At 72.6% G+C, this 56281-nt stretch carries 52 protein-coding genes; 6 read left to right on the top strand and 46 right to left on the bottom strand.

The window, feature by feature from the left end:
- Positions 1–89: 89 nt before the first annotated feature.
- The 17 genes from whiG to proS form a co-directional block, all read right to left on the bottom strand.
- On the bottom strand, positions 90–920 hold the full coding sequence (gene whiG, locus ACIO5D_RS34685) for an RNA polymerase sigma factor WhiG (RefSeq protein ID WP_400761527.1): 831 nt from the start codon (positions 918–920) through the stop codon (positions 90–92).
- Between the two features lie 585 nt (positions 921–1505).
- The gene (gene dprA / locus ACIO5D_RS34690; RefSeq protein WP_400800086.1) at positions 1506–2666 is read right to left on the bottom strand and encodes a DNA-processing protein DprA; all 1161 of its coding nucleotides are present in this window, start codon (positions 2664–2666) and stop codon (positions 1506–1508) included.
- A 41-nt stretch (positions 2667–2707) separates the two neighbouring features.
- Positions 2708–4399 (bottom strand): YifB family Mg chelatase-like AAA ATPase, encoded by a 1692-nt coding sequence (locus ACIO5D_RS34695; RefSeq protein WP_400658700.1) that lies wholly within the window; start codon positions 4397–4399, stop codon positions 2708–2710.
- A gap of 1 nt (position 4400) precedes the next feature.
- Positions 4401–4988: a YraN family protein gene (locus ACIO5D_RS34700; RefSeq protein ID WP_400658698.1), complete on the bottom strand. Its 588-nt coding sequence runs from the start codon at positions 4986–4988 to the stop codon at positions 4401–4403.
- 168 nt (positions 4989–5156) lie between these two features.
- The gene (locus ACIO5D_RS34705) at positions 5157–5483 is read right to left on the bottom strand and encodes a DUF2469 domain-containing protein (protein ID WP_329929696.1); all 327 of its coding nucleotides are present in this window, start codon (positions 5481–5483) and stop codon (positions 5157–5159) included.
- Between the two features lie 55 nt (positions 5484–5538).
- Entirely contained in the window at positions 5539–6012 is a 474-nt protein-coding gene (locus ACIO5D_RS34710; protein WP_363608946.1) for an NUDIX domain-containing protein, read from the bottom strand.
- Between the two features lie 118 nt (positions 6013–6130).
- Positions 6131–6886, bottom strand: coding sequence for a signal peptidase I (gene lepB / locus ACIO5D_RS34715; protein ID WP_363608944.1), 756 nt, complete (start codon positions 6884–6886; stop codon positions 6131–6133).
- Positions 6887–7031: 145 nt separating this feature from the next.
- Positions 7032–8039 carry a signal peptidase I gene (gene lepB / locus ACIO5D_RS34720; protein WP_363608942.1) on the bottom strand — a complete coding sequence of 336 codons (1008 nt, stop codon included), beginning with the start codon at positions 8037–8039 and terminating at the stop codon, positions 7032–7034.
- Between the two features lie 245 nt (positions 8040–8284).
- The gene (gene lepB / locus ACIO5D_RS34725; protein WP_400800088.1) at positions 8285–9040 is read right to left on the bottom strand and encodes a signal peptidase I; all 756 of its coding nucleotides are present in this window, start codon (positions 9038–9040) and stop codon (positions 8285–8287) included.
- A 169-nt stretch (positions 9041–9209) separates the two neighbouring features.
- Positions 9210–10133 carry a signal peptidase I gene (gene lepB / locus ACIO5D_RS34730; RefSeq protein WP_400800090.1) on the bottom strand — a complete coding sequence of 308 codons (924 nt, stop codon included), beginning with the start codon at positions 10131–10133 and terminating at the stop codon, positions 9210–9212.
- Positions 10134–10210: 77 nt separating this feature from the next.
- Entirely contained in the window at positions 10211–10561 is a 351-nt protein-coding gene (gene rplS / locus ACIO5D_RS34735) for a 50S ribosomal protein L19 (RefSeq protein WP_063347674.1), read from the bottom strand.
- Between the two features lie 154 nt (positions 10562–10715).
- Complete coding sequence (trmD, locus tag ACIO5D_RS34740) at positions 10716–11534, bottom strand: tRNA (guanosine(37)-N1)-methyltransferase TrmD (protein WP_400800119.1); 819 nt, start codon at positions 11532–11534, stop codon at positions 10716–10718.
- An 89-nt stretch (positions 11535–11623) separates the two neighbouring features.
- Complete coding sequence (gene rimM / locus ACIO5D_RS34745) at positions 11624–12244, bottom strand: ribosome maturation factor RimM (RefSeq protein ID WP_400658691.1); 621 nt, start codon at positions 12242–12244, stop codon at positions 11624–11626.
- A 161-nt stretch (positions 12245–12405) separates the two neighbouring features.
- Entirely contained in the window at positions 12406–12645 is a 240-nt protein-coding gene (locus ACIO5D_RS34750) for an RNA-binding protein (protein ID WP_030056773.1), read from the bottom strand.
- A gap of 2 nt (positions 12646–12647) precedes the next feature.
- Positions 12648–13076: a 30S ribosomal protein S16 gene (gene rpsP, locus ACIO5D_RS34755; protein WP_363608934.1), complete on the bottom strand. Its 429-nt coding sequence runs from the start codon at positions 13074–13076 to the stop codon at positions 12648–12650.
- 383 nt (positions 13077–13459) lie between these two features.
- On the bottom strand, positions 13460–14038 hold the full coding sequence (locus ACIO5D_RS34760) for a hypothetical protein (RefSeq protein WP_400658689.1): 579 nt from the start codon (positions 14036–14038) through the stop codon (positions 13460–13462).
- A 426-nt stretch (positions 14039–14464) separates the two neighbouring features.
- A complete protein-coding gene (gene proS / locus ACIO5D_RS34765) occupies positions 14465–15877 on the bottom strand; it encodes a proline--tRNA ligase (protein WP_400658687.1) in 1413 nt (470 codons plus the stop codon).
- A 220-nt stretch (positions 15878–16097) separates the two neighbouring features.
- Between proS and ACIO5D_RS34770 the strand changes: the two genes are divergently transcribed.
- The gene (locus ACIO5D_RS34770) at positions 16098–16931 is read left to right on the top strand and encodes a methyltransferase domain-containing protein (protein ID WP_363608930.1); all 834 of its coding nucleotides are present in this window, start codon (positions 16098–16100) and stop codon (positions 16929–16931) included.
- A gap of 75 nt (positions 16932–17006) precedes the next feature.
- Here the strand turns inward: ACIO5D_RS34770 and ftsH are convergent, their stop codons facing one another.
- From ftsH to ACIO5D_RS34805, 7 genes are all read right to left on the bottom strand, one after another.
- Complete coding sequence (gene ftsH, locus ACIO5D_RS34775; RefSeq protein WP_363608928.1) at positions 17007–18926, bottom strand: ATP-dependent zinc metalloprotease FtsH; 1920 nt, start codon at positions 18924–18926, stop codon at positions 17007–17009.
- 72 nt (positions 18927–18998) lie between these two features.
- Positions 18999–19541 (bottom strand): GNAT family protein, encoded by a 543-nt coding sequence (locus tag ACIO5D_RS34780; RefSeq protein ID WP_363608926.1) that lies wholly within the window; start codon positions 19539–19541, stop codon positions 18999–19001.
- A gap of 108 nt (positions 19542–19649) precedes the next feature.
- Positions 19650–21218: a signal recognition particle protein gene (gene ffh, locus ACIO5D_RS34785; protein ID WP_363608996.1), complete on the bottom strand. Its 1569-nt coding sequence runs from the start codon at positions 21216–21218 to the stop codon at positions 19650–19652.
- A 100-nt stretch (positions 21219–21318) separates the two neighbouring features.
- Positions 21319–23856 (bottom strand): [protein-PII] uridylyltransferase, encoded by a 2538-nt coding sequence (locus ACIO5D_RS34790; protein ID WP_400800094.1) that lies wholly within the window; start codon positions 23854–23856, stop codon positions 21319–21321.
- 97 nt (positions 23857–23953) lie between these two features.
- Positions 23954–24292, bottom strand: a complete 339-nt coding sequence (locus ACIO5D_RS34795) for a P-II family nitrogen regulator (RefSeq protein WP_363608924.1) — start codon at positions 24290–24292, stop codon at positions 23954–23956.
- Positions 24289–25773, bottom strand: a complete 1485-nt coding sequence (locus tag ACIO5D_RS34800) for an ammonium transporter (protein ID WP_400761492.1) — start codon at positions 25771–25773, stop codon at positions 24289–24291. Before ACIO5D_RS34800 ends, ACIO5D_RS34795 begins: the two co-directional genes overlap by 4 nt.
- A gap of 372 nt (positions 25774–26145) precedes the next feature.
- Positions 26146–27600, bottom strand: a complete 1455-nt coding sequence (locus tag ACIO5D_RS34805) for a hypothetical protein (RefSeq protein ID WP_363608922.1) — start codon at positions 27598–27600, stop codon at positions 26146–26148.
- A gap of 611 nt (positions 27601–28211) precedes the next feature.
- On the opposite strand from ACIO5D_RS34805, the gene ACIO5D_RS34810 reads away from it, so the two are divergent.
- Positions 28212–28886, top strand: a complete 675-nt coding sequence (locus tag ACIO5D_RS34810) for a bifunctional DNA primase/polymerase (protein ID WP_400658677.1) — start codon at positions 28212–28214, stop codon at positions 28884–28886.
- 132 nt (positions 28887–29018) lie between these two features.
- On the opposite strand, the gene ftsY is transcribed toward ACIO5D_RS34810, so the two are convergent.
- The 6 genes from ftsY to ACIO5D_RS34840 form a co-directional block, all read right to left on the bottom strand.
- On the bottom strand, positions 29019–30218 hold the full coding sequence (ftsY, locus tag ACIO5D_RS34815; RefSeq protein WP_363608918.1) for a signal recognition particle-docking protein FtsY: 1200 nt from the start codon (positions 30216–30218) through the stop codon (positions 29019–29021).
- 71 nt (positions 30219–30289) lie between these two features.
- Positions 30290–33931 carry a chromosome segregation protein SMC gene (gene smc / locus ACIO5D_RS34820; RefSeq protein WP_400800097.1) on the bottom strand — a complete coding sequence of 1214 codons (3642 nt, stop codon included), beginning with the start codon at positions 33929–33931 and terminating at the stop codon, positions 30290–30292.
- Positions 33932–34119: 188 nt separating this feature from the next.
- The gene (locus tag ACIO5D_RS34825) at positions 34120–34323 is read right to left on the bottom strand and encodes a hypothetical protein (protein ID WP_030243474.1); all 204 of its coding nucleotides are present in this window, start codon (positions 34321–34323) and stop codon (positions 34120–34122) included.
- A gap of 437 nt (positions 34324–34760) precedes the next feature.
- Positions 34761–35060 carry an acylphosphatase gene (locus tag ACIO5D_RS34830; protein WP_363608914.1) on the bottom strand — a complete coding sequence of 100 codons (300 nt, stop codon included), beginning with the start codon at positions 35058–35060 and terminating at the stop codon, positions 34761–34763.
- 38 nt (positions 35061–35098) lie between these two features.
- The gene (locus tag ACIO5D_RS34835) at positions 35099–35587 is read right to left on the bottom strand and encodes a helix-turn-helix domain-containing protein (RefSeq protein ID WP_363608912.1); all 489 of its coding nucleotides are present in this window, start codon (positions 35585–35587) and stop codon (positions 35099–35101) included.
- A 125-nt stretch (positions 35588–35712) separates the two neighbouring features.
- Entirely contained in the window at positions 35713–37080 is a 1368-nt protein-coding gene (locus ACIO5D_RS34840; RefSeq protein ID WP_400800100.1) for a hypothetical protein, read from the bottom strand.
- Between the two features lie 291 nt (positions 37081–37371).
- On the opposite strand from ACIO5D_RS34840, the gene ACIO5D_RS34845 reads away from it, so the two are divergent.
- Positions 37372–38289 (top strand): hypothetical protein, encoded by a 918-nt coding sequence (locus ACIO5D_RS34845; RefSeq protein ID WP_363608908.1) that lies wholly within the window; start codon positions 37372–37374, stop codon positions 38287–38289.
- Between the two features lie 16 nt (positions 38290–38305).
- On the opposite strand, the gene mutM is transcribed toward ACIO5D_RS34845, so the two are convergent.
- From mutM to ACIO5D_RS34895, 10 genes are all read right to left on the bottom strand, one after another.
- Positions 38306–39184, bottom strand: a complete 879-nt coding sequence (gene mutM / locus ACIO5D_RS34850; protein ID WP_363608906.1) for a bifunctional DNA-formamidopyrimidine glycosylase/DNA-(apurinic or apyrimidinic site) lyase — start codon at positions 39182–39184, stop codon at positions 38306–38308.
- Between the two features lie 51 nt (positions 39185–39235).
- Positions 39236–40024, bottom strand: a complete 789-nt coding sequence (gene rnc, locus ACIO5D_RS34855) for a ribonuclease III (protein ID WP_363608904.1) — start codon at positions 40022–40024, stop codon at positions 39236–39238.
- 20 nt (positions 40025–40044) lie between these two features.
- Positions 40045–40218 (bottom strand): 50S ribosomal protein L32, encoded by a 174-nt coding sequence (gene rpmF / locus ACIO5D_RS34860; RefSeq protein WP_030056747.1) that lies wholly within the window; start codon positions 40216–40218, stop codon positions 40045–40047.
- A gap of 2 nt (positions 40219–40220) precedes the next feature.
- Complete coding sequence (locus ACIO5D_RS34865) at positions 40221–40865, bottom strand: DUF177 domain-containing protein (RefSeq protein WP_363608902.1); 645 nt, start codon at positions 40863–40865, stop codon at positions 40221–40223.
- Positions 40866–41064: 199 nt separating this feature from the next.
- Complete coding sequence (locus ACIO5D_RS34870; RefSeq protein WP_400800103.1) at positions 41065–42276, bottom strand: cell division initiation protein; 1212 nt, start codon at positions 42274–42276, stop codon at positions 41065–41067.
- Positions 42277–42502: 226 nt separating this feature from the next.
- The gene (gene coaD, locus ACIO5D_RS34875) at positions 42503–42994 is read right to left on the bottom strand and encodes a pantetheine-phosphate adenylyltransferase (protein WP_363608898.1); all 492 of its coding nucleotides are present in this window, start codon (positions 42992–42994) and stop codon (positions 42503–42505) included.
- Positions 42995–43043: 49 nt separating this feature from the next.
- Positions 43044–43628, bottom strand: coding sequence for a 16S rRNA (guanine(966)-N(2))-methyltransferase RsmD (gene rsmD / locus ACIO5D_RS34880; RefSeq protein WP_400800106.1), 585 nt, complete (start codon positions 43626–43628; stop codon positions 43044–43046).
- 171 nt (positions 43629–43799) lie between these two features.
- Positions 43800–44333, bottom strand: coding sequence for a hypothetical protein (locus ACIO5D_RS34885; protein WP_363608894.1), 534 nt, complete (start codon positions 44331–44333; stop codon positions 43800–43802).
- Between the two features lie 103 nt (positions 44334–44436).
- Complete coding sequence (recG, locus tag ACIO5D_RS34890) at positions 44437–46650, bottom strand: ATP-dependent DNA helicase RecG (protein WP_363608892.1); 2214 nt, start codon at positions 46648–46650, stop codon at positions 44437–44439.
- Between the two features lie 96 nt (positions 46651–46746).
- Positions 46747–48381: a DAK2 domain-containing protein gene (locus ACIO5D_RS34895; RefSeq protein ID WP_400658659.1), complete on the bottom strand. Its 1635-nt coding sequence runs from the start codon at positions 48379–48381 to the stop codon at positions 46747–46749.
- Positions 48382–48664: 283 nt separating this feature from the next.
- Here ACIO5D_RS34895 and rpmB point away from each other — a divergent pair, with 283 nt between their 5' ends.
- Positions 48665–48850: a 50S ribosomal protein L28 gene (gene rpmB, locus ACIO5D_RS34900; protein ID WP_014138233.1), complete on the top strand. Its 186-nt coding sequence runs from the start codon at positions 48665–48667 to the stop codon at positions 48848–48850.
- Between the two features lie 111 nt (positions 48851–48961).
- On the opposite strand, the gene thiD is transcribed toward rpmB, so the two are convergent.
- The 3 genes from thiD to ACIO5D_RS34915 all read right to left on the bottom strand — a co-directional run bounded on the left by thiD (position 48962) and on the right by ACIO5D_RS34915 (position 51993).
- A complete protein-coding gene (thiD, locus tag ACIO5D_RS34905; RefSeq protein ID WP_363608888.1) occupies positions 48962–49777 on the bottom strand; it encodes a bifunctional hydroxymethylpyrimidine kinase/phosphomethylpyrimidine kinase in 816 nt (271 codons plus the stop codon).
- A gap of 23 nt (positions 49778–49800) precedes the next feature.
- Positions 49801–50826, bottom strand: a complete 1026-nt coding sequence (locus ACIO5D_RS34910; protein ID WP_363608886.1) for a 6-phosphofructokinase — start codon at positions 50824–50826, stop codon at positions 49801–49803.
- A 201-nt stretch (positions 50827–51027) separates the two neighbouring features.
- Complete coding sequence (locus tag ACIO5D_RS34915) at positions 51028–51993, bottom strand: thiamine-phosphate kinase (RefSeq protein WP_400658654.1); 966 nt, start codon at positions 51991–51993, stop codon at positions 51028–51030.
- 215 nt (positions 51994–52208) lie between these two features.
- Between ACIO5D_RS34915 and ACIO5D_RS34920 the strand changes: the two genes are divergently transcribed.
- Together ACIO5D_RS34920 and ACIO5D_RS34925 are read left to right on the top strand one after the other, a co-directional pair.
- Positions 52209–52442 (top strand): Lrp/AsnC family transcriptional regulator, encoded by a 234-nt coding sequence (locus ACIO5D_RS34920; protein WP_400658652.1) that lies wholly within the window; start codon positions 52209–52211, stop codon positions 52440–52442.
- 19 nt (positions 52443–52461) lie between these two features.
- A complete protein-coding gene (locus tag ACIO5D_RS34925; RefSeq protein WP_400761482.1) occupies positions 52462–52974 on the top strand; it encodes a DUF3515 family protein in 513 nt (170 codons plus the stop codon).
- Positions 52975–53051: 77 nt separating this feature from the next.
- Here the strand turns inward: ACIO5D_RS34925 and ACIO5D_RS34930 are convergent, their stop codons facing one another.
- From ACIO5D_RS34930 to ACIO5D_RS34940, 3 genes are all read right to left on the bottom strand, one after another.
- Positions 53052–54194: a D-alanine--D-alanine ligase family protein gene (locus ACIO5D_RS34930; RefSeq protein ID WP_363608878.1), complete on the bottom strand. Its 1143-nt coding sequence runs from the start codon at positions 54192–54194 to the stop codon at positions 53052–53054.
- A 123-nt stretch (positions 54195–54317) separates the two neighbouring features.
- On the bottom strand, positions 54318–55319 hold the full coding sequence (locus ACIO5D_RS34935; RefSeq protein ID WP_363608876.1) for an NAD(P)H-dependent glycerol-3-phosphate dehydrogenase: 1002 nt from the start codon (positions 55317–55319) through the stop codon (positions 54318–54320).
- The gene (locus tag ACIO5D_RS34940; protein WP_363608874.1) at positions 55316–56146 is read right to left on the bottom strand and encodes a lysophospholipid acyltransferase family protein; all 831 of its coding nucleotides are present in this window, start codon (positions 56144–56146) and stop codon (positions 55316–55318) included. The genes ACIO5D_RS34935 and ACIO5D_RS34940 overlap by 4 nt, the downstream gene beginning before the upstream one ends.
- Positions 56147–56281: the final 135 nt, after the last annotated feature.

Genomic DNA, 56281 nt, shown 5'->3' on the forward strand with positions numbered 1-56281 from the left:
CGCCGGCATCTGGCACAACAACCTGATCGGCGCACCGGTCACCCGCTCGCTGATCGCCTACGACCACTGATCACATCGGATCTACTCGTCTAGCGGATGTCGGACAGCTTGGCGCGCAGTTGCAGAACCGACTTCGTGTGGATCTGGCTGACCCGGCTCTCCGTCACCCCGAGGACCTGCCCGATCTCGGCAAGGGTCAGCCCCTCGTAGTAGTAGAGCGTCACCACGGTCTTCTCCCGCTCGGGCAGGGTGTTGACCGCCTGCGCCAGCAACCGGCGCAGCTCCCGGTCCTCGGCCACCTCCACGGGGTTGTCCGCGCCGTGGTCCTCCAGGGTGTCCACCAGGCTCAGCCGGTCGCCGCCCTCACCGACCGGGTGGAGCAGTTCGTCGAGCGCCACCACGTTGGCGAGGGACAGCTGGCTGAAGATGGCGTGCAGATCCTCGATCGCGATGCCCATCTCGGCCGCGACCTCGGGCTCGTGCGGGGTCCGGCGCAGCCGGGCCTCCAGCGTCGCGTACGTCCGCTCGACCGCCTTCGCCTTCTGCCTCACCGAGCGCGGGATCCAGTCCAGCGCCCGCAGTTCGTCGATGATCGCGCCACGGATGCGGCTGATCGCGTAGGTCTCGAACTTGATGGCCCGGTCGATGTCGAACTTCTCGATGGCGTCGATCAGCCCGAAGACGCCCGAGGAGACGAAGTCGGCCTGCTCGACATTGGACGGCAGTCCGACCCCGACCCGGCCCGCCACGTACTTCACGAGGGGTGAGTAGTGCAGGATCAGCTGTTCTCTCAGCCGCTGGTCACCCGTCCCCTTGTAGGAGCGCCAGAGGGCTTCGAGCGCCGTGCGTTCCTGACCGTCCGCCTCCCGGCGCTGCCCGGGCGCGCCCGAGGAAGAACGCGCCGGACCCGCCCCGGTCACGCCGGGCGCGCCGGGCTGGTCGGGGCGCGCGCCGGCTTGTGCCGCGACGTGCGCTCCGCCGCTCTGGTCCTCCCGCCCCGCCGAGGGGGGATAGACCGTCGACGAGGCGCCGGGCGGGGGGTCCGCCTCGGTGCCCGCTGCGGTGGCGGCCGCGTCGGCAGACTGGCCGGGCACCGAGGCCGACCGACCGGCCTGCCGTGCGAGGCCCCCCATCGCGCCCGTCGCCTTGGGCGGGAACTCGGTCACGGGGCGCCGCTCGGTCCGCGGCCCGCCCGAGGACCGGGCGCCACCGGTCACTCTGTGTCCGGGAATGTGTGTGGGCATGCGTTGGTCTGCGCCGTTCTGCCGAGTCATGTGCTGATAGGGAAGACAGGGCGAGCGTAGCGTGACCGACTCACTGCAATGCGCTACCGCCACTCGGTCGTCCCCCGATCCGGTGGCGTTCCCCCTCCCCGGATCCCGGTGCCTGCGGCCGATCGGCCCGGCCATCGGGTCACCCCTCGTTGCCCCGTCTCCTGGCTCCCCGCGATGCCTCGCCCCGTTCCCTCACCGTGCGTCCGGTCCAATGCCCTCTCGTCCGTCTGGTCACCTCCTCCGCACCAGCCGCCAATGGGCGCCGTGCCGCTCCACGTAGCCGAGCGATCCCAACTCGTACAGCCGCTGGAGCACTTCGTCCGGCGAGAGCCCCGACTGCCGGGCCAACCGCTCCACGGGCGCCCCCTCTGCCGTCGCCGGCACGGCCTCCAGCACCTGTGCCACAGCCGGCTCCAGCAAGTCCCGGGGCAGAACCGGGCCGCTCCGCTGAGGCGCCAGATCGTCGCCGATCGCACCGATCAACTCGGCCACCTCCGCGGCGTCGGTGACCAGGGTGGCGCCACCGCTACGGATCAGGGCGTGCACTCCGGCGGAGAGTTCCGACGTCACCGGCCCGGCGACACCCATGGTGTACCGGTTGAGGTTGCGGGCGCGCCTGGCTGTACTCAGCGCCCCGCTGCGCATCGCCGCCTCGACCACCACCGTCCCCCGGGTGAGGGCGGCGATGACACGGTTGCGCAGCACGAACCGGAAGCGGTTCGGGTGCTCCCCCGGCGGGAGTTCGCTCAGCAGCAGCCCCTGGGCGGCGATCCGCCTGATCAGCTCGGCGTTTCCCCTCGGATAGGCCACGTCCACGCCACAGGCGAGGACCCCCATCGTCATTCCGCCGGCGGCCAGCGCTCCTCGATGGGCGGACGCGTCGATCCCGTACGCCGCACCGGAGACCACCACCCACCCGCGTTCGGCCAGTTGAGCCGACAGCTCCCCCGCGACATACGCCCCGTAGGCCGTACAAGCCCGCGAGCCGACCACGGCGACCGAGCGAAGAGCCAGCAGTCGCAGCGAGCCCGTCCCGGCCACCCAGAGCCCGATCGGCCGCCCGTCCCCCAGATCGTCCAGTTGGCTCGGCCATTCCATGTCGCCCGGAATGATGAAGCGCCCACCGGCCACTCGTACCCGTTCCAGGTCGTCTGCGGGGTCGACGTCCGCGAGTCTGGCCCGGTAGCCGACGAGTCGGCCGGCGTCCAGCCCGGGGTGGTCGGGCACAGGACCGCCCCGGATCGCCTGAACCACGTCGGCGGCGTCGAGTTGGGACAGCCATCGGCCGAGGACGGCGTCTCCGGGTTCGCTGAGCCTGCTGAGCACGGCCCTGGCGCAGCGCTCGGGCTCGGTCCGCGAGGCGCTCTGGGAGGGAGGTTGAGGGTGGTTCATCGTCCGGTTCACTTGCGGTGTCCTCGTTCTCTGCACACTGGTCAGATGCCACGCTCGGCCGGGCCGGGCCGGGTGGGCTTCTCCTCGCCCCGCCCGCCTCCCTGCTCCGGGACGCGACTGAGCTGACGGAAGGAGCGCTCCGCCGGCAGCCCTTGCTCGACGCCGGTGCGCAGGACGAGGGCGGTCCGCACGTCCCGTTGGTCCGGGCGGTCTCGACCCGCGAGGTCGGCGACCGTCCAGGCCACCCGGAGCACCCGGTCCAGGCCGCGGGCGGTCAGCAACCCGCGCTCCAGTTGGCGCGCGGCGTCGTTGAGTGCGCCGGGCGCGAGCTGCCAGCGGGTACGCAGTTCATGACCGGGCACCTCGGCATTGGTCTGCCACGGGGTGTTCGCCAGCCGCGTCGCCGCACGCTCGCGCGCCGCCAGCACCCGGGCCGCCACGGTCTCGGTGGTCTCCGCCGTGCTGTCCCGCTCCATGAGTTCGATCCTGGTCACCGGGGCGACCTGAACCTGGAGATCGACCCGGTCCAGTAGCGGCCCGGACAACCTCCCCTGGTACCGGCTGACCATCACCGGGGTGCACTCGCACCCCTCGCCGCGCCGCGAGTGCCGACCGCAGGGGCACGGATTCGCCGCCAGGCAGAGCAGGAACCTGGCCGGGAGTCTGAGCGAACCCGCCGAACGTGCGATCACCACCTCGCCCGACTCCAGCGGTTGACGCAGCGCGTCGAGCACCCGGACCGGGAACTCCGGTGCCTCGTCCAGGAACAGGACGCCTCGATGGGCCAGTGAGACCGCACCCGGTCGCGGCAGGCCGCTGCCACCGCCGACAATCGCCGGCATGGTGGTGGAGTGGTGCGGGGCGCAGTAGGGCGCGCTGTCGATCAGCGGCCGACCGGCTGGGAGCAGTCCCGCCACGGAGTGGACGGCGGTGACCTCCAGTGACTCCTTCTGGGTGAGCGGCGGGAGCAGCGCGGGCAGCCGTTCGGCCAGCATCGTTTTGCCTGCGCCCGGCGGGCCTTTCAAATAAAGGTGGTGGCCTCCGGCGGCGGCGATCTCCAGCGCTCTCCGGGCCTCGTACTGGCCCGCCACATCGGCCAGGTCCATATAGGCCGACTTGTCATCGGGCAGGCCTCGCACACCCGCGCTGGGGAGCATGAGCCCGGCCATCAGGGGGTCGGGGCGGCCGCCGATGGGGTCGGGCGGTTCCTCCGGCTCGGGTGCCCCGGTGAGGACGGCGATCAGCTGGCGCAGGCTGCGCACTCCGATGACGGTCACGCCCGGGACCAGTGAGGCCTCGGCGGCCGTCTGCTCGGCCACCACGACCCGCTGGTACCCGGCGTCGGCGGCGGCCAGCACCGAGGGGAGCACACCGCGTACCGGCCGCACCCGGCCGTCCAGCCCCAGCTCGCCGATGATCAGCAGGTCGGCGATGGAGGACGGATCCAGCCGCTCGGCAGCGGCGAGGACGGCACACGCCACCGCGAGATCGAAGCCGCTGCCGCTCTTGGGCACCGAGGCGGGGCTGAGTCCGACGGTCAGCTTGCGCTGGGGCCAGGCCTCGCCACTGTTCACCAGGGCCGCACGCACCCGGTCGCGGGCTTCGGAGAGGGCCTTGTCGGGCAGGCCGACAAGGGTGAACGCGGCGACTCCTGGCTCCAGATCGGCCTGGACCTCGACGATCACTCCGTCGACACCGACCAGTGCCACGGAACAGGTACGAGCGAATGCCATCTCAGACCACCCCTCGCAGGTGGTCCACCAGGGCCGCACCGCGGAACCGGTTGATGACGGCCACGAGGTCGATGCGGACGCCACCGGGTGGCACAGGTGGCCATGGCGGATCCGCAGGCCCGTTACCGGGCTCGGACTGATACTCGGAGCCGGCCAGCCTGGCGAAGTGGCCGGGCCAGCGCTCCGCCATCCAGCGCTCCGCGAGGCGCTGCAGCCGAGCGGCCTTGGCCTGGTCGATGGCCTCGCTGGGCTGTTGGAACCCCCGCTCGGAGCGGGTCTTCACCTCACAGACCGCCAGGGTGTCGCCGTCGAGGGCGACGATGTCCAACTCCCCCTCGACACACCGCCAGTTGCGGTCCAGGATGCGGAGCCCGTCCTCGGCGAGGCGGCGCGCGGCGACCCTTTCGCCATAGCGGCCGAGGCCGTTGTTGGTACTGCGCCCCGGGCTGTTCTTCTCCGGGCGCGGCGGAGCAGGCCCGACGGCGGTCGGCGACCCTCCGTCCGCCGGCCGCACTGTCTTCCGTCTGGGCTGCCCGTCCAGCCGGGCTTTCGCTGTCTGCTTGCGCGGGGAGCGCTTCGTGTCCTGCACGATGACCACCTCCGCTGTGGAGGTTGCCGCGCAGCCCGGGACCAGACCAGAGAGTTGTTATTTCCTGTGGATAACCAGGGCCTGTGGATAACTTCTGTCACCTGGAGGGGTGAGAATCCCGGAATACTCGAAATTCCTCTGGACACCACCGGCCCAGACGGTCCAACGTCAGTTCCCGAAGCCGGCGTCGTCCGAGGGCAGCTCCAGATCACTCTTCGCGAGCTCCTCGATGTTCACGTCCTTGAAGGTCAGCACCCTGACCTTACGGACGAACCGAGCCGGCCGGTACATGTCCCAGACCCACGCATCCGCCATCGACACCTCGAAGAAGACCTCGCCCTGGACCGAGTGCACCTGCAACTCGTAGTCGTTGGTGAGGTAGAAACGCCGCTCGGTTTCGATCACGTACTTGAACAGGCCGACGACGTCCCGGTACTCCCGGTAGAGCTTGAGCTCCATCTCGGTCTCGTACTTTTCGAGATCTTCGGCACTCATCCAGGCGTCCCCTCAACTTGTCACGTCCACCCATTGTGGACCACCGCACCCACCCTCAGAGCCGTACTGGAGTGACTGGCGGCCCCTCGGCCAACAGTTGCTCCACAAAGTCCGCCAGTCCGACCGGGTAGACCGTCTCGGCGGTTTCCCTGAGCTCCTCGATCGTCCACCAGCGCGCCGCGAGCAGTTGGGCGTGTTCGTCGTCGCCCATGCCCGAGTGGTCGAGCACCGTGTCCGTGGTCCGGGCCAGGTGGAACCACTGCTCCTGCTCGTAGTGCTGCCCCCGAAAGGAGAACGAAGCCGTGCCGTACGCCACCAAGGGCCCCAGCTCCACACCCCGCAGTCCGGTCTCCTCCGCGAGCTCCCGTACGGCTGCCTCGCGCACGCCCTCGCCGGGCTCCAAGCCACCCCCCGGGGTGAACCACCAGGTGACACCCGGTACCGCCGGGTCGGACCCCCGGAAGAGAAGAAGGCGCTCCTGCCCGTCCAGCAACAGGATCCTCGCCGCTCTGCGACGCCGTGCCGTCATGGCAGATCTCCACACTCCTTCCGTTCGCCCCGGTGGCTCTCCCGATCCTGCCACCCGGCACGACCGTCCGGGGCGATGTTCGGCAGAGCGGGCAGGTCCAGGGCCGCGGCACCCGGGTTCAGGACGCGCGGCGGTTCCGGAGCCGACGGGTCAGGCCCGCCACGCCGCCCACCGCCGAGGTCACGACGATCAGCGCCGCGCCTACAACGGTGGCGTAGGCGGCCGGCTCCAGCGGGCCCGGTTCACCGGCCTTCGGGCCACCGATCACATCGAAGGCCGAGGTCCTGGCGAACATGCCCGCCCGACCGAACGGCAGGACGGTGGACTCGACCCGGGCCTGCACCTCGCCGGCCGGGATCGTTCCCCCGTCCACCTCGAGGTGGGCACGGGAGTCCAGCGATCCCTGCCGGTTGTCGCCGAGCAGGAACAGCCGCCCGGGCGGCACCTCCACGCTGAACGTGCCGCTCTCCGCGCTCTGCGCAGCCAGGTAGGGCTCGTCCACCGGCTTGCCGTTGACGGTCAGCCGGTGGTCGCCTCCGGTGATGGCCACTGTGTCGCCGCCCACCGCGACGACCCTCTTGACCATCAGCTCGCCGCCCCAGACCTGGTCACGGAAGACCACGACGTCACCGCGGCCGACGGCGCCGTCATCGATCTTCCGGGCCAGAACGGTGTCCCCGACCTTGAGCGTGGGGGTCATGGACGCGGTCGGGATGTTGTAGGGCCGGTAGTCCAGGGCCATGACCGCGAAGCCGCCGACCAGCAGGACCAGTCCCAGCGCGATCACCGCGCCCTGCAGCACGGCGGCGGGCCGGCGCCGGGGCCGGGCGGCGGCCGGCGGGCGGTCGGCCACCTGTTCCACGACACTGCTCATCGACACCGTCCACCCCTGCCCGACCTGGAAGCGCTCGCGACGCACCGGGGCCACAGGCGGGAAACCCGGCGGGCCGTGGCACGTCCGAGCAGATTACTCGTCGGTACCACGGCCCGCGCAAGACCCGGGGGCTACCCGGTAACGGTCAGGACTGCTTCTTTCGGTCCGCCCGGTCCCTCAGCCGGCGTACCACCGGGAGCAGACCGACCGCGCCGACGGCGCCGGCCACGGGGGGCACGAGCGGCGCGGCCCCCGACAGCCCCTTCTGGTCGAAGGTGTCTGGTACTGGCAGCGTCGACCAGTGGTTGACCGGCCAGGCCACCACGAAGGCACGCCCGATCACCTCGTCCACCGGAACCGTGCCGCCGCCCGGCTGGTCCATGTGGAAGCGGGAGTCCAGGGAGTCCGCGCGGTGGTCGCCCATCACCCAGATCCGACCGGGCGGCACCTTCACCGGGCCGAAGGGCTTCGTACCGCAGGGGGTGTTGCCCGCGAAGACGTACGGCTCGTCGAGCACGGCCCCGTTGACCTTGACCGGGCCCTCGCCCTCGCACTCGACGGTGTCCCCGCCGACCGCGATGACGCGCTTGATCAGGTCCTTCTCGTTCGTGGAGGGCATCAGGCCGACGAAGCTGAGCACGTCCTGGATGCCTCGGACGAAGGAGTTGCTGCTCTGCTGGACGGGCTCGTCGTTCAGCCAGCCGCCCGGGTCGTGGAACACCACGACCTCTCCGCGCTCGGGCTCGGCCCCGAACCACGGAGTCAGCTTGTCCACCAGGACACGGTCGCCTACCTGAAGCGTGTTCTGCATCGATTCCGACGGAATGGAGAACGCCTGGACGAAGAACGTCTTGATCACAAGAGCCAGGACCAGTGCGATACCGACCAGGATCGGCAGTTCCTTCCAGAAGGAACGCTGCTTGCGCTCCTCGCCGACGGACTTCTCGTCCGACGGCTCGTCCTCCGAACCCGGCTCGACCCGGAAGGCACCCAAGGAGTCACCCGTATCGTCGGCCGGTTCGTCTGCGGACGGGGCCGCCGTGTCCTCGGCGGGAGCCGAGGGCACCGCGGACTCGGCGGACCGGGCCGCCCGGCTGCCGGAGCCCTCGGGCTCTCCGGCGCCTGAGCGGGCGCCGATCACCAAATCCCCCACAACGTCTCCTCCCTGCTGTGCGGACGCCCGCGCGCCCGCGCTCACAGTGCCGCACAGCGGGCACCACACTCCACCATCGGCCGTGAACGTCTCAGAGCCGCCCGCGTCGGGCACACCTGACACCAACACAGCCGCAGAACACAACCGGCCTGGTGCACCGGTCACTCCAGCACTTCTCTATCACTCCCAGGCATCCGGCTCGCGATCCCACACGCGTGATCTTGCTGGTAGCCGACCGGCACGGCCTACTCCCGTGGTCGTGCCGACCGACAGACGACAAACGGAAGAATGCCCAACACACCCATAACGAGCGGAGGTTCCATCGGAATCGGCCCAGCGCCCGGCAATCGCGAAGCTTCCCCGCGAGCCGCCGGAGCCCGCGCCACTGAGGAGAGTGAACCCGGTGCATCAAGTTGATGGAACCGGTCCAACGGCCACGCGATCACAAAAGCCCGGCCCACCACACCGCTCAGCGGGATAGTCCCCTGCCCCGGATTCGCCATGTGGAAGCGGGAGTCGGCGGACACGTCCCGGTGGTCGCCCATGACCCAGAGCCGCCCCTGCGGAACCTTCACCTTGAAGGGCTGGCGGGACGGCGGGTTCCCCGGTGCCAGGTACGGCTCGTCCACCACAGCGCCGTTGACGCTCACCCGCCCCTGCGCGTCACAGCACTCCACGGTGTCCCCGCCGACACCGATCACGCGCTTGATCAGATCCTGCTCGCTGTCGGACGGCAGCAGCCCGACGAAAGTGAGGACCTGCTTGGCCCCGCGCAGTACTGGCCCGTCCGTGGACGGCTTGTGGTCAGCCTCCAGCCAGCCACCCGGGTCCTTGAACACCACCACGTCACCGCGCTCCGGCTCATTGCCGAACCAAGGGGTGAACTTGTCCACCAGTACCCGGTCCCCGATCTGGATGGTCTGTTCCATCGAACCCGAGGGGATCACGAAGACCTGCACCATGAAGGTCTTCATCACCAGTGCCACCAGCAGTGCCACCACGACGATCAGTGGAAGCTCGCGCAGGAGAGAACGTCTGCGACGGCGGGCCGCCCGGCGGGCGGTGCGGCGGCGCTCGGCCCGGCCGCGTACCGGTGGCGCCGCTTCCTGGGCGGGTGTCTCCTCCGGGCTGCCCGAGGGCTCGGGGGCGGGACGGTCGGCCAGCCGGCCTCTACCTCTGGTCCCCATGTCCACCCGTCCCCCCTGCCGCGGCAAACGCCGCCGGCCGGTCCAGGCTGGTCCAGTGGCCGATCGGGTAGACGACCCAGTCCGCCCGTCCGATCACCCTGCGCTCCGGGACAAAGCCTCCGCCGGGCTCGCCCAGGTGGTCACGCGAGTCGCGCGAGTCGCTCCGGTGGTCGCCCATCACCCACAGCTTGCCGGCCGGCACCACCACGTCGAAGGCCACGCTCGACGGCTCGTCCCCCGGGGCGAGGTAGGACGTCTCGTCGACCGGCACCCCGTTGACGGTGATCCGCCCACCCGGACCGGTACTGGTCACCCGGTCCCCGCCGACACCGATGACGCGCTTGACGTAGACCGAGTTCCCGGCCGGTGCCAGTCCGAGGTCCTGGCCGAGCGAACGAAGACCGTCCCAGAACCCGGCCGACCTCTCCGGCTCATGCAGAAAGGAGCCCGTCCCGTCGAAAACCACCACATCGCCGCGCTGGGGGTGGCCGCCGAAGGCGTACGCCAGCTTGTTCGCGATCAGGCGATCGCCCGGGCGCAGGGTGTTCTCCATCGATCCGGACGGCACCGCGAACGGCCGCGCCACGAAAGCGTTCACCAGCAGCAGGGTGAGCAGGCAGATACCCACCAGCAGAAGCAGGTCACGCCCACGCGAACGCACCGGCGCCTCCGGCTCCGGCTCCGCGGTGGGTTCGTCCCCCGGCCCGGCGGTCTCCGGCCCGGCGCCCGTCTCCACGTCCCGCGCCTCGGCCGGCCCGGCGTCCGATACCTCGGCCGTCCCGGCCTCCACACCCGCTCCGGCCGGTTCCGCCCCGCCCCCGGAAACGGCCGCGGACCGCGACAGCGAGTCCGCACCGGTGGGTGCGGGACTGCCGTCGCGGTCCGCGAGTGGTTCGTGCGTGCTCATCGGGGGCTGAGCTTACCTTGCGGCAGCGGCGCCCCCTAGAGCGCTCCGATCCCCCGGCAGCGCCGGGGGCCGGTGGATCAGCGGTCGCGCTTCTCCTTGATCTTCGCGGCCTTGCCGCGGAGGTCACGCAGGTAGTACAGCTTGGCGCGGCGAACCGCACCGCGGGTCACGACCTCGATCTTCTCGACGACCGGGGTGTGCACCGGGAAGGTGCGCTCCACGCCGACGTTGAAGCTGACCTTGCGGACGGTGAAGGTCTCACCGACACCGGCGCCGTGGCGGCGGATGACGACGCCCTGGAAGACCTGGACACGGGAGCGGTTGCCCTCGATGACCCGGACGTGCACCTTCAGGGTGTCACCGGCGCGGAAGGCCGGAATGTCGCTACGCAGCGAAGCCGCGTCGACAGCAGCGAGCTTGTTGCTCATGTTGCTCTCCATCGCAGGCGCCACGGGCCGCCCACGGAAGTTCGTCGCAATGGGGTCTGCTGCGGGCCGCATCGGACCGAGGTGATCCCCCCGTGGCGAGGGCACCGGACCACGTGACCCCTACGAAAGGAGTCCAGCGACAGACAGCAGCGGCCTATTCTTCCACATCACCGGCCACGGACCGAAATCGGCCGAGCTGCTCGTCCCAGGCCAGTCCGAGGATGCTGAGGGCCTCACGGTCTTTCTTGTCGAAGGCGCCGTACTGCCAGCGCTCCACCAGGTCCGGCCGGTTGGCCAGGGTGCGGGCGAAGGCCTGCTCGCGTCGCCAGCGGGCAATGCGCCCGTGGTTGCCGCTGAGCAGCACGTCCGGCACGGTCCGGCCACGCCACTCTGCGGGCTTGGTGTAGACCGGGCCCTCCAGCAGGTCGGCCATCGCGCCGGGCGCGAAGGAGTCGTCCCGGTGGGACTCGGCGTTGCCCAGCACTCCGGGCAGCAGCCGGGCGATCGCCTCGACCATCACCAGCACCGCGACCTCGCCGCCGGCCAGGACGTAGTCACCGATCGACACCTCGACCACCGGCATCCGGGTGGCCGCCTCCTCGATCACCCGCCGGTCGATGCCCTCGTACCGAGCGGGGGTGAAGGCCAGCCAGGGGCGCCCGGCGAGTCCCTGCGCGAGTTCCTGGGTGAACGGACGCCCGCTGGGAGTCGGCACCACCAGAGTGGGCACCTCGCCCTCGGGCCCCTGGGCGGTCACCGCGTCCAGGGCCTCGCCCCACGGCTCGGGCTTCATCACCATGCCGGGGCCGCCGCCGTACGGGCTGTCGTCCACGGTCCGGTGCACGTCGTACGTCCAGCCGCGCAGGTCGTGGATGTGCACATCGAGCTGGCCACGAGCGCGGGCCTTGCCGACCAACGAGATGTTCAGCGGCTCCAGGTACTCGGGGAAGATCGTGACGACGTCTATCCGCATCCCGCTCTGCACCGCGGCCACCGGCCCGGGCCCGGACTCCGACCTCGGCTCCTGCGCCGCGCCCTGCCCCTGCTCACGTTCGTCGGAGCTCACTCCGCGGCCTCCGAACCGTCTCGCACACCGTCGCCCTGAGCACCGTCGCCCTCAGCAGCGTCGTCCCCAACACCGTCAGCACCGTCGCCCCGGGCGACCTCGGCCTGCTCGGAGTCGATCAGCCCGCCCGGCGGGTCGATCACGGCGCGCTGGTTCTCCAGGTCGATGATCGGCACGATGCGGGTGACGAACGGCACCAGCACCTCGGTCCCGTCGGGCTTCTTCACCGTGAGCAGGTCCTGATAGGGCAGGTGGACGACCTCGGTCAGCTCACCGACCAGGGTGCCGTCGAGCAGCACCACGTCCAGACCGATCAGCTGGTGGTCGTAGAACTCCTCCGGATCCTCCGGGCGCTCCTCCGGGTCGACCTCGGCGATCAGGATGGTGCCGCGCAGCGCCTCGGCGGCATTGCGGTCCTTGACGCCGGCGAAGCGCAGCAGCAGCCGGCCGCTGTGCACCTTGCCGGACTCGACGGTCAGCGGCCCGGCCGACGCGGGGTCGGTGAGCAGGACGGCACCCGGTCCGAGCCGGAGTTCCGGCTCGTCGGTGCGGACCTCGACGCTGACGTCCCCCCTGATGCCGTGGGCGCGGCCGATCTTGCCGACGACGAGCTGCACGGTGATCGTTCTCCTGGATGAGTGCTAGGGAAGGCAGAGAAAGAAGGCTGAAGAGAAGGAAGGCTGACAAGAAGAGGCTGGAACCGGAGAGAAAGAAAGGCCGGCCGGGACGACATACGTCCCGGCCGGCCTCAAGCCTGACGGCTGAACGAGCAGCCGCGTCAGCGGATGTTGTCCACGTCGACCAGGTCGACCCGGACGTTGCGACCGCCGAGGGCGCCGACCACGGTGCGCAGTGCGCGTGCCGTGCGGCCGCCCCGGCCGATCACCTTGCCGAGGTCATCGGGGTGCACGCGCACCTCGATGGTGTTGCCCCGCCGCAGGTTGCGCGAGCGCACCTGCACTTCATCGGGGTGCTCGACGATGCCCTTCACCAAGTGGTCGAGGGCGTCCTCGATCACGATCAGGCCTCGGCGGCGGCGTCGGCCTCAGCCTCGGCCTTGTCCGACTTCTTGGCCTTCGGGGTGATGGCGACACCGGTGGTGGCGTCCTCGAAGCCGGCGACGGCCTTGGCGAACAGGTGCGAGAAGTCCTCGACCTTCGGCGCGGCGACCTTCAGCGGCTCCGGAGCCGGCAGGCCCTTGAACTTCTGCCAGTCGCCGGTCAGCTTGAGGATGGCGAGCACCGGCTCGGTCGGCTGGGCGCCGACGGACAGCCAGTACTGGGCGCGGTCGCTGTCGACCTCGATCTTCGAGGGGTCGTAGGTCGGCTGGTAGATGCCGATCTCCTCGATCGCGCGACCGTCACGCTTGGTGCGCGCGTCGGCGACGACGATGCGGTAGTGCGGGGAGCGAATCTTGCCGAGACGCTTGAGCTTGATCTTGACTGCCACGGGAGTGGATTCTCCTGGTGTTGACGTGGGTGAGCAGCCCTGCCGTCGCGTGGGGTTGCGGGGCGGGCCGTTCAAGGGACACGCCAGCCGTAGGAGAGAGGGGTCCTGTCTCGGCTGCCGAGTACTCAGCTGTCCATTCTGCCATACCGGCGCGAACCGCCTTCACCCGGCCGCCACCACCAGGCCGTCTTCACCGCCGCCAGCCACCCGACGGCCCCGGCAACAGGCCCGACCGGGAGCCCTCGCCCCCGGTCAGCCCGACACACATCGGCCGCCCGCTCGGTAGAGCCGATCGGTAGAGCCACTCGACAACTCAATGGGCCGATCGGCCGATTGCTCCGGCCGGACGTGCTGCCCGCACAGCCGCCGGCCGGTTCTCCAAGCTATGCGATCTTGAACGGCTGCTGGCACGCGCCGCAGACGATGGACGCCTGCGCGAGCACCGACGGCACGACCCGGACGTTCCGCCCGCAGCCGCAGACCGCCTTGACCCGGACGCCGCCCCCGGAGGAGCCGTGCCGGGCGGCCGGACCGCGGAAGGCGCGCGTCACGCCATCACCGGCCACCGCCTCCTGGTGGGCGCCGAGGGCCCGGTCCAGGCGTTCGATGGTGTCGGCGTACCGCTCCTGCGTCTCCTTGAGCATGGTCACCTGGGAGAAGCCGCTGCTCGCGTGCGGTTCGACCGGGTGCGCCAGGCCGAGCTCGGAGGCGAGCAGCAGGAAGCGCCGGTTGTGGTAGCGGCCGGCGCGCGAGGTGTCCCGGATGTCCCGGGCCGCGGCCAGACCGTGGGCGGCCTCGTGGAGGAGCCGCTCGAAACCGAGCCGGGTGCCACAGGCCGAGGAGGATTCACCGATCAGCGCCTCGGGCGAGGCGAGGTCGGGGAGGTCCTGATGGAAGGCCTGGATGTCACTCCAGGCGGCGGCCAGTTCGGCCGCGAGAACGAGGGGCTGTGTCGTGCTCACGCTAGACCAACGATGCAGTGGGAGCCAATGTTCCGCGTGTTCTCGCTCTCCGGGAATTCCCAGGGAACTCTCAGGAATGCACGACCGCGCGCGAATTGCGCGTTCCGGATCTGACGCAAGACCAACCCCCTGCAGGTTTCGGCCCGTCGCAACTCGCCGAGCCTCGTATTTTCCGTCCGGGCGCGGGCTGTCGCCCCCAGGACGTACGGCCCGTGGTCCTGCCGAGTTGACAGGGCCACGGGCCGTACACCGTACCGCTATTCCGTTAATACTGGCAGTTGACTGGCCAGTAGCGATGTCAACAGGTGAGACGGTCTCTGGATACTTACAGCCCGTATTCTCAGCAGGCGTTGTCAGCAACCATCAGCACGCATCGGCGGCTGTCGACATCCGTCGGCTTCTGCCGGTTTCCGTCGGTTTCCGCTGTCAGTAGGCGCGCGCGACGATCGCGATATTGCCGTCCTGGTCGTCCGTCTGCGGCACCGATCCGTCGGCGGCGACAATGCAGCGCACCGAGACACCCTGCTCGGCCAGCTTGGCCTCGCCCTCCGGGCCCAGCTCGGCCCAGGAGATCCGGCCCCAGCCGGTGGCGGCGGCCTCGACGGCCTCGTCGAGGTTGGTCACGTCCACCGTGCGGGCCTCGCGGCGCTCGCGGGACTGGCGCAGCAGCAGCGCCTGGTCCTCCTCCAGGACGCCGGGCACCAGCTCCGCCAGGCCGTCGATGGAGACCGGCTCCTTGCCACCGGGGATACGGCGGGCCAGCATCGCGGTGCCGTTCTCCAGGTCGCGCGGGCCGACCTCGATGCGCAGCGGCACGCCCTTGAGCTCCCAGTCGACGGCGCGGCGGCCGAACGGGGTGTCGGTGCGGTCGTCGACGACCACGCGGATGCCGGCGGCCTCCAGCCGGGCGCCGATCTCGCGGACCTTGGCGATCACCGCGTCGTCGCCCTTGATGGCGAGGACGACGGCCTGGACGGCGGCCAGGCGCGGGGGAACCCGCAGGCCGTTGTCGTCGCCGTGGGACATGATCAGGCCGCCGACCATACGGGTCGAGACGCCCCAGGAGGTCTGCCAGACGTACTCGCGCTCGGCGCCCTGGAGCTGGTAGGTGGTGTTGAACGCCTTGGCGAAGTTCTGGCCCAGCTCGTGGCTGGTGCCCATCTGCAGCGCCTTGCCGTCGCCCATCATGCCCTCGAGGGTGAGGGTGTTGATGGCGCCGGCGAAGCGCTCCTTGGCGGTCTTGCGGCCGAGCACGACATCGATGCCGAGCACATTGGTCATGAAGTCGCCGTAGACGTCCGTGTGGATCATCGAGGCGTAGTCACGGGCGTCCTCGTAGCCGGCGTGGGCGGTGTGGCCCTCCTGCCAGAGGAACTCGGTGGTGCGCAGGAAGATGCGCGGGCGCAGCTCCCAGCGGACCACGTTGGCCCACTGGTTGATCAGCAGGGGCAGGTCGCGGTGGCTCTGGACCCACTTGGAGAAGTACTCGTTGATGATCGTTTCGGAGGTCGGCCGGACCACGATCGGCTCGTCCAGCTGCTTGCCGCCGCCGTGGGTGACCACCGCGAGCTCGGGGGCGAAGCCCTCGACGTGCTCGGCTTCCTTGGTCAGGTAGGACTGCGGGATGAACATCGGGAAGTAGGCGTTCTGTGCGCCGGCCTTCTTGATGCGGGCGTCCATCTCCTGCTGCATCCGCTCCCACAGGCCGTAGCCGTACGGTCGGATGACCATGGTGCCGCGCACCGGACCGTTGTCGGCCAGCTCGGCCTTGTTGATGAGGTCCTGGTACCAGCGCGGGAAGTCGTCCGCCTGGGGGGTGAGAACGGGTGCCTTTGCCATGGGGCGAATGGTACGGGGAGCGAGGCCCTGACTTCGAATCCGTTCTGCGGGACCGGTCGGCCTCCGGAGCGCCCGGGCCCGCCAGGGGGCGCACGACCGCGACACGCGCGCACCACCCCGCACCCCTCTGGACGCCACGCCCGAGCCGCTGTTCGCTGGAGTGGGGCGGGACTTTGGGGGAGCCGTAGCAGCACACCGAAGGACCGGATGGGAGGCCGCGATGGCTTCAGCTCGGACGACCGGCACGACCGTACGACCCACGGGCGCACGCCCGCACGACCCGCACGACCCACCGCGCGCGATCGCGTGGCCCGCGCGGGCGCGCGACTGGGCGGAGATCCAGGAGCGCATGCTGGTACCGCTCTACGAAGCCGTCTACAGCCGGTTGGAGGTCGGCCCGGCGACCAGCGTCCTGGGCCTCGGCTGCCGGTCCGGCCTGGCGCTGCTGCTGGCCGCCGGGCGGGGCGCGCAGGTCTCCGGTCTGGAGCCGCAGGACGAGCTGCGCGAGCTGGCCCGGGGCCGCCGGCTGCGGGTCGGAGCCGGTGCCCGGCCAACGACGGCCCTCCCCCACTCGGCCTATTCGCTGGTGACCGTTTTCGAGCAGCTGCCCGGATCCGCCGACCCGGCCCGGGTGGTGGCCGAGGCAGCCCGGCTGACGCTCCCCGGCGGGCACGTGGTGCTGGCCGCCTGGGGCCCGCCGGAGCGCTGCGAGAGCGCGTCCGTCCTGGACGTGGCCCGCCGGATGGCCGGCCGTACCACCGCGCGTGACCCGTTCGAGCTGAGTCCGCCCGGCGCGCTGGAGGATCTGCTCGCCGGCGCCGGTCTGCACCCGGCCGGCAGCGGCCGGGTGAGCTGCCCGTTCGCCTACCCGGACCTGGACAGCGCGGTGCGCGGGCTGCTCTCCACCGGCCTGTACGAGGCGGCGGCGGAGTTCTCCGGGCTGCCGCTGGTGGCCAAGGAACTGGAGGAGGCGCTGGCCCCGTACCTGCGCCCGGACGGCTCGGTCCGCATGGAGAACCTCTTCCGCTACCTGGTCGCCGAGCAACCCCGGTAGCCCGCCGAGCGAAAGAGCCCGCCGCGCGAACGAAGAGGGCGCCCGCCACCCGGCGAGCGCCCTCACTCGAACGGCTCACGCCTGGTCGAGCGACTTCCGCGGCACCCCGGCCGCCCGGTAGGCCGCCTCCTCGTCCAGCGTCTCGGCCTCCAGCAGCGCCGCCGCCAGCGCGTCCAGCCGGGCCCGCTGCTCGGTCAGCAGCCGCACCGCCTCCTCGTAGCACTCGGCGACGATCCGCCGGGCCTCCTCGTCCACCGCGTCCAGCGTGGTCGGTGCGGCGGACAGCCCGTACGCGCCCTGTGGGTCGGCGGGGACGGCGGTGAGCCGGCCGACCCGCTCGCTCATGCCCCAGCGGCCTGCCATGCCCCGGGCGATGTTGGTGACCTGCTCCAGATCGCTCTCCGCGCCGGTGGTGATCACGCCGTAGACGACCTGCTCGGCGGCCATCCCACCGAGCGCGCCGATGATCCGGCCGCGCAGATAGGCCTCGGTGTAGGAGTAACGGTCGGTCTCGGGGGTGGAGAGGGTGACGCCGAGCGCCCGCCCGCGCGGCACGATGGTGATCTTGCGGACCGGATCCGCGCCCGGCTGGAGCATCCCGAGCAGTGCGTGGCCGCTCTCGTGGTACGCGGTGCGCTCACGCTCGGACTGCGGCATCACCAGTGGGCGGACGGCGCCGAGCTGGACCTTCTCCAGCGCGTCCGAGAGGTCGCGCTCCCCCACCGCGTCCTGCTTCCGCTTGACGGCCAGCAGGGCGGCCTCGTTGACCAGGTTGGCCAGTTCGGCGCCGGTCATGCCGGGGGTGACCTTGGCCAGCTGGTTGAGGTCGGTGTCCCCGGCGAGCGGGACGGTCCGGGTGTGGATGCGCAGGATGGCGGCCCGTCCGTTCCGGTCCGGCGGGCTGACGGTGATCCGCCGGTCGAACCGGCCGGGGCGCAGCAGGGCCGGGTCGAGCACCTCCGCCCGGTTGGTGGCGGCGATGACGATGACGCCCTCGGAGCCGGTGAAACCGTCCATCTCGGTGAGGATCTGGTTGAGCGTCTGCTCGCGCTCGTCGTGGCCGCCCATGCCGCCGCTGCCGCCGCGCTGGCGGCCGATGGTGTCGATCTCGTCGATGAAGATGATCGCCGGGGCGACCTTGCGGGCCTCGGCGAAGAGCTCGCGGACCCGGCTGGCGCCGACGCCGACGATCATCTCGATGAACTCGGAGGCGGAGGCGGAGAAGAACGGCACGTTCGCCTCACCGGCGACGGCCCGGGCGAGCAGGGTCTTCCCGGTGCCGGGCGGGCCGGAGAGCAGCACGCCGCGCGGCATCTTGGCGCCGAGCCGACGGTACTGCTCGGGGTGTTTGAGGAAGTCGACCACCTCGGTGAGTTCGGCCTCGACCTCGTCGATACCGGCCACGTCGGCGAAGGTGGTGCGGGTGCCGGCGTCACTGGTGACCGGTTTGGGCGGGGCCTTGCGGCCGAGCGCGCCGGCGCCCATGCCACCGGCCATCCGGCGGGCGAGCAGCACCCAGATCAGGATCAGCAGCAGCATCGGGGCGAGCGAGATCAGCAGGTTGGCGAGGAAGCTGCGCTGCTGGACCACCGGCGAGGCGGTGACCTCGACGCCGTGCTGCTGGAGGGCGGTCCAGAGGTTGTCCCCGGCGAAGACCGGCCGCTGGGTGTCGAACTCGGTGTAGGTGCCCTTGGCGCCGTCCGGCTTGGGCTCGGCGCTCTTCAGGGTGCCCTCGATGGAGTCGCCCTTGGAGTAGATCTTGGTGACGTTGCCCTTGTTCAACTGGTTGTCGAACTCGGTGTAGGAGATCGTGGTGGCCCCGGCGTTGCCGAAGAAGGACAGCAGCAGGTCGGAGATCAGGAACACCACGAGCGCGGTGAGGACGAGGCCCGGCCAGCCGCCGGGCATCCTGCGGCGCGGAGGCGGCGGAGGCGGGGCGCCCTCGGACCGCCAGGGCTGGTCGGGGGTCTGGCGCGGCGGTACGGGATCGGTCACCCGTCGGACAATACGGACATCCGCTCGGGTGATCCAACCGCAACGCCGCGCCCGGACGCCGCTGAGCAGGCCCTACTCCCCCAGGCCGGGCCACTCCTCGGCGGTCATCGCGAACCGCTCGTGGTCCCGCCAGGCCCCCTGCAGGTACAGCATCCGCGGGGTGGAGCCCTCGTGCCGGAAGCCCAGCCGCCGGGCCAGCGCGATCGAGCGCTCGTTGTCCGGCTGCACGTTGATCTCCAGCCGGTGCAGGCCGAGCCCGCCGGAGGCCTGCGGGGCGAAGCAGCGGTCCAGCACCAGCCGCATGCCCTCGGTCATCCGGCCGGTGCCGGCGAACGGCAGGTACGAGTCGTAGCCGAGCGCGCCGTTGCAGAACCGGCCCATCACGATGTTGGCGACGTTCACCTTGCCGACCAGCCCACCGCTGGCCCGGTCCACGATCAGGAAGGTCCGCAGGCCGGCGCCCTGGCGCTCCAGGAGTTCCGGCAGCCCGTCCGGCTCGACCGGGTTCCACCGCCCGATGTGGTCGGCGGACCGTCGGACTGCCTCGGCGTACGCAGCTTCGTCCCCTGCCCGCGGGGCCCTGATCGTCACTCTCACGGCACCATCATCGGACATACGAACGGCCCACCGCCCCGGCGGTACCGGGAGGCGGGCCGTTCGCGGCGCCCTGGTTCGGGGAGGCGGGCCGTTCGCGGCGCCTCGGTTCCGCACCGGCCGCAGGGTCTACAGCAGGTCCTTGAACTCCTTGGGCAGCTCGAAGTCGGCCGGGCCCTTGCCCGCGCCGAGGCCGAACGCGCCGCCGCCGTCGGCCGGGGCCTGGCCGGCCCCCGGGCCCAGGGCGCGGCGCTGGGCGGCCGCGGCCTCCTCCTGCGCGCGCTTCAGCGGGTTGCCGCTCTTGCGCTTGCCCTTGGCCTGCGGGGCCTTCTTGGCGGACTTCTTCGAGCCGCCGCCCATGCCCGGGATCCCCGGCATGCCGGGCATGCCCTTGCCGGAGGCCATCGCGGACATCATCTTGCGGGCCTCGAAGAACCGCTCGACCAGGTTGTTGACCTCGCCGACGCCGACGCCCGAACCCTTGGCGATGCGCAGCCGGCGCGAGCCGTTGATGATCTTCGGGTCGGTCCGCTCGGCCGGGGTCATCGACTTGATGATGGCGCCGACCCGGTCGACGTCCTTGTCGTCGATGTTGTTGATCTGCTCGCGGATCTGGCCCATGCCGGGCAGCATGCCCAGCAGCTTGGAGATCGAGCCCATCTTCCGGACCTGCTCCAGCTGGTCCAGGAAGTCGTCGAGCGTGAAGTCCTTGCCGCCGCCCTGCAGCTTGGAGGCGATCTTCTCGGCCTCGGCCTGCGAGAAGGTCTGCTCGGCCTTCTCGATCAGCGAGAGCACGTCGCCCATGCCGAGGATGCGCGAGGCCATCCGGTCGGGGTGGAAGGCGTCGAAGTCGTCGACCTTCTCGCCGTTGGAGGCGAACATGATCTGCCGGCCGGTGACGTGCGCGACCGACAGGGCGGCACCACCGCGGGCGTCGCCGTCGAGCTTGGAGAGCACCACACCGGTGAAGTCGACGCCGTCGAGGAAGGCCTGCGCGGTGGTGACCGCGTCCTGGCCGATCATCGCGTCGACGACGAACAGGACCTCGTCCGGGTTGACCGCGGCCCGGATGTCGGCGGCCTGCTGCATCAGCTCGGCGTCGATGCCCAGGCGGCCGGCGGTGTCGACGATGACGACGTCGTACTGCTTCTGCTTGGCGTACTCGATCGAGTCCCGGGCGACCTGCACCGGGTCGCCCACGCCGTTGCCCGGCTGCGGGCCGTAGAAGGCCACGCCCGCGCGGTCGGCGACGACCTGGAGCTGGTTGACGGCGTTGGGGCGCTGGAGGTCGCAGGCGACCAGCAGCGGGGTGTGCTTCTGCGTCTTCAGCCAGTGGCCGAGCTTGCCCGCGAGGGTGGTCTTACCGGCACCCTGGAGACCGGCGAGCATGATCACCGTCGGGCCGTTCTTGGCGAACTTCACCCGGCGCGTCTCGCCACCGAGGATGGCGATGAGCTCCTCGTTGACGATCTTGATGATCTGCTGCGCGGGGTTCAGCGCGCCGGAGACCTCGACACCGAGTGCCCGCTCCTTGACCTGCTTGATGAAGGCCCGCACGACCGGCAGCGCAACGTCCGCCTCCAGCAGCGCGATGCGGATCTCGCGGGCGGTGGCGTCGATGTCCGCCTCGCTGAGGCGGCCCTTGCCCCGGAGGTTCTTGAACGTCGCTGCGAGGCGATCGGAAAGGGTGTCGAACACGTCGTCGCGGGTCCTCTGCGGCATCGGTATCGGTACGGTCGTCGCCCCCCAGGGTATCCGGCCGCCCCGGGTACGGTCTCCACCCGGGTTCACCCGGTGTTCAGTACGCCGTTCGGCCGGTGCTCGGCCCGGCGTCCGGTCCTCGGACCAGCGCGGCCCGCACGGCCGCCGCCACCTCCCCGGCCCGCCGGGCCGAGAGCGGCCGGCCCGCCACGTCGGTCAGGTAGAAGGAGTCGACGGCGTCCGCGCCGAGCGTGCTGACGTACGCGGTCCTGACCCGGACACCGGCCCCGTCCAGCGCCCGGCCGATCCGGTGCAGCAGGCCGGGGGCGTCATGGGCGCGGACCTCCAGCACCGTCGCGGTGGCCGAGGCCGCCGCGGGCGCGACCGCGACCAGCGGCGGCGGGGTGGGGATGCCGGGTCGGCGCGGGGTGGCCGCGTCACGCTCGGCGAGCCGGCGCGAGACGTCCAGTGAACCGTCCAGCGCCCGGCGCAGATCGGCCCGCAGCCGGGCCGCCTCCGGCAGCTCGCCGAACTCGGCGGCCACCGTCCAGGAGAGCAGCAGCACCGCGCCCGCGCCGATCGGGTCCAGCTCGCGCAGGCCTGCCGAGCGGACGGTCAGCCGGTGCAGCGCGAGCACCCCGGCGACCGTGCCGAGCAGACCCGGCCGGTCCGGTACGGCCAGGGTCAGCCGGACTCCCATCGGTTCGGTGCCCGCCGGCCCGGCACCCTCCCGGCCCGGCCCCGGGACCTCCGGCCCGGCCTGGGCCAGCAGCGTGAGCGCCGGCCCGCCGGTCCGGGCGGCCTCCACCGCGAGCCGCTCCTGCTCCGCGGTCGGCTCGGCCTCCGCCCGGCCCGGCTGCCCGCCGGCCAGCTGGGCCGCGGCCCGGGCGGCCAGGCCGTCCACCAGCGAGGCCCGCCAGCTGCTCCAGGCGGCGGGGCCGGTGGCGGTGGCATCGGCCTCGGTCAGCGCGTGCAGCAGCTCCAGCCGCGCCGGGGTGCCGACCGCCTTGGTGATCGCCTCCACGGTGGCCGGGTCGTCCAGGTCCCGCCGGGTCGCGGTCTCCACCAGGGCCAGATGATGGCGGACCAGCACCGCCAGAGTCTCCGTGTCGTCCTCGTCGAAACCCATCCGGACGGCCACATCGCGGACGATCACCTCACCCGCCTCGCTGTGGTCGCCGGGCAGGCCCTTGCCGAGGTCGTGCAGCAGCGCGGCGACCAGCAACAGGTCGGGTCTGGCCACCCGGCGGGTCATCGCCGCGGCCCGGACCGCCGTCTCCACCAGGTGCCGGTCCACCGTCCAGCGGTGCACCGCGTTGCGCTGCGGCCGGCAGCGCACCCGCTCCCAGTCCGGCAGCAGCCGGGTGATCAGCCCCTCCGCCTCCAGCGCCTCCCAGACCGGGATGCACGCCTCGCCCGCGCCCAGCAGGGTGACCAGTTGCTCGCGCGCCTCGTCCGGCCAGGGCACCGGCAGCGGACGGCACTCGGCGGCCAGCCGGCGCACCGTCGCGTACGAGACGGTCAGCCCGTTCTGGGCGGCGGCGGCCGCGGCGCGCAGCGGCAGCACCGGATCGGCGGCCGGGCGGGCACCCTGGGCGAGCACCGCCTCGCCGTCCTGCTCGACCACGCCCTCGGCGAGCGGGCGGCGCCGGACCGCGCCCCGGGCCACCGCGCCGGCGCCGCGCCCGGCGCCGGTGAAGGGGAAGGAGAGCCGCGACGACCGCCGGCCCCGGGCGGAGCGGGCGGCGAGCACCCGGTCCACCGCCCGCCAGGTGACATCGCTCGCGTAGGCGACGGTGCGGGCGGCCTCGTACACCTGGCGCAGCAGGGTGTCGGCGTCCAGCACCCCGAGCCGCTCGGCCACCTGGTCCTGGTCCTGGAGGCTGAGCCGCTCGGTGGCCCGGCCGGTGGCCAGGTGCAGGGCGTCGCGTACGTCGGCCAGCCGCAGCGCGGCGGCGTCCAGACCGTCCCGGGGGGCGTCGGCCAGCCAGCTGGCGGCGATCGCGTCGAGTGTGACCACGTCGCGCAGGCCGCCCCTGGCCTCCTTGAGGTCGGGCTCCAGCAGGAAGGACAGCTCGCCGTGCCGCTCGGCCCGCTCCCGGGCGAGTTCGCGCAGCTCGGGCAGGCGCCGGGGGGCGCTCGCGCGCCAGTCGCCGAGGACGGCGGAGCGCAGGGCCTCGGTGAGCGCCGGGTCCCCGGCGATGTGCCGGGCGTCCAGCAGGCCGAGCTGGGCCTTGAGGTCGGCGGCGGCGACGGTCCGGGCCTGGGCGAGGGTGCGCACCGAGTGGTCGAGGGCGGCGCCACTGTCCCAGACGGGGTACCAGATGCGCTCGGGCAGCTCCGGGTCGAGCGGGCCGTCGTGCAGCAGCAGCACGTCGAGGTCGCTGCGGGGCGACAGTTCGCCGCGTCCGTAGCCGCCGACGGCGACCAGGGCGACGCCGGCCGGGGCGCCGGCCGCCGTGAGCAGGCCGCCCAGCCAGTCGTCGGTGAGCGCGGCCAGCGCGGTGCGGCGGGCGTCACCGGTGGGACCGGGGGCGGCCAGCAGCCCGGCCCGGGCGGCGGCGTAGTCGGCGGGCGGGCCGGTCCCCTGGTGCCCGTCGTCGGGTGAGGGGGGAGGAGAGGTCTCGGCGGTCATACGGGTCCCCGTCCGTCGTCCTGGGCTGATGCGCCGTCAGCGGACCGGCGACCACCGGGTGGTCGCGGGCCCGCCCGCGGGTTGATCGAGCTGAATGCTAGAGGGCGTCGGGGCCGCGCTCGCCGGTGCGGACCCGGACGGCCGTGTCGACCGGGACGCTCCAGACCTTGCCGTCGCCGATCTTTCCGGTCCGGGCGGCCTTCACCAGGACGTCGATCAGCTGATCGGCGTCCTCGTCCTCGACCAGCACCTCGATCCTGGCCTTGGGCACCAGGTCCACCTGGTACTCCGCGCCCCGGTAGACCTCGGTGTGGCCGCGCTGGCGGCCGTAGCCGCTGGCCTCGATGACGGTCAGGCCGTGCACTCCGAAGGCCTGCAGGGCGGCCTTCACGTCGTCCAGGCGGTGCGGCTTGATGACTGCGGTGATCAGCTTCACTGGGCATCGGCCCCGTTCTTCTCGGCGGCCTCGGCGACGGACTCGACCGCGGCGACCACGGCCGCGGCGGGGGCGGGAGCGGGAGCGGTCCTGGCCAGACCGGCGACCACGGCCGCGGCGGGCGCCGGGGCGGGGGAGGTCCGGAGCGGGTCGGCCACCACGACCGCGGCGGGAGCGGAGACAGCGACGGAGACCGGTACGGAGACGAAGGCGGTCCTGGCCAGGCCGGCGCCCATCGCGCTGAAGTCGTAGGCGGATTCGGCGTGCTCGGCCTGGTCGATGCCGGCGAGCTCGACCTCGTCGGCGACCCGGAACCCGACCGTGCGGTCGATCGCCTTGGCGAGCAGCCAGGAGAGCACGAAGGAGTACCCGCCGACCACCGCCACGCCCATCGCCTGCTTGCCGAGCTGTCCCGGGCCGCCGCCGTAGAACAGGCCCTTGGCGGTCTGGCCGACCGTGCCGGTGGCGAAGAGGCCGACCAGCAGCGAGCCGATCGCGCCGCCGACCGCGTGCACACCGACCACGTCGAGCGAGTCGTCGAAGCCGAAGCGGTACTTGAGGCTGATCGCGGCGGCGCAGACCGCACCCGCGACCAGACCGATCGCCACCGCGCCGAGCGGGCTGACCGAGCCGCAGGCGGGGGTGATGGCGACCAGGCCGGACACCGCGCCGGAGGCGGCGCCCAGCGTGGTGAACGCGCCGTGCCGCAGCTTCTCGTAGACCAGCCAGCCGAGCAGCGCGGCCGCCGTGGCGACCTGGGTGTTGACCAGCGCCATCGCGGCGACGCCGTTGGCGGCCAGCGCCGAACCGGCGTTGAAGCCGAACCAGCCGAACCAGAGCAGCCCGGAGCCGAGCATCACCAGCGGCAGGCTGTGCGGGCGCATCGGGTCCTTCCGGAAGCCGATCCGCCTGCCCAGCACCAGACAGAGGGCCAGACCCGCGACGCCCGCGTTGATGTGCACGGCGGTGCCGCCGGCGAAGTCGATCACGCCGTTGCGGTCGCCGAGCCAGCCGCCCTTGCCGCCGTCGAAGAAGAACACCCAGTGCGCGACCGGGAAGTAGACCACGGTCACCCAGAGCGCGATGAACAGGCCCCAGGCGGCGAATCTGGCGCGGTCCGCGACGGCGCCGCTGATCAGGGCCGGGGTGATGATCGCGAACATCAGCTGGAAGGCGGAGAACGCGGTGACGGGGATCGTCCCGGTGAGGTCGTTCAGGCCGATGCCGTGCAGGCCGAGGAAGTCCAGGTTGCCGATCAGGCCGGCACCCGCGTCGGGGCCGAAGCTGAGCGAGTACCCGTAGAGGACCCAGAGCACGCTGACGATGCCGAGCGAGAGAAAGCTCATCGCCAGCATGTTGAGCGTGCTCTTGGCCCTGACCATGCCTCCGTAGAAGAAGGCCAGGCCCGGGGTCATCAACATGACCAGGGCCGCACTGATGAGCACGAAGGCGGTGTCGCCCGCGCTGAAGCCGTCCGGCATCGGCGTCTCCTCATGGTGGAAGCCGCTCCACACCCGGGTTACCCGTGTACCCGGGGTGTCGGCGATGAGATGGAGCGTGCCGAAGGCCGGTTTCAGCCGGTGCGGCCCGTTGTTTCGCGGCCGTGACGACGGCGACGCGGGGGTTACGCCTGCGTGAACCGCGGCCGCGCCGGGCCTCCGGACCGGCTATCGTGCCGCGCGCGGCGGGCCCGGGCGGTGCGGCGCGCCGGGCGCCGGGCGCCCGTGCGCCATGTGCCGGACATACCGCCGGAGCCGCCGGACATGCCGCCGACCGTGACGGCGGCGGCCGTCACGGTCGGCGGGGCGGGCGGGGCCTCGACGGAGGCCCGTGGGGGGGTGGCCCGGCGCGGGTCAGACCACCGAGACGTACTCCGGAATGTCCTGGACCACCCGCTCCTTGAGCCGGCTGACCGCGTCCACGCCCCTGAACCGGGAGGCGGCGGCCTCGGTGGTCTTGCGCACCCGGGAGTTGAGCCGCTCCGAGCGCACCTTGGTGGCGATGTCCACCGCCTGCTCGGCCATCGCCGCGGCCTGCTCCGGCTCCTTCTGCAGCAGGTGCACGCTGGCCATGCCGATCAGGTTGAAGGCGTACGAGCGGACGTGGTCACCGTCCTGGCGGAAGAGGTCCACCGCGCGCTCCATCACCGGGGCGGACATCGAGGCGTACAGCTCGGCCTGGTCGGAGTGGTAGGCGAGGTCGCGGAAGGAGTGCGCGTTCTCGGCGTTCAGCTCGGCGGGCGAGAAGAACTTCAGCCAGTCCGGGTCGCCGTCGCCCTCGCGGATGTCGGTGAAGGTGTCCTCGGCCAGCCGGACGGCCCGGGCGCAGCGGTTCACCTCGCCGATGGTGGCGTAGGCGCGCGCCTCCATCGCGTACAGCAGCGACTGCTGGCGCGGGGTGGCGGTGTCGCGGCTGCCGTACTGGGCGAGGTGGATCAGCTCCAGGGCGTCCTCGCCGCGGTTGAGGTGGATCATCTGGCGGCTCATGTCGGTGAGGATGAGCGCGCCGAACGGGCGGTCGCCGGCCTCCTTGGCGGCGTGCAGCGCCAGCACGTAGTACTTCTGCGCGCTGGGGTGCATCCCGACGTCGTACGACATCCAGCCGGCCAGGTGGGCCAGTTCGGCGGTGAGCCGGAACAGCCGCTTGGTGGTCTGCTCGGGGTACGTCTCCTGGAGCAGGTCGGTGACCTCGTGGAGCTGGCCGACGACGGCCTTGCGGCGCAGCCCGCCGCCGTTCTGGGCGTCCCACTGGCGGAACATGACGGTGGTCTGTTCCAGCAGTTCCAGCTCGGGCTCGGAGAGCCGGCCGGTGAACGGCTCGCCGCCGTTGGCCGCGGTGAGGATCGGGGTGGGCACGCCGCTCGGGCCCGGGGCGAGCCAGCGCTGCATGGGCTCGATCAGCGCGGCACCGGCGGTCAGGGCGAGCGAGGTGCCCAGGAAACCCCGCCGGTTGAGCATCAGGTCGCTGCGGGAGTAGTCGCTGATCAGCTGAACGGTCTGGGGCGCGCTCCACGGCAGGTCGACGCCGCCGCCCACGGTGGAGACCGGGATGGCGGCGCGCAGGCCGAGGTCCTCGATGGAGACCACCGAGCCGAAACGCTCGGAGAACAGTTCCGACATGATCTTTGGGATAGGTTCTCGGGGCTGCTCACCGTCGAGCCAGCGGCGCACCCGCGAGGTGTCCGTGGACACATGGTGGGCACCGATCTGACGGGCCCTGCGGTTGACCTGGCGGGCCAACTCGCCCTTGGACCAGCCGCTGCGGCCGAACCACGTGGTCAGCTTCTCATTGGGTTGCTTCTCTGCCATGGGAATGTCCCCATCCCGCCCGGCCCCTGCTGAGGGGCCCCCGATCGTGTCCGCCCGACGGTTGCGGGCTCTTGCCAGACGTGCCGTATCCGAGGTTGCTGCCGTATCAGTTGTCGTACTGGTGCGCCATCGCCACGGACGGTTCGTCAGTTCTCCCAACTCCCGTCCGTAGATGGCCCGGAGCGGACTCCCCGACGATGTCCGTGTGCTGAACGTAATGCCCCGCCGGCTGCCCGAGGGAGCGGCCCTGGCGAAACGCCACCTTTCGCCACCCCCAGGAGTGAACCGAAGCCAGGCCCCGCACGCTTCACTGGAGAGGTCCGACCGTCCGGCATATGCAGGCCGCCAAGTCCGCCCCGGCACACCCCGAAATCATCGCAACCCACAACAACCACAGGCGAGTTTGACACCCGACTCCTCGCCGGCCGCCCCACCCTCCCGACGATCGGGCATCGACACCGCCGGCCACAAGGCGGCGCCCGAGGCACACCGTCGCAACAGGCGCACGCCACGCGCTGCGCGCCGCTACCGCACCACGCACGACGCAACCATCACGCAACACACAGTCACCATCCCGTAACCATCGGCTACCTGAATCTGTTGGGGGAGGCATGGACAACCTGTTCGGCGAACTTCGGCTGGGACACCTGCGGCTGACACAGCTGGGCGCGCGCCGCCGCACCCGCGTCACCGCGTCCCGGGCCGCCGCGGAGTACACCGGCCGCTGGGGCTGGGCGGTCGCCGTCGGCGGCCCGGCCGGCTCCGGCAGCGCCCCGGCCCGCTGCCAGTGCGGCACCCCCCGCTGCGGCGCGCCCGGTCTGCACCCCGGGTCCGGCCGTCGGCCCGCCGGGCGGCCCGACGCGGACGACTCGGTCCTGTTCCCCACCGGCCGGGCCTTCGACGTCCTGGACGTCCCCGAGCAGGCCGGCCTCCAGGCCCTGGTCCGGCTGGAGCGGATGGGCACCCAGATCGGCCCGGTGCTCGCCACCCCCACCGGCCGGCTCCAGTTCCTGGTCGCGGCCGGCACCGCCCGCCGGCTGCCCGACCTGCTGTACCGGATGGGATGGGACGACGCCGCCCTGGACCTCACCTGCCACGGCGAGGGCGGCTATGTCGCCGCGCCGCCCACCGTGCTCCGCGGCCTCGGCCCGGTGCGCTGGCTGCGCCGGCCCACCCGCGACAACGCCGGCTGCCCGCCCGAGGCCCGGCTGCTGCTCGGCACGCTCGCCTACGCCTGTCACCGCAGCCGCGAGCGCACCGCCGAACCCGCCTGGCTCGCCTCCTGACCGGGCGCCGGGCGCTCCGCTCCCCCGGGCGCCCGGACCGCGCCGAGGACGTCCGGACGGGCTCGCCCTGGTCCGGACAACGCCGAAGGGCCCGCCCCTCGCGGAGCGGACCCTTCTTCACCGAGACGGGGGTCAGTCCCCGATCAGCGCGTCGACGAACGCGCCCGGCTCGAACGGCGCCAGGTCGTCGGCGCCCTCGCCGAGACCGATCAGCTTGACCGGGACGCCCAGCTCCCGCTGCACGGCGACCACGATGCCGCCCTTGGCCGTGCCGTCCAGCTTGGTCAGCACGATGCCGGTGATGTCGACCACCTCGGCGAAGACCCGGGCCTGGATCAGGCCGTTCTGACCGGTGGTGGCGTCCAGCACCAGCAGCACCTCGTCCACCGGGCCGTGCTTCTCGACCACCCGCTTGACCTTGCCCAGCTCGTCCATCAGGCCGGTCTTGGTGTGCAGTCGGCCGGCGGTGTCCACCAGCACGGTGTCGGCGCCCTCGGCGATGCCCTCCTTGACCGCGTCGAACGCGATCGAGGCCGGGTCACCGCCCTCCGGGCCGCGTACGGTCCGCGCGCCGACCCGCTCGCCCCAGGTCTGCAGCTGGTCGGCGGCGGCGGCCCGGAAGGTGTCGGCGGCGCCGAGCACCACCTTGCGGCCGTCGGCGACCAGGACCCGGGCCAGCTTGCCGGTGGTGGTGGTCTTGCCGACGCCGTTGACGCCGACCACCAGGACCACGGCCGGGCCCTCCGCGTGCCTGGTGGAGTGCACGGTGCGGTCGGCTTCGGTGCCGATCAGCTCGACCAGTTCCTCGCGCAGCAGGCCGCGCAGGTCTTCCGGGGTACGGGTGCCGAGCACCTTCACCCGGGTGCGGAGCCGATCGACCAGCTCCTGGGTGGGGGCGACGCCGACGTCGGCGGTCAGCAGGGTCTCCTCGATCTCCTCCCAGGTGTCCTCGTCCAGGCGCTCACGCGAGAGCAGCGTGAGCAGGCCCTTGCCGAGCGAGTTCTGCGAGCGGGAGAGCCGGGAGCGCAGCCGGACGAGTCGGCCTGCGGTGGGCTCGGGGACTTCGAGGGCCGGAGCCTCCTCGGCCTCGGCCGGCGCGGGGACGGCCTCGGCCTCGGGGAGCTCCACCTCCTCGACGGTGCGTCTGGGCTCCTCGGTCGGCGGCGCGGACTCGTCGCCGACCTGGGGCTCCTGCGGGGTCGGGGGCGCCGTGATGACCGGCGCCGGCGACTTCGGGGGCAGCTGCTGGCGTCGTCTGCCGGAAACGACGAGGCCGGCGATCGCGCCGATGGCGACCACGGCGATGACTACGGCAAGGATCACGTATTCCATAACCCCCCCAGTATCCGTGACCGGGACCCGGGCGGACCGCAGGCGGCGTAGGGCCAGTCGTCGAACTGGCCCTAGACCGATGCGGGTCGGACCGTCTTCGGCCGCTCCCGGTGCTCTCCCCCGGTCCGGCGGCCGGGAGGCGCCCCCTCGCGCAGGCGCTGGCTGATCACCTGGGAGATGCCGTCGCCCTTCATGGTCACGCCGTAGAGGGCGTCGGCGGACTCCATGGTCAGCTTCTGGTGGGTGATCACGATCAGCTGGGAGCTCTCCCTCAGCTCCTCCATGATCCCGATCAGCCGGCGCAGGTTGGTCTCGTCGAGCGCCGCCTCCACCTCGTCCATCACGTAGAACGGGCTGGGCCTGGCCTTGAAGATCGACACCAGCAGCGCCACCGCGGTGAGCGAGCGCTCGCCGCCGGAGAGCAGCGAGAGCCGCTTGACCTTCTTGCCCGGCGGACGGGCCTCCACCTCGACGCCCGTGGTCAGCATGGAGTCCGGGTCGGTCAGTACCAGCCGCCCCTCCCCACCCGGGAAGAGCCGGGAGAACACGCCCTCGAACTGGGCGGCGGTGTCGTGGTAGGCCGAGGTGAACAGCTGCTCGACCCGCTCGTCCACGTCCTTGACGATGTCCAGCAGGTCGCGCCGGCCGCGCTTGAGGTCGTCCAGCTGTTCGCCGAGGAAGCGGTGCCGCTCCTCCAGCGCCGCGTACTCCTCCAGCGCGAGCGGGTTCACCTTGCCGAGCTGCTGGTACGCCTTCTCGGCCGCCTTCAGCCGCTTCTCCTGCTCGGCCCGGACGAACGGGCGCGGCTCGCCCTGCTCCTGACCCTCCGCCGCGCTGCCGTCGGCGTCCGGCGCCGCGGGCGTCGGCGGGACGAGCTGCTCAGGGCCGTAGGAGGCGAGCAGTTCGTCGCCCCCGATGCCGAACTCCTCCAGCGCCCGGGTCTCCACCTGTTCGATCCGCAGCCGCTTCTCCGCTCGCAGCACCTCGTCCCGGTGCCCGGCGTCGACCAGCTTGTCCAGCTCGGCCTTGAGCCCGCGCCCGTGCTCGCGGTGGTCCCGCAGCTCCGTCTCCCGTTCGGCGCGCGCCTGCTCGGCGGCCGCCCGCTCGGTGTCCGCGCGGGCCAGCGACACCTCCACGCAGGCCAGCAGCTGCCGGGCGCCCGCCGCGACGGCGTTCGCCACCCCGGCGTCGTGCTCGGCGCGCCGGCGGCGCTCGGCGGCCCGGGCGCGCGCCTCGCGCTCGGCCCGGGCGGCCCGGTCCAGCTGGTCCGCCCGGCCGGTGAGGGCGCGGACCCGCTCCTCGTGGGTGCGTACCGCGAGTCGGGCCTCCAGTTCGGTCTGCCGGGCCCGGGCGGCGGCGTCGGCCAGCCGCTGCTGCTCGGTGGTGTCCGGCTCGTCATCCCCCGCGTCCGCCGACTCCTCGGCCGCCGCGAGCCGTTCGGCCAGTTCCTCGGCACCGGCCAGCAGCTGCGCCAGGCCGTCCTCGGCCCGGGCGGCGGCGGCCGCCAGCCGTTCGGCCTCGCCGGCGGCGGCGCGGGCCTGCCCGCCGAGCCGGCCGAGCGCGCCCGCCACCTCGGCCCGGTCCTTCCCGGCCTGCCGCCGCCGGGCCGCCAGCCGCTCCAGTTCAGCGGCCGACTCCCTTCGCAGCTCCGTGAGTTGATCCAGCCGCTCGGCGGACTCCGCGCACTGGACGGCAAGTTCGGCGATCGCCCGGGCGGTCTCGTCCACCGCGGCCTGGGTCTCCAGCAGACTGGGCGCACCACCGGATCCGCCGTGCGCGAACCCCGCGCCGAGCCGGTCGCCGTCGACCGTGACGGCGGTCAACCCAGGCCGCTCGTGGATCAGTTGCAGCGCCTCGTCGAGCGAGCCGACCAGCACGGTCCGGTCCAGCAGGGCACGCGCGGCCGACCGCAACCCCGGCAGGCCGTCGACCAGTTCGGCGGCCCAGCGGGCACCTGCGGGCAACTCCCCCACGACGTGGTCGGGTTCGGCGGCTCCGGCGATCAGCAGGGCGGCCCGCCCGGAGTCCTCCTCGCGCAGCAGGCGCAGCGCCTCGGCGGCCGTAGCGGGCGAGTCGGCGGCCACCGCGTCCGCGGCCACGCCGAGCGCGGCCGCGACGGCCGCCTCGGCGCCGGGTTCGATCCGCAGCAGCGCGGCCGCCGGGCCCAGCAGACCGGTCAGCCGGTCACCGGCCGCGAGCAGGGCTCCGCTGCCGTCCTTGCGGCGCAGCCCCAGGGCGAGCGTCTCGTGCCGCGCGGTGAGCCCGGCCCGCTCGCGTTCGGCCGCGCCGACCGCCTCGCGGGCGGCGGTGAGGTCGCCCTCGACCCGGGCGAGCCGTTCCCGGGCGGCCTCGTGCGCGGCGTCGGCCTGGTCGTCGTCCACCGCCAGCGCGTCGACCTGCTCGCGCAGTTCCTCGTACTCGCGCTGGGCGGCCCCGGCCCGCAGCAGCGCGTCGTCCCGGGCCTCGGTGAGCCGGCCGATCTCGGCCTCGGCCGCCGCCGCCTTGGACCGCGCGGCCGCCGACTGCCCCTGCAGCCGGGCCAGGCCCTCCCGGCGGTCCGCGATGGCCCGGGCGACGCCCTTCAGCCGGCGTTCCTCCTCGGCCAGCGCGCGTTCCAGCGCTCCCCTGGTCTCGACCGCCTCGGCCAGCGCGTACTGGGCCTCCGCCAGCGCCTCGGCCAGTTCGGCCTCCTCCTCCCGGACGCGCCCCGCCTCCCGCTCCAGTTCCTCCGGGTCGCGCCCGCGCCGCTCCTCGGCCTGCCCGCCGGCGGCCGCGTGCCGGGCCCTGGCCTCGGCCAGTCCGAGGGTGCCGCGGGTGCGTTCGGCGAGGGCGGAGAGCCGGTACCAGGTCTGCCGGGCCGTCTCCAGGCTCGGGCCGAGCTGCTGGATCTGGGCTTCCAGTACGGCTTCGCGCCGCACCGCGTGGGCGAGTTCCCGCTCGACGGTGGAGCGGCGCAGGGTGAGCGCCTGTTCGTCGGCGGTCTCCGCCTCGACGGCCCGGCGCAGGGTGAGCAGGTCGTCGGCGAGCAGCCGCAGCCGGGCGTCGCGCAGATCGGCCTGGATGCCCGCGGCCCGGCGGGCGATCCTGGCCTGTCGGCCGAGCGGGCCGAGCTGGCGGCGCAGTTCGGCCACCAGGTCCTGGACCCGGTTGAGGTTGACCTGCATCGCGTCCAGTTTCCGCAGCGCCTTCTCCTTGCGCTTGCGGTGCTTGAGGACGCCGGCGGCCTCCTCGATGAAGGCCCGGCGCCCCATCGGGTCGGCGTGCAGTACGGAGTCCAGCTGGCCCTGGCCGACGATGACGTGCATCTCGCGGCCGATACCGGAGTCGGAGAGCAGTTCCTGGATGTCGAGCAGCCGGCAGGTGGTGCCGTTGAGCGCGTACTCGCTGCCACCGTTGCGGAACATCGTCCGGGTGATGGTCACCTCGGCGTAGTCGATCGGCAGCGCGCCGTCGGAGTTGTCGATGGTGAGACTGACCTCGGCGCGGCCGAGCGGGGCGCGCCCGCTGGTCCCGGCGAAGATGACGTCCTCCATCTTGCCGCCGCGCAGCGACTTGGCGCCCTGCTCCCCCATCACCCAGGACAGGGCGTCGACGACGTTCGACTTGCCGGAGCCGTTGGGGCCGACCACGCAGGTGATCCCGGGCTCGAAGCGCAGGGTGGTGGCGGAGGCGAAGGATTTGAACCCGCGCAGCGTCAGACTCTTCAGGTGCACGCGCCGGTCTCCTCATCGCTCGCCCGGGCCCCCAGCGGCGACTGTATCCGGCCGGACCCGCCGGTTCCGTGCGCGGACACGACGCGGACACGACGAAGGGACGCCACTCAGGGCGTCCCTTGCAAGCTGCGTCCCTTTCGGGGCGGCTCGGTGCACAGCGGCGTCGATCTGTGAGGACCGGGCGGGACTCAGGTGAGAGCCGGCTCCCGCTGATCCAGATCGATGCTGTTGAGCAGCGAGTGCTCGTCAGCGACAGCGGTGAGAGCGTCGTTCTCGGCCTGCATCCGAAGAAGCTCGGATTCAAGGTCCTGGACGCGCTGCTGAAGCCGTCGCATCTCGGAAAGCATTCGCGGGTCGGGGCCGCCGACGTACCCGAGAAGCGCCTTTGCCATGATGAATGGTCCTCCACGCTGAGTGACCGAACCGGAACGGTACTGGTCTAGGGGGAAGGGTGACGCACGCGCGGCGCTCCACCGGCAGTGCTGGCTGGGCACTGCGGCACACGCACCGTGAGCTGGGCTCACCGGGGCGTGCACCTACCGGGAAAACGCGGTCGTGTGCGCGGGTTTCCAGCGTCTCACCAAAGACTGTACGGGTCAACACGATCACCGCACGCTACCGCGCCCCTGTCACCTGCATGGCGGTGCTGTCACGCCAGACGGTCTCGGGCCGGTCCACCGCGTACTCGTGGATCATCGTTCGCTGCGGAGTCAACCACGAGTCTGCCCGGATGGCAACCGCATGACACCGAAGGTGGTCGGTTGTTTCGGGCGGCCCGGTGGGAGGCCCGGCCCAACCGCCCTGCCCGGCGGCCGGTTCGGCGGTCCGCTCAGCGGATCTCGAAGCCCTCATAGCCGCTGCCGACGGCGGTCCAGATCTCGGTGACCCCGGTGACGGCGCCGGGGGTGTCGGGGCCGCGGAGCAGGGCAAGCAGTTCCTCGCAGTCGACGGCCGCCCCTTCGGCCACCACCTGGACCCGGCCGTCGCCGAGGTTGCTCGCATAGCCGGTCAGGCCGATCTCCAGCGCCCGCGCCCTGGTCCACCAGCGGAAGCCGACCTGCTGGACCTTGCCCCGCACCCAGGCGGTCGCCCGGACCGGTTCATCGCTGTGCGCGTCACGACCGTGCATGCCCCAGACCCTATCCGGCGCCCTCGCGGCCTGCCCGGTCAGGGCTCCACGGGCCCTTCCACCGTCCAGCCCGGGCTGTGGATCTCCATCTCCAGCTCGCCCCGCCGCCCCTCCTCGCCGCAGGTGCGGCAGACCCAGGCCGGGTCGTAGGGGTGCGGCTCGTGCCCTTCGGGGGCGTGCTCGAAGATCACGGGCGGCTCGGGGGCGAGCCAGCGGTCGCCCCAGCCGAGCAGCGCCTGGGTGAGCGGCGCGAGGTCCCGGCCCGCCTCGGTGAGGTGGTACTCGTAGCGCGGCGGCCGCTCGCTGTAGGCGCGGCGCTCCACCACGCCCGCCTCCTCCAGGGCGCGCAGCCGCGCGGTCAGCCGGTCGCGCGGGGCGCCGGTGTTACGGGCGATCCGGTCGAAGCGGTGGTTGCCGTAGAACAGTTCGCGGACGGCGAGCAGCGCCCACTTCTCACCGACGACCTGGAGGGCGGCGGCGATCGAGCAGGGCCGGCCGGGGAGGGCCGAAGGAGTACGGGAGGTCACCCGGCCAGCCTGCCACACCGGGTTGTGTTCTCAAACTCAATCGGCCGGCGCTCCCGGCCGGCCTCCGGCAGCACGACGGCCCCGCCGTCACCGGCGGGGCCGTCCGTGGTCGACCGGGTGGCGGCTCAGAATCCTCCGCCGAAGTCCCCGCCCCCGCCGAAGTCCCCGCCGCCCCCGAAGTCCCCGCCGTCGAAACCGCCGCCGAAGTCCTCGGAGCTGAAGTCCGCACCGGAGTAGTCGCCGCCCTCGAAGGACGAGCCGGCGTCCATCATCGGCGCGGCCGCGTAGGCCGGGCCGCTCATCATCGAGCCGAGCATGGTGCCGACCAGCAGCCCGGGCAGCAGCCCGCCGCCGAAGCCGCCGAAGTAGCCGCCCGCCCACGGCGCGTACGCCGGGCCGGCGTTCCAGTACGGCTGCGGGCCGTGCTCGGTCGGGACGGTCCGGATGTCCGGGTCCTGTCCGGCGGCGAGCCGGGCCGCGTCCGCCTGGCAGACCGGGACGGTGCGCGCCGCGCCGCCGGCCGGGGCCCAGTCGGCGTCCCGCACGGACGGGCCGTGCCGGGGGTCGAAGAAGCACGGCGGACGGCGCTCCGGCAGCGGCCGCTTCTCCCGCCGGGCCGCCAGCGTGGCCAGCGAGAACCGGCCGTCCTCCAGCGCCTCGGTGACCGGCTTGACGTCCTCCGGCCCCTTCGCCTCGTCCATGCTCCGCTTGGCCCGCTCGTACGAGTCGAGGGCGTGCGCGTAGTCGGCGCGCTGGGTGTCGTCGGCGTCCGCCGCACCCGGGCTGAAGTCGAGCCGGTCCAGCTCCTCGCCGAAGGCGGTGATGTCCTCGTCCACCACCTGGCGCAGCTGGGCCAGGTCGGCCAGGCGCTGCTCCTCCTTGCGTCGCTTGGCCCGGCGGAAGAGCAGGAACACCCCGGTGCCGGCCAGCGCCAGCAGGGCCAGCGGGACGACGATCGCGGCGGTCGAAACGCCGCCGCTGCCGCTGTCGCCGTTCACGCCGTGGCCCTTGACCTGCGGGGCGGCGGTGTCGACGAAGTCGTTGAGGACGGCCTCGATGTCGCCCGGGTGGGAACGGAAGGACGCGCCCGCGATCCGCTCCGCGTTCACGCTCGGCAGCGCGGACTTGTCGGAGCGGGCCTTGAACTGGTCGCCGCTCCAGATGCCGTAGGTGCCGGTGATGCCGGTCTTGGTCCGCAGGTCGGTGAAGACCGTCGTGGCGCCGTACGGATCGGCGGCCGGAACCACCGCGATGAAGATCGGCTTGTCGGCCTTGCGGATCTTCGCGGTCAGGGCGTCGGCCTGGCTCTGGCCGAACCGGCTTTCCATCGCCGGGTCGACGTACACCCGGCCCTGCTTGAGAGCGGCGGCGGCATCGTCCAGCCCGCCGGCCGCCGAGGCGGTCGGCGCCAGCAGGAGCAACAGCCCGAGCACCGCCGCCACGAGGGCCAGCGGCCCGGCGCCCCGGGAACGTCGTCGAGCAAGGGTTCTCATGCCTTGACGCTACCCCGGCCGGCCTCCCGGCACGGCATACCCTTCGCGTACGGGGACCGCCGCGCACCCCCATCGTCCGCCGGGGGCGGCGCCCTCCTCCGGGATGATGTTCCCCCCGGCCGCCCCTGAGCCTGCCCGGGGGCGGGAACCCGGGCCCCGGCCCGGTCGTACGTCCCGGCGGGCCCACCGTGGTCACACCCGTCCTGACGCTACCCCGGCACCAGGCATAGTGGTGCCGGACCACCTGTCCCATGACCTTCTCTTGACCACTTCTCTCGATCGGAGCACTCGGTGTTCATCGGCCTCGTCACCGCCGTGGCGGCCTCCGCCTGTTACGGCACCGGCTCGGTCCTGCAGGCCGTCGGATCACGTCGCTCCGCCCGGGAGGAGGCCGCCCGGGGCTCCGCGGCCGGGGTCACCGAGCACGGCGGGCCCAGCCTCTCCTCGACCGCGAAGGCTGCGGTCACCTGGGAGTTCATCGTCGGCACCGTGCTCGACCTGATCGGTTTCGGGCTCGGGGCGCTGGCCGCCCGGCTGCTGCCGCTGTTCCTCTCGCAGACCATCATCAGCGCCAACCTGGTGATCACCGCAGTGCTGAGCATCAAGCTGCTCGGGATACGGCTGAAGCAGCTGGAGTGGGCGTCGATCGGCGTGCTCTGCTCGGCGCTGGTGCTGCTGGCCGTCTCGGCCGGCCCGGAGGGCGGCCACCACGCGTCGATGGCCTTCCACTGGGGGCTGCTGGCGATCACCACCGTGCTGCTGGCCGGCGGCGGACTGCTGGTGCGGCGGATGGGCGCCAACGGCGCGATCGTCGCCGGTCTGCTCTCCGGCCTCGGCTTCGGCGCCCTCGGCGTCGGCGTGCGCATCCTCAACGGCGTCGACCCGTTCGAGCTCGGCAGGCTGCTCTCCGACCCGGCCCTGTACGCGATCCTGGTCGGCGGCCTCGGCGGGATGTACGTGCACACCGTCGCGCTGCAGATCGGCTCGGTGAACGGCGCGACCGCCGCCCTGGTGGTCGGCGAGACCGTCCTGCCCGGCGCGGTCGGCGTCCTGTGGCTCGGCGACTCCTCCAAGGCCGGCCTCGGCTGGCTCGGCGTCCTCGGCTTCCTGCTCGCCGTGGTCTCCGCCGTCGGCGTCGCCTACTTCGGCCAGGACACCCACGGCGCCCTCGGCGACACCGCCGCCGAGCCCGAACTCACCAAGCACTGACGGCTCGGAGCGCCCTTCAGCCCCCGCTGCGGGCCCGTGGCACGCGCTGGCAGCGGGGGCAGAAGTAGCTGGACCGGTTCATCCAGGCCGCGCGGCGGATCGGGGTGCCGCAACGGCGGCAGGGCTCGTGCTCACGGCCGTAGGCGTCGAGGTCGCGGGAGAAGTAGCCGCTCTCGCCGTTCACGTTGACGTAGAGGCTGTCGAAGCTGGTGCCGCCGACGGCGAGGGCGGCGGTCATCACGTCCCGGGCGTGCGCCAGCAGTACGGCGGCCTGGGGGCGGGTGAGCGAGCCGGTCGGGCGGTCGTAGTGCAGCCGGGAGCGCCAGAGCGCCTCGTCGGCGTAGATGTTGCCGACGCCGCTGATCAGGGTCTGGTCCAGCAGGGCCCGCTTGACCGTGGTGCGCCTGGCGCGCAGCGCGGCCACGAAGGCGGCGTCGTCGAAGCGCGGGTCGAGCGGGTCGCGGGCGATGTGCGCGAGGGAGACCGGGGTCCCCTCCGGGTCGCCGTCCTCGGCCTCCTCCACCGCGAGACCGCCGAAGGTCCGCTGGTCGACGAAGCGCAGTTCGCGCCCGCCGTCGGTGAACCGCAGCCGCACCCGCAGATGCGTCTCGTCGGGCACCGCCGGGTCCTGGACGAGCAGTTGGCCGCTCATCCCGAGGTGGCCGAGCAGTGAGAATCCGGTTCCGGCACCGGAGAGCGGTACCCAGAGGTACTTGCCGCGCCGCTGCGCGCTGCCGAGCGTGGTGCCGGTCAGCCGGGCGGCGAAGTCGGCCGGCCCGGCGGGCTGGCGGCGCACCGCGCGCGGGTGCAGCACCTGGACGCCGGCGACGGTCCGGCCTGCGACCCAGTTCGCCAGCCCTCGGCGGACGACCTCTACCTCGGGGAGTTCGGGCACGTGAACTGGCCTCCTGCGACGGGGATCTGCAGGAGGAAGGCTACTGCGAACTCAGGCGCCACCGGGCAGGCGGTTGGCGTACTTCTCCTTGATCGCCCGCCAGGCGCTCTCCGCGGCCTTCTGCTCGGCTTCCTTCTTCGAGCGGCCGACACCGGTGCCGAAGTCCTCGCCGGCCACCCGGGCAGCGGCGGTGAAGGTCTTCTCGTGGTCCGGACCGGACTCCGCGACCACGTACTCCGGGACTCCGATACCCGCCGAGGCGGTGAGTTCCTGAAGGCTGGTCTTCCAGTCCAGGCCGGCCCCCAGCTGAGAGGACTCCTCGATCAGCGGGTCGAACAGCCGGTGGACGAACTCGGTGGCCGCGTCCAGGCCCTGGTCCAGGTAGACGGCGCCGATCACGGCCTCGACGGTGTCGGCGAGGATCGACGACTTGTCGCGACCGCCGGTGCCCTCCTCGCCCTTGCCGAGCCGGATGAAGACGCCGAGGTCCAGACCCCGGCCGACGTCCGCGAGCGCGCGGGAGTTCACCACCGCGGCGCGCAGCTTGGCGAGCGTGCCCTCGGGGACGTCCGGGTGGACGCGGTAGAGGGTGTCGGTCACCACCAGGCCCAGCACCGAGTCGCCGAGGAACTCCAGGCGCTCGTTGGTGGGCAGCCCACCGTTCTCGTACGCGTACGAGCGGTGGGTCAGGGCACGTACCAGAAGGGCGCGCTCAAGTGTGTACCCGAGGCGCCCTTCCAGGACGTCGTATTCGGTCGAAGCCGGCCCGCCGGCCTTTCCGCCGCCCGAAGGACCCTTCGGGGCGATGGCCGCCTTGCGGGAGGGATTACCGTCCGACATCGATCCGTGCACCCCGCCGATCAGACCGAGAGGACCTGGCGGCGGTTGTACGTGCCGCAGCTCGGGCACGCGATGTGGCCGAGCTTCGGCTCGTGGCAGCGGTCGCACGCCACGAGGGCCGGAACGACGGCCTTCCAGTTGGAACGGCGGTGGCGCGTGTTGCTGCGCGACATCTTCCGCTTCGGAACAGCCACGGCTACTTCTCCTGGTTCTCGGCGGCACCCTCACGGGTGTCGCTGTTCTTGATCCCGTCACCCTCGTCGCCGGGGGCGGCGGAGAGTCCCTGCAGAGCCGCCCACCGGGGGTCGGCGGCCTCGTGGTGGTGCGCCGGGTCGTCGCTCAGGCGCGCTCCGCATTCGGAGCACAGGCCCAGGCAGTCGTCCTGGCACACCGGCTGCAGCGGCAGTGCGAGCACCACCGCGTCACGCAGCACCGGCTGGAGGTCGAAGAAGTCGCCCTCCAGACGGTAAGTCTCTTCGTCCGAGTCCTCGTCGAGGTCCTCGGCCCCGGCGGTCCGGGCGCGGTGGCGCTCGTCGGACTCCGGGTAGTAGTACAGCTCCTGGAAGTCCACCTCGAGGTCGTCCTCGACCGGCTCCAGGCACCGTGCGCACTCGCCCTCGACCCGGGCCTCGGCGGTGCCGGTCACCAGCACACCCTCGACCACGGACTCCAGGCGGAGCTCCAGCCGGATCTCGCTCTTCTCCGGGACGCCGATCACATCGATGATCCCGAGGCCCTCGGGGGCCTCCAGGGTGCGGGACACCTTGCGCAGCGAGCCCGGGCGACGTCCCAGCTCGTGCGTGTCGAACACGAGGGGGTCGCGGTGGTCGAGGCGGTTCAAGGTGTCCTGACTTCCTGAGGAGACTGAGGTGCGGCGCTGCTCATCGGATGATGCGCGGGCAGACCGACGGCCCGACACGGAGAGGCCGGAGTGGTCAGACTACCGGAGTCTCCCGTCAGGCCCAACTTCGGTCCCGGCCGGGCTCCCCGCCGGGGCCCTCGCCGGGCCCCCCGTGAGGCACCCGGCCGGGCGGCCGGGATCAGCGGCCGCCGAGCTCCCTGAGCCTGGTCATGTCGATCATGCTGGTGTCGAAGAAGCTGGTCTCGTCCAGCCCCTGCTGCTGCGGCGGGGCGGCCGGCGGCGGCGGGTAGCCGCCCCCGGCGGTCTGCTGGGGCTGCCCCCACGCGTCGTACTGCTGGGCGGCGAAGCCCTGCTGCTGGGGGTAGCCGTCCGTGCCGTCCGGCTGCGGGTTCCCCCAGGCGTCCTGCCGCCCGGCCGGGTAGCCCGGCTGCTGGGGCGGCTGGGGCGGCTGCTGCGGGTAGCCGTACTGGGCGCCGTAGGGGTCGCCCTGCACGGCCGGGTCGAAGCCGCCGCCGTAGACCTCGGCGTACTGCCCGCCCTGCTGCTGGGCGGCCGCGTACTGGTCCGCGCCGGGGGTCTGCCAGCCGGCCGCGGCCGGGGTCTGCTCGGGCCAGGTCTGCTGCTGCGGCACCTCTTCGCGGTACCAGGGGATCTCCTCGCCGTCGGCGTCGGCGGCGAAGCCCGCCGCGACCGCCTCGGCGCGGTTCTTGGCCTGCTGGGCCTGGTCGGCGGCGGCCAGGTAGGCGCCCAGCTCGTCGATCGGGGCCTTGCCGAGCAGCTTGTCGCGGCCCTTGCCGACGGCCGCCAGCGTCTTGCCGAGGACGGCCTCCAGGGTGGCGAGCTTCACATCGACGTACTCGTCGACCTCGGGGCTCGGGCTGATCCGCTGCTGCGGCCGGAACTCCTCGCCGTCGCTCTCGCCCTCGTACTCGGTCTCGAAGACACTGGCGTCGCCGCGCAGCTTGGTCCGGCCGCGGCCGACCGCGCCCAGCGTCTTGGTGAGCACGACCTCGAAGTTGGCGAGCTTGCTGTCCACGTAGTCGTCGGCCTCGCTGAGCTTGGCCTCGACCTCGGCCCGCGCCTCCGCGAGGATGCGGTCCGCCTCGGCCTGGGCCCGGCGGACCACCTCGGTGTCGGAGATCAGCGAACCGCGCTCGGCGTGCGCGCCCTGGATGATCCGCTCCGCCTCGGCCTGCGCCTCGGCCACCACCTGCTCGTGGTCCGCCATCACGGACTGCGCCTGGGCCAGTTCGGCGGGCAGGGCCGCCCGCAGGCCCTGGAGCAGACCGACCAGCTCGGCTCGGTTCACCACGCAGGAGGCCGACATCGGCATCGCGCGGGCGTTCTCGACGGCCGCGACGATCTCGTCGACTTTGTTCTGCACGTCCACGGGGCTTCGTCTTTCCGTGTGCCGCCGACGGTCCGGCGGAGGCAGGCCCAGCGCGGTGGACCTCACCGCAGGGCAGGAATACAGACTTTACGGCCACCGCCGCGCGAGGTCACAACGCCCGGACCGGACCGCCCGCCCGGACCGGGGACAACTCATGACGAACCGGCAGAAACGGACTCCGAGCGGACGGGCGGGCGAACGGACGGACGAGCGGAAAGCCCGCGCGTTACTGCGCGGCCCTGCGCTCCGCGATCCGGTCGACCAGCCGGCGGTGCACCGTCTCCGGCAGCAGGTGCGAGACGTCGCCCCCGTACGAGGCGACCTCCTTGACCAGGGTGGACGACAGGAAGCTGTACGTCGGCGAGGTCGGCACGAACAGCGTCTCGACGCCGCTGAGGCCGTGGTTCATCTGCGCCATCTGCAGCTCGTAGTCGAAGTCGCTGACGGCACGCAGGCCCTTGATGATCGCCGGGATGTCGCGCTCCCGGCAGAAGTCCACCAGCAGGCCGCTGTGCGACTCCACCACGATGTTCCCGTACTGGGCGGTGGTCTCCTCGATCAGGCCGATCCGCTCCTCGATGGTGAACATGCCCTGCTTGTTCCGGTTGATCAGGACCGCGACATGCACCACGTCGTACAGCTTCGAGGCCCGCTCGATGATGTCGAGATGACCGTTGGTGATCGGGTCGAACGATCCGGGACAGACGGCGCGACGCATGGCGTGGGTGCTCCCTCATCGGGTGACGGCTGCTGCGGGCCTCGGCCCGTTACGAGTGTTGGCGAGCCTCGGCGGCGGCGCGACCGTACCAGAGCGTGCCCTCGCCGTAACGGCGCGAGCGCACCCCCTCGAAGCCCTCCGGCCAGCCGAACCCGCCACCGCGGGTGCTGCGCTCCACGGTGACGAGTGCGCCGTCCGCGAGCCAGTCCCCGGCCAGGAGTGTGATCAGCATCTCGCGCACCTCGTTGTCGGTGACGACGTACGGCGGGTCGAGAAAGACCAGGTCATACGGGACCTCCGGGGCCGGCCCCACGATCACCTTCTCGGCCCGGGCGGCCCGCACCTCGGCCCCCGGGAGGTTGACGATCCGGACGTTCTCCCGGATCACCCGGGCCGCCTGGCCGTCCGCCTCGACCAGCAGCACGTGCTCGGCGCCGCGCGACAGCGCCTCCAGACCGACCGCGCCCGATCCGCCGAACAGGTCGAGCATCCGGACCCCGTGCAGGGTCCCGCGCAGCGACTCCAGGGTGGAGAACATCGCCTCGCGGGCCTTGTCGGAGGTCGGGCGGGTGCCCCGGCCGGGCGGTACGGCCAGCCGACGGCCGCCGGCCGCCCCGGCGATGACGCGGGTCATGGTGGTGGGAGGTCCTTTCGTCGCTGCCCACCACGCTATCCCCTGCTCCGCGCTCGGCTCGCCTCCGGGGCGCTGGTGCCCGGTACCGCCGCCCTCCCTCCCGCGCCCCTTCGGCTCGCTCGCGTCGTCGGCCCCTCGGCTCAGCCCGGTCCGGGGGGAGGGGCCGGGTGCTCAGCTTGCGTCGGGGACCGCGGTCTGGGCCGGAACGGCCGCGCCGAGCAGTGTCGGCGAGGCGTAGCGGGACCAGGAGAGGCAGCCGTCGGGCGGGCAGAACTCGGGGCGGCGCGGGTCGTGGCCGAGCTCGCGCAGCTTGGTGCGGACGGAGTCGGGCGTGCGGCCGAAGCGGGCGGCGATCCGGGCGATGGTCTCGCTGTCGTGGAACCGCCGGACCAGCTCCTCCTCGTGCTGCGGCACCCAGGGGGCGCCATGGCCGGGGTAGAGCTCGCGCAGCACGTCACGGTCGGGGATGGGCTCGGAGACATCGGCGACGATCGCCAGCGCCCGCAGCGCGCGGTTGAGCGCGATCCGCAGCGAGGCGACGTCCTCGACCGGCAGGCGGAGCCGGCCCGAGGCGAGCGGCGATGCCGCCGCCCCCTCCCGCCAGCCGGTCAGGGTGAGGGTGACCTCGCGGTCGTCGTCGCTGGCGAGTTCGATCCGGAAGACCTTGTCGCCCAGCGGGAGCTCGTTGAGATGACGGAATGCCATGGCATGACCCCCAAATGTCGCGCCAGGTACGCACGTTGGGAGTGCGCCCTGAACAACTCCATTCTCTCCCGGGGGTCTGACAATCGACCCTGGACGAACGCGCTCAGCCCTTCTCCATGTAGGCCGCGCGGTCCTCGTCGATCAGGCTCTCCAGCGCGGTGCGCAGATCCGGATGGGCGGCCAGCCCGGGATCCTCGGCGACCAGCCGGGTGGCCTCGGTGCGGGCCGTCACGATGACGTCCTCGTCCTCCAGCACGGAGAGCACCTTGAGCGACGACTTCACCCCGGACTGCGCCTGGCCCAGCACATCGCCCTCGCGGCGCTGTTCGAGGTCGATCCGGGACAGCTCGAAGCCGTCCAGCGTGCCGGCGACCGCGTCCAGCCGGGCCCGGGCGGGGCTGCCCGCCGGCATGTCGCTGACCAGCAGACAGAGGCCCGCCGCGCTGCCGCGCCCGACCCGGCCGCGCAGCTGGTGCAGCTGGGAGACGCCGAACCGGTCCGCGTCCATGATCACCATCGCGGTGGAGTTGGGGACGTTGACGCCGACCTCGATCACGGTGGTGGCCACCAGGACGTCCACCGCGCCGGCCGTGAACCGGCGCATCACCTCGTCCTTCGCCTCGGGCGCCAGCCGGCCGTGCAGGATCTCCACCCGCAGCCCGGCCAGCGGCCCCTTCTCCAGCATCTCGGCGGTCTCGACCACGGACAGCGGGGGCCGGCGCTCGTCGCTGTCGGCGCCCAGGTCCTCCGGGTCGTCCGGCGCCGGCTTGCGCTTCTTCTTCGCGTTCTTCGGGTCGGTGGGTTCCTCGTCCCCGATCCGGGGGCAGACCACGTACGCCTGGTGGCCCTTGGCCACCTCCTCGCGGACCCGCTCCCAGGCGCGGGCCAGGAAGTTGGGCTTCTCGACGGCCGGGACGACATGGGTGGAGATCGGCGAGCGCCCGGCCGGCAGCTGGTCCAGCACGGACGTCTCCAGGTCCCCGAAGACCGTCATCGCGACGGTGCGCGGGATCGGGGTGGCCGTCATCACCAGCAGGTGCGGCGGCTGTTCGCCCTTGGCCCGCAGGGCGTCCCGCTGCTCGACGCCGAAGCGGTGCTGCTCGTCCACCACGACCAGGCCGAGGTCCTGGAACTGCACCTTGTCCTCGATCAGCGCGTGGGTGCCGATGGCGACGCCCGCGTCACCGCAGGCCATGTCCAGCAGCGCCTGCCGCCGGGCCGGAACGCCCATCGAGCCGGTCAGCAGCACCACCTTGGTGCCGAGGTCCGAGCCGCCGAGCATGCCGCCCTCGGCCAGGTCGCCCATCATCTCGACGATCGAGCGGTGGTGCTGCTGCGCCAGCACCTCGGTGGGCGCGAGCAGGACGGCCTGGCCGCCGGCGTCCACCACGGCGAGCATGGCGCGCAGCGCGACCAGCGTCTTCCCCGAGCCGACCTCGCCCTGGAGCAGCCGGTGCATCGGGTGGGAGGTGGCCAGGTCGGCGGCGATCTCGGCGGAGACGGTCCGCTGGCCGTCGGTGAGGGTGAACGGCAGCCGCGCGTCGAAGGCGTCCAGCAGGCCGCCCGCCCGGGGCAGGCGCGGGACGGCGGGCAGCGCGGAGTCGGCGGCCCGGCGCTGGGCGAGCGCGACCTGGAGGACGAACGCCTCGTCCCAGCGCAGCCGGCTCTGGGCGCGCTCGCGGTCGGCCTGGCTGCGCGGGCGGTGGACCAGCTCCAGCGCCTCGGGCAGCGGGATCAGGTCGTGCCGCTCGCGCAGTTCGGCGGGCAGCGGTTCGCCGACGTCGGCCAGGTGCTTGGTGAGCGCCGTCTCGACGCAGATCGACAGCTTCCAGCTGGGCATCTGGGCGCTGGCGCCGTACACCGGGATGAGCCGGCCGGCGAACTGCCGGGCCGCGTCGGACCCGGCGTCCTCGTCGAGCAGCTGGTAGTCGGGCGAGACCAGCTGGCGGGTGCGGTTGAAGACGCCGACCTTGCCCGCGAACAGGCCCTGGGCGCCGGTCCGCAGCTCCTTCTGCCGCCAGCCCTGGTTGAAGAAGACCAGGGAGAGCCGGCTGCGGCCGTCGGTGACGACGACCTCCAGGCGGTCGCCCTTGCGGCCGCGGAACGGGATCAGGGTGACCTTCTCGATCCGGGCCAGCACGGTCACGTGCTCGTCGATCTCCAGCTCGTCCAGGCTGGTGAGCTGGCCGCGTTCGACGTAGCGGCGCGGATAGTGGTGCAGCAGGTCCCCGACCGTGCGCAGCTTGAGGCTGTCGGCGAGCACCTTGGCGGTACGGTCGCCGACCAGTTTGGTCAGTGGTTCATCGAGAGCGCCCATCACGCCCTGTTTACACCACCGGGCCGACAGAACCACCGGAGCGGCGGTGCGTCAGCCCGGCGGACCGGCGGGCCGGCGGGCCGGCGGGCCGGCGGCTCACTCCACCCCGATCAGCAGCGGCGCGGACTCCTGGCCGCCGTGGAAGACCACCGCGTCGACCTCGGGGCGCCGGTGCCGGGCGTGCGCGACCAGCCGCTCGGCCAGGCCGGCGGGCGCGCCCTCGCCGAGGACCAGGGTGACGAGTTCGCCGCCCGCGCCGAGCATCCGGTCGAGCACGCTCTCGCCGACCTCGGCCAGCCCGGTGCCGATCACCGCGACGTCGCCGTCGATCAGGCCGAGCACGTCCCCGGCCTGGCAGACCCCGGCCATCGTCCAGGACTCCCCCTCGGCGAGGGCGAGTTCGGCGTGCCGGGTGGCACCGGCGGCGGACGTCATGGCCACCACGTCCTCGTCGAACCGGCGGCCCGCCTCGTGCACGGCCAGCGCGGCCAGGCCCTGGACCGGCGAGCGGGTGGGCAGCACCGCGATCCGTATGCCCTCCTCGCGCAGCTGGTCGGCGGCGGCCCCGGCGGCGGCCCGCAGTTCGGGGTCGTTGAGCAGCAGGACGACCTCGCGGGCGGCGGCCCGCCGGACCGCCTCGGCGAGTTCGGCGCTGGCGGGCGGGCGGTCCGGGTCGGCGCGCAGCACGGCGGCACCGGCCTGTTCGCAGAGTTCGGCCAGGCCCGCGCCGGAGACCACGGAGAGCACCGCCCGGGCGCGCTCCGCTCGCTCGCCCCGCTCGGCCGCGGTGCCGGAGCGTGCGGCGGCCTCGGCGAAGTGCGTGATCCGGATCTGGTGCGGGCGCCCGGCCTCGACCCCGGCCTCGACGGCGGCGCCCGCGTCGTCCACGTGGACATGGACGTTCCACAGGCCGTCGCCGCCGCCGACCACCAGCGAGTCGCCGAGCGCGCCGAGCCGCGTCCGGAGCGCGGGCAGCGCCTCGTCGGGCGCGTCCAGCAGGTAGATCACCTCGAAGGCGGGGTGGCCGGGGCCGGGCGGCCGAAGGTGCGCGCCCGCGCAGCTCTCGGCGGTCCGGACGTCCCCGCGCAGCGCGACCGGGCCCATCGGCTGGTGCCCGGCCACCGCGTCGGCGAGGGCCCCGAGCACGGCGACCAGGCCGCGCCCGCCGGCGTCCACCACCCCGGCCTCGGCCAGGACGGAGAGCTGCTCGGGGGTGTGCCGCAGCGCGTCGCGGGCGGCGCGGTGGGCGGTGTCGGCGACCTGGGCGAGCCCGCCGCCGACCCGGGCCGCCTCCCGGGCGGCCACCCGGGCGACGGTCAGCAGGGTGCCCTCGACGGGTTCCGCGACGGCCTGGTAGGCGGACTCGGCGGCGCGCTGGAGCGCGGCGCGCAGCTGCTCGGCGCCGCCGCCCCCGGCCAGGGTCTCGGCGGTGCCGCGCAGCCACTGGGCCAGGATGACGCCGGAGTTGCCGCGGGCGCCGATCAGCGCCCCCCGGGCCATCGCCCGGGCGGCCTCGGCGAGCCCGGGCTCCGGGTCCCCGGCCGGGTCGGTGAACCGGCTCTCCACCGCGGCCGCGGCCGACTCCACGGTCAGATAGAGGTTGGTGCCGGTGTCTCCGTCCGGGACGGGGTAGACGTTGAGTGCGTCGATCTCCTCGCGGGCCTGGCCGAGCGCGCGCAGAGCCAGCTGGCACCAGGTGCGCACGGCCGGGGCGTCGAGCGTGTGCAGCACCAGGTCTCCTCCGGATGGGACGCCGTGATGGCCTGAGAGTGAACGGCGAGGGGTGATACCGGCAGGTTATCGGGGGCCGGGGGGCGGCGCCGGGGGGCCGTGAGCGAAGCGATCACCCGCGTGGTCGTGGTAGTTTCGTCGAACGGAAGCAAGCGTTGTATGCTCTTCCGGTTGCCTGGAACAATCCGGGCTCACCCTTCGGTCCGGTCCGGTTCACGAGAGTGCTCCGCTGGTCCAGCGGGGTTTTCGAACGTAAATGATCTGAAGTCTTGGAGTGACTCCTGTGGCTGCCAACTGCGACGTCTGCGGCAAGGGGCCGGGCTTCGGCAACAGCATCTCCCACTCTCACCGCCGTACCCCCCGTCGTTGGAACCCCAACATCCAGACGGTGCGCGCTGTGATTGGGCGGACGCCGAAGCGGCTCAACGTCTGCACCTCGTGCATCAAGGCCGGTAAGGTCTCGCGCTGACGCGCAGACCGGTAAGCCGGTCCTCCAGTCAGCCGGTTCATCCTCGGATGAACCGGCTTTCTGTTTTTCCGCACCGTCATGGGCGGGCCCTCGGGCCCGCCCATGACGGTGTCAGCGCCAGCGCCAGGCGTGGTCGACCGGTCCGATCCCGGCGCCGAGCGCGAACCCGCCGGCGATCGCCCCGGTGATGTACTCCTTGGCGGAGGCCACCGCCTCGGGCAGCGACTCGCCCTTGGCGAGGCCTGCGGCGATCGAGCTGGCCAGGGTGCAGCCGGTGCCGTGGGTGTGCCGGTTGTCGAAGCGCGGGGCGCGGTACCAGTACTCCTCCCCCGCCCCGCCGTAGAGCAGGTCGGCGGCCTCGCCTTCCAGGTGGCCGCCCTTCACCAGCACCCAGCGCGGACCGAGGTCGAGCAGCGCCTTGGCCGCGTCGAGCATCTGCGCCTCGCGCTCGACGGTCCGGCCGGTGAGCTGCGTCACCTCGTGCAGGTTGGGCGTGGCGAGGGTGGCGACCGGCAGCAGTCTCTCCCGGACGGTGGCGACGGCCTCGGCGGCCAGCAGCGCGTCCCCGTGCTTGGAGACGCCGACCGGGTCGACCACCACCGGGGCGTCCACCCCGGCCAGCAGCTCGGAGACGGTCTCGACCAGCTCGGTCGAGGCGAGCATGCCGGTCTTCACGGCCTGCACCCCGATGTCGTCCACCACACTGCGGAACTGGGCCCGGACGGCCTCGGCCGGCAGCTCCCAGTAGCCCTGGACCCCGAGCGAGTTCTGTGCGGTGACGGCGGTGATGACGCTCATGCCGTGGACGCCGAGGGCGAGCATCGCCTTGAGGTCGGCCTGGATGCCGGCGCCGCCGCCGGAGTCGGAGCCGGCGACGGTGAGCACACGCGGAGGAGCGGTGGCGGGGGTGGGGGACGCAAGAGCCATGCGCCCAACCTACCCGGGCCGGTTCAGAGCACGGCTTCGGATTCCAGCCAGCGGTCCTGCGGCACGGTCTTGAGACGGGTGACGGCCTGCGCGACCGGCACCAGCTCGATGGAGTTGCCGCGCAGCGCGGTGAAGTACCCGAACTCGCCCCGGTGGACGGCCTCCACCGCGTGCCAGCCGAACCGGGTGGCGAGCACCCGGTCGCGGGCGGTGGGGGTGCCGCCGCGCTGGGTGTGGCCGAGGATGACCGGCCGGGCCTCCTTGCCGAGCAGGTTCTCCAGCTCGTTGGCGAGCCGGTTGCCGATCCCGCCGAAGGTCTGGTGGCCGTACTGGTCGACGGTGCCGTGGTCGAAGCGCATGGTGCCGGGCAGCGGGGCGGCGCCCTCGGCGACGGCGATGATGGCGAACTTCTTGCCCCGGGAGAAGCGGTCCTCGACCATCCGGGCCACCGCCTCGATGTCGAACGGCTTCTCCGGGATGAGGATGCCGTGCGCACCGCCCGCCATACCGGCGGTGAGGGTGATCCAGCCGGTGTGACGGCCCATCAACTCCACCACCATCACACGCTGGTGGGATTCCGCGGTGGTCTTCAGCCGGTCGATCGCGTCGGTCGCGACGTGCACCGCGGTGTCGAAGCCGAAGGTGACGTCGGTGGCGTCGATGTCGTTGTCGATGGTCTTCGGGACGCCGACCACCGGCAGCCCGGCGTCGCTGAACATCTTGGCGGCGGTCAGCGTGCCCTCGCCGCCGATCGCGATCAGCGCGTCGATGCCGATGTCCCGGGCCAGGGTCTGCGCGTTCTCCACCGCCCAGGCGATCCGGTCGCGCTGCACCCGGGCCGAGCCCAGGATGGTGCCGCCGAGGGTCAGCAGGCCGGTGACGTCGTCGTGCGAGATCGGCCGGGTGCGGCCCTCGATCAGGCCGAGGAAGCCGTCCTCGATGCCGACGATCTCGTCGCCGTGCACATCCGTGCCGCGGTGCACCACGGAACGGATCACCGCGTTGAGGCCGGGGCAGTCGCCGCCGCTGGTCAGGACACCGATGCGCATGGTGGCTGTGCTCTCCCGCTCCGCAAGTGGTTCAGACCACCCGCGCCGAAGGGCGGGCGGGCCCGGTCGTCCGCAAGCCTACGCGGTCCGTCCCCCCGTGCCCGTCCACCGCACTCGGGGAGCGTCCCGGACGTCGTCCCCGCCCGTCCCCGCGCCGTCCGCACCACCCGCACCGGGGCGTCGTCCACCCGGCCGGACAGGTCACTCGGCGAAGTGGTCCCAGCCGCCGACCCGGTCCCAGGCCTCGCCGTCCACCGTCACCCGGCCGCCGCGGGCGGGCCTCGCCCGGCCGGCCACCACGCCCACCACCCGCCAGCGGGCGGGCAGTTGGGCCCCGCGCGGGAAGGTCGCCACGATCGCGTGGTCCTCGCCGCCGGAGAGCACCCAGACCAAGGGGTCCACCCCGACCGCCTGGCCGATGTCGGCCATCTGCGCCGGGACGTCGAAGTCGGCGGCCCTGAGGTCGATGTCCACCCCGCTGGCCCGGGCGACATGGCCGAGGTCGGCGACCAGCCCGTCACTCACGTCGATCATCGCGGTGGCGCCCAACTCGGCCGCGGCCGGGCCCGCGTGGTACGGCGGCTCGGGGCGGCGGTGCGCCTCGACGAAGGCCCGCGGGGAGCGGAACCCGCGCTGCAGCACGGTCAGTCCGGCGGCCGACCAGCCGAGCCAGCCGGTGACCGCGACCACGTCGCCCACCTGTGCCCCGGCGCGCGTCACGGGCGCACGCCCCTGAAGGTCCCCGAGCGCCGTGATGGCCAGCGTGATGGTGTCACCGCGCACCACATCGCCGCCGACCACCGTCGCACCGGCCACCTGGCACTCGTCGCGCAGCCCGTCCATCAGCTCGGTGGCCCAGGTGGTGGGCAGATCGGCGGGGGCGACCAGCCCGAGCAGGATCGCGGTCGGCACGGCACCCATCGCGGCCACGTCGGCGAGGTTCTGCGCGGCGGCCTTGCGGCCCACGTCGTAGGCGGTGGACCAGTCCCGGCGGAAGTGCCGGTTCTCGATCAGCACGTCCGTGGTGGCCACCACCCGGCCGTCCGGCGCCTTCACCACCGCGGCGTCGTCACCGGGACCGAGGTCGACGGCGTCGGTGAGCGGTACCCGGGCGGTCAGCTCCCTGATGAGGCCGAACTCGCCAAGCTCGCCCACGGTCCCCTGCATCTGCGTCCTCTCGCGTTCCAGCCGGAAGCTTGTCGCCGTACGGCACAAGCGGCCCCCGCGCGCAGCGTACGCCCTTCCAGAGCGCCGAGGTCTCCCCTCCTCGGCCCGCTGCGGGGTAGCGTGGTGATCAGACTGCCGGTGAGCCCGTTCCCACCCTCGCGCCTGACCGGGCGATCACGGCGGCGATCCCCGTAACCAGCCGCCGGGAGGTCCCCGTGGTACAGGCATACATCCTGATCCAGACCGAGGTCGGCAAGGCCACTCCCGTGGCCGCGGCCATCTCCGAAATCCCAGGTGTCATCCAGGCCGAGGACGTGACCGGTCCCTACGACGTGATCGTGCGGGCCGAGTCCGAGACCGTCGACGACCTCGGCCGGCTCGTCGTCGCCAAGATCCAGAAGGTCGAGGGCATCACCCGGACCCTCACCTGTCCGGTGGTGCATCTGTAGGCCCGGCTACCATCGGCGGGTGGCCAGAGAACTCCGTGTCCCCCGCGTCCTGGCGGCACTGCCGGCCCCCGTCCGGTGGCTGGCGGTGCCCGTCGCGCTGACCTGCACCGTGGTGGTGCTGCTCGGCAGTTGGAGCGCGCCCGAGAAGATCGAGGCGCCGACGCCGACCAGCCGCCAGGCCGAGTACTGCCGCGCGCTGGTCGCCGCGCTGCCGTCGACCCTGCTCGGCCACCAGCGCCGGGACCCGTCCCCCGCCTCACCGTTCGTCGCGGCCTGGGACACCAGCCCGCGCACCGTGCTGCGCTGCGGCGTGCCGCACCCCGAGGGGCTCACCGGCGACCGCCAGGCCGAGATGTCCCCCACGGTCAACGACGTCACCTGGTGGCCGGAGCAGCTGAACGACGGCGGCTACCGGTTCACCGCCACCCAGCGCGCCGCCTTCGTCGAGGTGACCGTCCCCGGCGGGGTCACCGCCAACCCGCTGGACGCGGCCGCCGCCCTCTCCGACGTGGTGAAGGCCAACATCCCGTAGCGACACGGTAGGTGCGAGGGCGGGCCGGGAGCTTCCCGGCCCGCCGTCGTCCGTCGTCCGTCGCCGGTCCGGACCGGCTACCGCAGGCCGGTCGAACGGCGCAGCGCCGCCTGGAGCAGCCGGTCGACCAGCTCCGGGTACGTCAGCCCGCTGGCCTCCCACATCTTCGGGTAGGCCGAGATCGGGGTGAAGCCGGGCATGGTGTTGATCTCGTTGATCATCCAGCTGCCGTCGTCCAGCAGGAAGAAGTCCACCCGGGCCAGGCCCTCGCAGCCGAGCGCCTCGAAGGCCTCGACCGCCTGGCGCCGGATCTCGGCGGTCTCCGGCTCCGGGAGCCCGGCCGGGATCCGCACCTCGGAGGAGTCGATGTACTTGGCGTCGAAGTCGTAGAACTCGTAGCCGCCGCCGACCAGGATCTCGGCCGGCACGCTCGCCCGCGGCCCGTCCTCGAACTCCAGCACCGCGCACTCGATCTCGCGGCCGGAGACACCCGCCTCGATGATCAGCTTGGGGTCGTGCCGACGGGCCTCCTCGATCGCCGCGTCGAGGTCGGCGAGGTCCTTGACCTTGGTGATGCCCATGCTGGAACCGGCCCGGCAGGGCTTCACGAACAGCGGCAGGCCCAGCTCGGCGGCCCGCTCGCGGACGGCGGCGCGGCCCGCCTCGCTCTCCCACTCGCGCGGACGGACGACGGTGTACCGGCCGACGCCCAGGCCGTGCGAGGCCAGGACGCGCTTGGTGAACTCCTTGTCCATGCCGACCGCGCTGGCGAGCACGCCGTTGCCGACGTAGGGCACGCCGGAGAGCTCCAGCAGGCCCTGCAGGGTGCCGTCCTCCCCCCAGGGGCCGTGCAGCAGCGGGAAGACCACGTCGACCTCGCCGAGCACCTTGGGAGCGGAGCCCGGCTCGCTCCAGACCACCTCGCGGCTGCCCGGGTCGAGCGGCAGCGCGACCCGGCCGTCGAGGGCCTCGGCCACGTGGGCGACGTCCGGCAGACGGCCGTCGGTGATCGCCATCCGGGCCGGTTCGTCGCTGACCAGCGCCCAGCGGCCCTCGTGGGTGATGCCGATCGGCAGCACGTCGTACTTCTCGCGGTCGATCGCCCTGAGCACGCTGCCCGCGGTGGAGACCGAGATGGCGTGCTCGGAGCTGCGGCCGCCGAAGACGATCGCTACGCGCGGCTTCGCGGACGGATTCGGGGAGGTCTGTTCGATGCTCATATCGGGTTTGAGACTACCGTGCGAAAGGTTTCCGGAAAGTGTGCCGCCCCGGAATCCCCGGCGCCCGGGCGCCGGGGACGGGGGTGGGGACGGACGGCGGGAACAGGCCGCGGGGACGGGCCGTCAGTGCCGTTCCGGCTTGGCCGACCGCGCCATCAGCGCGGCCAGCGCCTCCTGGGTGGGCCGCCCGTTGTGCACCACGTCCACCACGGCCTCGACGATCGGCATGTCGACGCCGTTGCGCCGGGCCAGGTCGAGCACCGACTCGCAGGACTTCACGCCCTCCGCGGTCTGCCGGGTGGCGGCGATGGTCTCCGCCAGCGACATGCCCCGGCCGAGGTTGGTGCCGAAGGTGTGGTTGCGCGACAGCGGCGAGGAGCAGGTCGCCACCAGGTCGCCCATCCCGGCGAGCCCGGCGAAGGTGTACGGGTCGGCGCCGAGCGCCAGCCCCAGCCGGGTGGTCTCGGCCAGCCCGCGGGTGATCAGCGTCGCCTTGGTGTTGTCGCCGAGCCCCATGCCGTCGGCCATGCCGACCGCCAGGCCGATCACGTTCTTCACCGCGCCGCCCAGCTCGCAGCCGATCACGTCGCTGTTGGTGTACGGGCGGAAGTACGGGGTGTGGCAGGCCGCCTGGAGGCGCTTGGCGACCGACTCGTCGGTGCAGGCCACCACGCTCGCGGCGGGCTGCCGGTTGGCGATCTCCCGCGCCAGGTTGGGGCCGCTGACGACCGCGACCCGCTCCGGGCCGACCCCGGCGACCTCGGCGATCACCTCGCTCATCCGCTTCGCCGTGCCCAGCTCGATGCCCTTCATCAGGCTGACCAGCACGGTCCGCGGGCCGAGCAGCGGCGCCCAGGCGGCCAGGTTCTCGCGCAGCGTCTGCGAGGGCACCGCGAGCACCGCGAACTCCGCGCCGGCCAGCGCCTCGGCGGCGTCGGTGGTGGCCCGGATCGACGCCGGCAGCTCGACCTGCGGCAGGTAGTCCGGGTTCACCCGGGTGGTGTTGATGGCGTCCACCAGCTCCTGGCGGCGCCCCCAGAGCACCACCTCGCTGCCGGCGTCGGCCAGCACCATCGCGAACGCGGTCCCCCAGGAACCCGTCCCGAACACGGCACATCGGGTCACTTGCCGGCCTCCTCGGTTCCGTTCGTGCGCGTGCCCGCGGCCCGTTGCCGCTCGGCCGCCGCGGCGGTGGCCCGGCTCCGGGCGGCCGCGCGCATGTCGTACCGCTCGGCCGGCGGCTCCTCGCCGCGGATGTCGGCCAGCACGGCGGTGATCGCCGCCATGATGTCCTCGGTGGCGTCCCTGAGCACCTGGGCGGTCAGCTCCTGGCCCTGGTACTTGCTCAGGTCCACCGCGGGCCCGGCCGCCACCGTCACCCTGTGGCGCGGGAACAGGTTGAACCTGCCCCGCCCGGAACCGCCCCTGCCGTACGGCGGGATGATCTCGTGCGCGCCCCAGTGCGCCACCGGGATGACCGGCGCGCCGGTCATCAGCGCGACGCGGGCCACCCCGCTCTTGCCGGTCATCGGCCACAGGTCCGGATCCCGGGTGAGCGTGCCCTCCGGGTAGAACTGCACACACTGGCCGTTGTTGACCGCGTCGATCGCCGCCCGGAACGCGGCCGCGGCGTCGGTGGACTCGCGGAACACCGGGATCTGGCCGGTCTTGCGCAGCATGAACCCGATGAACGGCACCGAGAACAGCGAGGACTTCCCCAGGATGCGCGGCGGGCGCCCGCTGTTGTACTGCCAGTGCGCGTACACCACCGGGTCGATGATCGAGTTGTGGTTGACCGCGGCGATGAAGCCGCCCTTCTCCGGAAGGTGCTCCCAGCCCCGCCAGTCGGGCTTCACCAGGGCGGTCGTCACCGGCTTCACCAGCACGGCCGCGAAGCGGTACCAGATGCCGTAATCGGCGTTGCCGAAGCCGGCGTACGAGCGGCGGGCCACCCCAGGTCCTCCTCATCCGGTGCGGCACCCGGGGTGCCGCAGTCATAACCTTCCGGTGCCGCGCACCGGCGACCCGCTGCCCGGAACCCGGGCGCGGAACAGTCTCGCCCGACCGCTCACCGCCTGTCGAGCAAC

The sequence above is a fragment of the Kitasatospora sp. NPDC087315 genome, from assembly GCF_044744345.1.
In the GTDB taxonomy this organism is placed as follows: domain Bacteria; phylum Actinomycetota; class Actinomycetes; order Streptomycetales; family Streptomycetaceae; genus Kitasatospora.

Bases quoted from the DNA above. Each gene is read 5' to 3' on its own strand.
- dprA (WP_400800086.1), bottom strand. From the start codon at position 2,666: ATGAACCACCCTCAACCTCCCTCCCAGAGCGCCTCGCGGACCGAGCCC.
- ACIO5D_RS34695 (WP_400658700.1), bottom strand. From the start codon at position 4,399: ATGGCATTCGCTCGTACCTGTTCCGTGGCACTGGTCGGTGTCGACGGA.
- ACIO5D_RS34705 (WP_329929696.1), bottom strand. From the start codon at position 5,483: ATGAGTGCCGAAGATCTCGAAAAGTACGAGACCGAGATGGAGCTCAAG.
- ACIO5D_RS34710 (WP_363608946.1), bottom strand. From the start codon at position 6,012: ATGACGGCACGGCGTCGCAGAGCGGCGAGGATCCTGTTGCTGGACGGG.
- lepB (WP_363608944.1), bottom strand. From the start codon at position 6,886: ATGAGCAGTGTCGTGGAACAGGTGGCCGACCGCCCGCCGGCCGCCGCC.
- lepB (WP_400800090.1), bottom strand. From the start codon at position 10,133: ATGAGCACGCACGAACCACTCGCGGACCGCGACGGCAGTCCCGCACCC.
- rplS (WP_063347674.1), bottom strand. From the start codon at position 10,561: ATGAGCAACAAGCTCGCTGCTGTCGACGCGGCTTCGCTGCGTAGCGAC.
- trmD (WP_400800119.1), bottom strand. From the start codon at position 11,534: ATGCGGATAGACGTCGTCACGATCTTCCCCGAGTACCTGGAGCCGCTG.
- proS (WP_400658687.1), bottom strand. From the start codon at position 15,877: ATGGCAAAGGCACCCGTTCTCACCCCCCAGGCGGACGACTTCCCGCGC.
- ACIO5D_RS34770 (WP_363608930.1), top strand. From the start codon at position 16,098: ATGGCTTCAGCTCGGACGACCGGCACGACCGTACGACCCACGGGCGCA.
- ACIO5D_RS34780 (WP_363608926.1), bottom strand. From the start codon at position 19,541: ATGTCCGATGATGGTGCCGTGAGAGTGACGATCAGGGCCCCGCGGGCA.
- ACIO5D_RS34790 (WP_400800094.1), bottom strand. From the start codon at position 23,856: ATGACCGCCGAGACCTCTCCTCCCCCCTCACCCGACGACGGGCACCAG.
- ACIO5D_RS34800 (WP_400761492.1), bottom strand. From the start codon at position 25,773: ATGCCGGACGGCTTCAGCGCGGGCGACACCGCCTTCGTGCTCATCAGT.
- ACIO5D_RS34805 (WP_363608922.1), bottom strand. From the start codon at position 27,600: ATGGCAGAGAAGCAACCCAATGAGAAGCTGACCACGTGGTTCGGCCGC.
- ACIO5D_RS34810 (WP_400658677.1), top strand. From the start codon at position 28,212: ATGGACAACCTGTTCGGCGAACTTCGGCTGGGACACCTGCGGCTGACA.
- ftsY (WP_363608918.1), bottom strand. From the start codon at position 30,218: ATGGAATACGTGATCCTTGCCGTAGTCATCGCCGTGGTCGCCATCGGC.
- ACIO5D_RS34825 (WP_030243474.1), bottom strand. From the start codon at position 34,323: ATGGCAAAGGCGCTTCTCGGGTACGTCGGCGGCCCCGACCCGCGAATG.
- ACIO5D_RS34830 (WP_363608914.1), bottom strand. From the start codon at position 35,060: ATGCACGGTCGTGACGCGCACAGCGATGAACCGGTCCGGGCGACCGCC.
- ACIO5D_RS34840 (WP_400800100.1), bottom strand. From the start codon at position 37,080: ATGAGAACCCTTGCTCGACGACGTTCCCGGGGCGCCGGGCCGCTGGCC.
- rnc (WP_363608904.1), bottom strand. From the start codon at position 40,024: ATGTCGGACGGTAATCCCTCCCGCAAGGCGGCCATCGCCCCGAAGGGT.
- coaD (WP_363608898.1), bottom strand. From the start codon at position 42,994: ATGCGTCGCGCCGTCTGTCCCGGATCGTTCGACCCGATCACCAACGGT.
- rsmD (WP_400800106.1), bottom strand. From the start codon at position 43,628: ATGACCCGCGTCATCGCCGGGGCGGCCGGCGGCCGTCGGCTGGCCGTA.
- ACIO5D_RS34885 (WP_363608894.1), bottom strand. From the start codon at position 44,333: ATGGCATTCCGTCATCTCAACGAGCTCCCGCTGGGCGACAAGGTCTTC.
- recG (WP_363608892.1), bottom strand. From the start codon at position 46,650: ATGGGCGCTCTCGATGAACCACTGACCAAACTGGTCGGCGACCGTACC.
- thiD (WP_363608888.1), bottom strand. From the start codon at position 49,777: ATGGCTCTTGCGTCCCCCACCCCCGCCACCGCTCCTCCGCGTGTGCTC.
- ACIO5D_RS34910 (WP_363608886.1), bottom strand. From the start codon at position 50,826: ATGCGCATCGGTGTCCTGACCAGCGGCGGCGACTGCCCCGGCCTCAAC.
- ACIO5D_RS34915 (WP_400658654.1), bottom strand. From the start codon at position 51,993: ATGCAGGGGACCGTGGGCGAGCTTGGCGAGTTCGGCCTCATCAGGGAG.
- ACIO5D_RS34930 (WP_363608878.1), bottom strand. From the start codon at position 54,194: ATGAGCATCGAACAGACCTCCCCGAATCCGTCCGCGAAGCCGCGCGTA.